Annotated in this window: 38 protein-coding genes and 1 pseudogene; 17 read left to right on the forward strand and 22 right to left on the reverse strand. The window is 63.8% G+C overall.

The genetic code is table 11. The features are described from left to right. The 3 genes and pseudogenes from ET21_RS28730 to ET21_RS0104850 form a co-directional block, all read right to left on the reverse strand. Positions 1–168, reverse strand: a pseudogene (locus ET21_RS28730) (hypothetical protein); the annotation flags it as partial. Then, the gene (locus ET21_RS0104845; protein ID WP_030538794.1) at positions 165–662 is read right to left on the reverse strand and encodes a hypothetical protein; all 498 of its coding nucleotides are present in this window, start codon (positions 660–662) and stop codon (positions 165–167) included. The pseudogene ET21_RS28730 and the gene ET21_RS0104845, both read right to left, overlap by 4 nt. Positions 663–668: 6 nt before the next feature. Continuing rightward, on the reverse strand, positions 669–1,301 hold the full coding sequence (locus tag ET21_RS0104850) for a nuclear transport factor 2 family protein (protein WP_030538795.1): 633 nt from the start codon (positions 1,299–1,301) through the stop codon (positions 669–671). A gap of 83 nt (positions 1,302–1,384) precedes the next feature. Between ET21_RS0104850 and ET21_RS0104855 the strand changes: the two genes are divergently transcribed. Next, complete coding sequence (locus tag ET21_RS0104855; protein ID WP_030538796.1) at positions 1,385–2,452, forward strand: AraC family transcriptional regulator; 1,068 nt, start codon at positions 1,385–1,387, stop codon at positions 2,450–2,452. Here the strand turns inward: ET21_RS0104855 and ET21_RS0104860 are convergent. Beyond that, a complete protein-coding gene (locus tag ET21_RS0104860; protein ID WP_162180685.1) occupies positions 2,449–5,313 on the reverse strand; it encodes a glycosyl hydrolase in 2,865 nt (954 codons plus the stop codon). The two genes, ET21_RS0104855 and ET21_RS0104860, sit on opposite strands and share 4 nt — an antisense overlap. 189 nt (positions 5,314–5,502) lie before the next feature. On the opposite strand from ET21_RS0104860, the gene ET21_RS26425 reads away from it, so the two are divergent. From ET21_RS26425 to ET21_RS0104875, 3 genes are all read left to right on the forward strand, one after another. Continuing rightward, on the forward strand, positions 5,503–6,144 hold the full coding sequence (locus tag ET21_RS26425; RefSeq protein ID WP_051768006.1) for a TetR/AcrR family transcriptional regulator: 642 nt from the start codon (positions 5,503–5,505) through the stop codon (positions 6,142–6,144). 62 nt (positions 6,145–6,206) lie between these two features. Beyond that, positions 6,207–6,515 (forward strand): hypothetical protein, encoded by a 309-nt coding sequence (locus tag ET21_RS0104870; protein WP_030538799.1) that lies wholly within the window; start codon positions 6,207–6,209, stop codon positions 6,513–6,515. A gap of 162 nt (positions 6,516–6,677) precedes the next feature. After that, positions 6,678–6,950 (forward strand): 4a-hydroxytetrahydrobiopterin dehydratase, encoded by a 273-nt coding sequence (locus tag ET21_RS0104875; protein WP_237751492.1) that lies wholly within the window; start codon positions 6,678–6,680, stop codon positions 6,948–6,950. Positions 6,951–7,021: 71 nt separating this feature from the next. On the opposite strand, the gene ET21_RS0104880 is transcribed toward ET21_RS0104875, so the two are convergent. From ET21_RS0104880 to cysD, 3 genes are all read right to left on the reverse strand, one after another. After that, the gene (locus ET21_RS0104880) at positions 7,022–7,810 is read right to left on the reverse strand and encodes a 3'(2'),5'-bisphosphate nucleotidase CysQ (protein ID WP_030538801.1); all 789 of its coding nucleotides are present in this window, start codon (positions 7,808–7,810) and stop codon (positions 7,022–7,024) included. After that, on the reverse strand, positions 7,807–9,720 hold the full coding sequence (cysN, locus tag ET21_RS0104885) for a sulfate adenylyltransferase subunit CysN (RefSeq protein ID WP_030538802.1): 1,914 nt from the start codon (positions 9,718–9,720) through the stop codon (positions 7,807–7,809). Before cysN ends, ET21_RS0104880 begins: the two co-directional genes overlap by 4 nt. A gap of 229 nt (positions 9,721–9,949) precedes the next feature. After that, the gene (gene cysD / locus ET21_RS0104895; RefSeq protein ID WP_021237426.1) at positions 9,950–10,870 is read right to left on the reverse strand and encodes a sulfate adenylyltransferase subunit CysD; all 921 of its coding nucleotides are present in this window, start codon (positions 10,868–10,870) and stop codon (positions 9,950–9,952) included. Positions 10,871–10,955: 85 nt separating this feature from the next. Here cysD and ET21_RS0104900 point away from each other — a divergent pair, with 85 nt between their 5' ends. Together ET21_RS0104900 and ET21_RS0104905 are read left to right on the forward strand one after the other, a co-directional pair. Then, positions 10,956–12,068 carry a helix-turn-helix transcriptional regulator gene (locus ET21_RS0104900; RefSeq protein WP_037480683.1) on the forward strand — a complete coding sequence of 371 codons (1,113 nt, stop codon included), beginning with the start codon at positions 10,956–10,958 and terminating at the stop codon, positions 12,066–12,068. Between the two features lie 92 nt (positions 12,069–12,160). Continuing rightward, a complete protein-coding gene (locus ET21_RS0104905; protein ID WP_237751490.1) occupies positions 12,161–14,089 on the forward strand; it encodes an NAD(P)/FAD-dependent oxidoreductase in 1,929 nt (642 codons plus the stop codon). A gap of 407 nt (positions 14,090–14,496) precedes the next feature. On the opposite strand, the gene ET21_RS0104910 is transcribed toward ET21_RS0104905, so the two are convergent. Then, a complete protein-coding gene (locus ET21_RS0104910; protein WP_081856601.1) occupies positions 14,497–16,668 on the reverse strand; it encodes an FAD-dependent oxidoreductase in 2,172 nt (723 codons plus the stop codon). Positions 16,669–16,782: 114 nt separating this feature from the next. Here ET21_RS0104910 and ET21_RS26430 point away from each other — a divergent pair, with 114 nt between their 5' ends. Beyond that, positions 16,783–17,397, forward strand: coding sequence for a TetR/AcrR family transcriptional regulator (locus tag ET21_RS26430; RefSeq protein ID WP_051768012.1), 615 nt, complete (start codon positions 16,783–16,785; stop codon positions 17,395–17,397). Positions 17,398–17,458: 61 nt separating this feature from the next. After that, entirely contained in the window at positions 17,459–18,517 is a 1,059-nt protein-coding gene (locus tag ET21_RS0104920; protein ID WP_021237526.1) for a hypothetical protein, read from the forward strand. Positions 18,518–18,562: 45 nt separating this feature from the next. Here ET21_RS0104920 and ET21_RS26435 read toward each other — a convergent pair whose 3' ends face one another. Continuing rightward, a complete protein-coding gene (locus tag ET21_RS26435) occupies positions 18,563–19,165 on the reverse strand; it encodes a TetR/AcrR family transcriptional regulator (RefSeq protein ID WP_081796061.1) in 603 nt (200 codons plus the stop codon). A gap of 148 nt (positions 19,166–19,313) precedes the next feature. On the opposite strand from ET21_RS26435, the gene ET21_RS0104930 reads away from it, so the two are divergent. Continuing rightward, on the forward strand, positions 19,314–20,393 hold the full coding sequence (locus tag ET21_RS0104930; RefSeq protein WP_223308013.1) for a hypothetical protein: 1,080 nt from the start codon (positions 19,314–19,316) through the stop codon (positions 20,391–20,393). A 219-nt stretch (positions 20,394–20,612) separates the two neighbouring features. After that, positions 20,613–22,049 (forward strand): aldehyde dehydrogenase family protein, encoded by a 1,437-nt coding sequence (locus tag ET21_RS0104935; RefSeq protein WP_021239356.1) that lies wholly within the window; start codon positions 20,613–20,615, stop codon positions 22,047–22,049. A gap of 336 nt (positions 22,050–22,385) precedes the next feature. On the opposite strand, the gene ET21_RS0104940 is transcribed toward ET21_RS0104935, so the two are convergent. From ET21_RS0104940 to ET21_RS0104970, 7 genes are all read right to left on the reverse strand, one after another. Next, entirely contained in the window at positions 22,386–23,240 is an 855-nt protein-coding gene (locus ET21_RS0104940) for an SDR family NAD(P)-dependent oxidoreductase (RefSeq protein ID WP_021239355.1), read from the reverse strand. Positions 23,241–23,445: 205 nt separating this feature from the next. Continuing rightward, a complete protein-coding gene (locus ET21_RS26440; protein WP_051768014.1) occupies positions 23,446–23,853 on the reverse strand; it encodes a VOC family protein in 408 nt (135 codons plus the stop codon). A gap of 256 nt (positions 23,854–24,109) precedes the next feature. Further along, a complete protein-coding gene (locus tag ET21_RS0104950) occupies positions 24,110–26,515 on the reverse strand; it encodes a TonB-dependent receptor (protein WP_030538810.1) in 2,406 nt (801 codons plus the stop codon). Positions 26,516–26,849: 334 nt separating this feature from the next. Beyond that, complete coding sequence (locus ET21_RS0104955; protein ID WP_021239352.1) at positions 26,850–27,629, reverse strand: SDR family NAD(P)-dependent oxidoreductase; 780 nt, start codon at positions 27,627–27,629, stop codon at positions 26,850–26,852. Between the two features lie 26 nt (positions 27,630–27,655). After that, positions 27,656–28,978 (reverse strand): serine hydrolase, encoded by a 1,323-nt coding sequence (locus tag ET21_RS0104960; protein ID WP_051768016.1) that lies wholly within the window; start codon positions 28,976–28,978, stop codon positions 27,656–27,658. A 19-nt stretch (positions 28,979–28,997) separates the two neighbouring features. After that, positions 28,998–29,882 carry a crotonase/enoyl-CoA hydratase family protein gene (locus ET21_RS0104965; protein ID WP_030538812.1) on the reverse strand — a complete coding sequence of 295 codons (885 nt, stop codon included), beginning with the start codon at positions 29,880–29,882 and terminating at the stop codon, positions 28,998–29,000. A 1-nt stretch (position 29,883) separates the two neighbouring features. Then, entirely contained in the window at positions 29,884–30,861 is a 978-nt protein-coding gene (locus tag ET21_RS0104970) for a nitronate monooxygenase family protein (protein WP_030538813.1), read from the reverse strand. Between the two features lie 271 nt (positions 30,862–31,132). Between ET21_RS0104970 and ET21_RS0104980 the strand changes: the two genes are divergently transcribed. Further along, positions 31,133–32,719 carry a class I adenylate-forming enzyme family protein gene (locus tag ET21_RS0104980; protein WP_030538814.1) on the forward strand — a complete coding sequence of 529 codons (1,587 nt, stop codon included), beginning with the start codon at positions 31,133–31,135 and terminating at the stop codon, positions 32,717–32,719. A gap of 143 nt (positions 32,720–32,862) precedes the next feature. Here ET21_RS0104980 and ET21_RS0104985 read toward each other — a convergent pair whose 3' ends face one another. Continuing rightward, a complete protein-coding gene (locus ET21_RS0104985; protein WP_021239346.1) occupies positions 32,863–34,080 on the reverse strand; it encodes a cytochrome P450 in 1,218 nt (405 codons plus the stop codon). Then, entirely contained in the window at positions 34,077–34,283 is a 207-nt protein-coding gene (locus tag ET21_RS26960; protein WP_081856602.1) for a ferredoxin, read from the reverse strand. Before ET21_RS26960 ends, ET21_RS0104985 begins: the two co-directional genes overlap by 4 nt. A 122-nt stretch (positions 34,284–34,405) precedes the next feature. Between ET21_RS26960 and ET21_RS26445 the strand changes: the two genes are divergently transcribed. After that, positions 34,406–35,287 (forward strand): AraC family transcriptional regulator, encoded by an 882-nt coding sequence (locus ET21_RS26445; RefSeq protein WP_051768017.1) that lies wholly within the window; start codon positions 34,406–34,408, stop codon positions 35,285–35,287. Positions 35,288–35,308: 21 nt separating this feature from the next. On the opposite strand, the gene ET21_RS0105000 is transcribed toward ET21_RS26445, so the two are convergent. Beyond that, positions 35,309–35,827 carry an SRPBCC domain-containing protein gene (locus tag ET21_RS0105000; protein WP_021239343.1) on the reverse strand — a complete coding sequence of 173 codons (519 nt, stop codon included), beginning with the start codon at positions 35,825–35,827 and terminating at the stop codon, positions 35,309–35,311. A gap of 290 nt (positions 35,828–36,117) precedes the next feature. Here ET21_RS0105000 and ET21_RS0105005 point away from each other — a divergent pair, with 290 nt between their 5' ends. Continuing rightward, entirely contained in the window at positions 36,118–37,710 is a 1,593-nt protein-coding gene (locus tag ET21_RS0105005) for a GMC family oxidoreductase (protein ID WP_030538817.1), read from the forward strand. A gap of 25 nt (positions 37,711–37,735) precedes the next feature. Continuing rightward, the gene (locus ET21_RS0105010) at positions 37,736–39,076 is read left to right on the forward strand and encodes an MFS transporter (protein ID WP_051768019.1); all 1,341 of its coding nucleotides are present in this window, start codon (positions 37,736–37,738) and stop codon (positions 39,074–39,076) included. Between the two features lie 51 nt (positions 39,077–39,127). On the opposite strand, the gene ET21_RS0105015 is transcribed toward ET21_RS0105010, so the two are convergent. The 3 genes from ET21_RS0105015 to ET21_RS0105025 form a co-directional block, all read right to left on the reverse strand. Beyond that, positions 39,128–39,901, reverse strand: coding sequence for an SDR family oxidoreductase (locus ET21_RS0105015; RefSeq protein ID WP_030538819.1), 774 nt, complete (start codon positions 39,899–39,901; stop codon positions 39,128–39,130). Between the two features lie 178 nt (positions 39,902–40,079). Further along, positions 40,080–40,943: an SDR family NAD(P)-dependent oxidoreductase gene (locus ET21_RS0105020; protein ID WP_037470264.1), complete on the reverse strand. Its 864-nt coding sequence runs from the start codon at positions 40,941–40,943 to the stop codon at positions 40,080–40,082. Between the two features lie 16 nt (positions 40,944–40,959). Then, positions 40,960–42,039, reverse strand: coding sequence for a Rieske 2Fe-2S domain-containing protein (locus ET21_RS0105025; protein WP_030538821.1), 1,080 nt, complete (start codon positions 42,037–42,039; stop codon positions 40,960–40,962). A gap of 162 nt (positions 42,040–42,201) precedes the next feature. Between ET21_RS0105025 and ET21_RS0105030 the strand changes: the two genes are divergently transcribed. The 3 genes from ET21_RS0105030 (at position 42,202) to ET21_RS0105040 (ending at position 44,385) form a co-directional block, all read left to right on the forward strand. After that, positions 42,202–42,639, forward strand: a complete 438-nt coding sequence (locus ET21_RS0105030; protein WP_223308011.1) for a nuclear transport factor 2 family protein — start codon at positions 42,202–42,204, stop codon at positions 42,637–42,639. A 121-nt stretch (positions 42,640–42,760) separates the two neighbouring features. Continuing rightward, on the forward strand, positions 42,761–43,432 hold the full coding sequence (locus ET21_RS26450) for a TetR/AcrR family transcriptional regulator (RefSeq protein ID WP_030538823.1): 672 nt from the start codon (positions 42,761–42,763) through the stop codon (positions 43,430–43,432). Positions 43,433–43,596: 164 nt separating this feature from the next. Beyond that, positions 43,597–44,385 carry an SDR family oxidoreductase gene (locus ET21_RS0105040; RefSeq protein WP_030538824.1) on the forward strand — a complete coding sequence of 263 codons (789 nt, stop codon included), beginning with the start codon at positions 43,597–43,599 and terminating at the stop codon, positions 44,383–44,385. The last annotated feature ends 178 nt before the right edge of the window (positions 44,386–44,563 follow it).

Below are 44,563 nucleotides of genomic sequence, written 5' to 3' on the forward strand. Positions count from 1 at the left end.
GAAGGAACCGTTCAATGCGACCTTGACAAGGCCCGGATCATACAAGTCGACCATTGTATCGGTCGGGACATCGCCGGGGCCCGCGCGATCGCGGGTCATGGGCGCCATGACGATGCGGTTGGCAAGGGCGATGTCACCCAGGGTTACGGGAGAGAAGATGTCGGTCATGGCACGAACCGGGGCGGCTGGCCGCTCTTGGCAAAGGCTTCCGCGATGTAGGCCGGATAGTCCTGGCCCGTCAGCGCGGTCCAGCGCGCCCAGGCGGCAAGGTCGGTCACCTGCTGCCAGCGGGCGATGCGGCCCTGAGCGTCGAAATGCCAGCGATCGGCCAGCCAGATCGGATCGAGCGTGACGCCGTCCGGCCCGGTCCCTTCGAACCTGGCGAAGGACATGACGCTATGGTCGCTGCCCGCCACGTCCAGTTCCGTGATGCGCCAATCGGGAATGGCGGACCAATAGAATTCCGCCTCGATCTGGAGGAAGAAGGGATCGTCCGCGACATCGTGCGGATCGACAGCGATGCTGTGGCCGCCAATCTCCGCCACCGCTCCGGGCGCCCAGACGAGCAGGCCGCGCGGAGGCACCGGGATGGTGCGGGTTTTCCAGGCGTCGAAATAGCCCTGGAACAGGATTTTCACCGCTTCGACATTAGGATTGGCCATGGGCGATCAGCTCCGCACGCGAGGTTTGGGAAGGGGTGCGCCGCGCCGCATGGTTTCGATGAACTTTTCCAGCGGCGCGGGCGGCTCGACCGGGCCGTCATGCGGCTGGCCCTGCCGCTCCCAATAGCTTTTCCAGCTGGGGAACAGATCATGGAAGCTGCCATGATAGGGCGGGTGGCCCGGCCAGCGCATCTTGCGATCGCCAATGGGCGGCTTGTTGAGGTCGGTCGCATACCAGTAGAGCGGCAGGCGGCGGCGGAAAAACCAGCGGCCGTCTATCCTTTCATACTGATCGAAATACATCATTTGCATGATGACCCATTCGGGTCCGGTTTCATGTTCATTCTTCGAATAGACGACTCCCTGGGCATGGTCGGGATCGTCGAAATCGATGATGTGGCCGCCGATGTGATGGGACGTGCCGTCGAACTGCATCGAATGGGTTTCGTCGAACCAGTCGCGCAGCGCCTTGCGGCCGGTCTTGCCGCCGCCCACGCGCACATCTTCGGGGAAGAGGTTCACCCAGGCATCGGAATCACGCATGTCGAGCGCGAGAGAATATTTGGCCGCAAGCTGGCGGATGGCGTCGAGCGATTCCAGCCGGTCGATCCGCGCAAGCAACTGTTCGTCGGCCGTCATCCCTGTTCCGCTCCTTCGCTATCCTTGCCATGCTGTTTCCCCGATTGCGCCGGGCGAGGAAATGGCGGAATAGCTCAAAGGCCATGACCAAATCGCTCATCCCCAACAAGCAACTGTCGCGGCCGGTGCCGGGGCGCGTGCCCGCAGGCGTGGCGCGCGACCTGTTGCGGATGGTCGCGGAACATGGCGGTTCGCCCGATCGCTTCCTGCGCAACGCCGGTCTGTCCGCGCTCGGCACAGTGCTGATCGAGAGACGGGACGATCGCGACAGCATCGCGCACGCGGATTTCACCCGCCTATATGCCCGCGCGACAGCGATGCTGGACGAGGTGGCGGCGCGGCAGGAGGGCCGCACGTCGCTGACCAAGGGCGGCGTCGACATGATGTGCTATGCCATCATCACCTGCCGCACGCTGCGCGACGTGATCGCGCGGATGGACCAGTTCTTCGCCCTGCTCGCCCCGCGCACCGGGCGGCTGACGCTGACGATCGCTGGCGGGGAAGCGCGGCTGGACATGGCGACGATCCGCAAGGTCCGAAACAGTTGCGCCTATCTGTCGGACCTGACGGGACTTGCCACCCATCACCGGCTGTTCGGCTGGCTGATCGGGGAGGATATTCCGCTGTCGGGCACGGCGATGCGCTATCCGCCGCTGATGGACGCGCGCACCGTGGCCTATCTGCTGCCCTATCCGGTCGAACATCATGCGCCGGAAAACAGGCTGCGCTTTCCCGCCCGCTATCTCGACCGGCCGGTGGTGCGCGACCATCATGAACTGGATCTGCTGCTGGAGCGCTTCCCCTTCGACATAGAGGAGCCGCAGTCCAAGCAGACGCCGCTGTCGGACCGGATTTCGCACCTCTACGCATCGATGCTGGCGAGCGGGGACGCGCCCGCGACGGCGGACGAACTGGCGCGCCGGTTCAGCATCAGCATCGCGACGCTGAAACGCCGCCTGACCGCAGAGGGCACGTCATTGTCGCGGATCAAGGCCAATGCCCGGCGCGACATTGCCGCGCACCTGCTGCGCGATGGACGGCTGTCCATAGCGGAAGTCGGGCGGCGGGCGCATTTCAGCGACACCGGCTCCTTCTGCCGCGCGTTCCGCCAGTGGACCGGCACGTCGCCGACCCGCTGGCGGAACAGCTAACGGCTGGCGGTCAGCCGCACGGGGCCGAGCCAACCGGCGGCAATGGGTTGCAGCTTCTTGAAGGACGCGCTTTTCGGATCGACCATCGCATTTTGCGGCACGTTGGCGATGGTGACCGTCAGGCTGTTGACGCCCGGTTTCAACGCGCCGGTCAGGTCAGCCCTGAAGGGCGAGGCGATCACCGGCGGCAGGGTGCGGCCATTGACGGTGACCGTCGCCATGTCATGCACCCGGCCCAGGTCGAGCGTCAGCTTCGTTCCCGCCGCGAGCCAGGCGGGATCGACGGTGATGGAGCGGCTATAGACCGCCTCCCCCGCAAAGCCCGCCAGTTCCGGCACCTCGCGCCAGTCCCTGAGCGTCACCTTGCCGAAATCATGGGCATAGGGTTTGCGCGAGGCATGGCCCTTTACCGACAGCGACCAGCCATCGGCAGGCAGCGTCAGGGAGCCGATGGCGGCTGGCTGCGGCACTGGCTGTACCGCCGTGCGCGGATCGAGCAGCAGAAGCGCGCTTTCGCCGCCGCCCAGCGACAGCGGCACGCGGGTCGATCCGCCCGCCGCGATCGCCGGCTGGGGCGTGATGGAACCGTCCATCGCCTGCCACCGCGTGACACCGCCCGCCTGCGGCAAGGTGAGCGTCACATTGCGGGCGCTGCCGCCGCGGTTATGGACGAAGGTGGCGGTGCGGCCATCGATCCGGCGCTGGACGAAGACGAGGTCCGACGCATCTCCTTCGAAGGTCAGGTTGCCCTGAACCCCCGCCGCGCGGATCGCCGCCGTAAGGCCGCTGGCCGGAACGACCTTCGCACCGGCCTTCATGGCCGCGGCGACAGCCTTCCGCACGCGTGCGTCGCGCCGCCTGGCGTCAGCCAGCCCCTCGTCACGGCGGGGCGCGCGATCGGTGAAGAAGACGGGCAGGCCCGCTTTGGCGAAGCTGGCGATGGCTTCGGCCGTATCGGCGCGAATGCCGTCGATCGGGGGCAGGACGAGCACGGAATAGCGATGGCCGCCCCTGGAAAGGAGCTGCCGCCCGTCCACCTTCGCCTGCGCGATGGAATCGGGATTGATCCGGTCGAAATCATAGCCTGCGGCAAGGAACGCCTTTTCCCCGGCCTGCTTGCCCGCGCCCTCATCCTCTATGCCGACATAATAGCCATAGCGGCCGTAGAACCATGCGACCGGCACCACCGGCTCGCCCGCCTGCATCACCGCCTGAAGACGGCCGATATAGGCGGCCAGCGCCTTCATGCCCGGCCAGACCGGATTGGTTTCATTGATCGGGCCGCTGAACCCAAGCGAGAAGGGGCTGGGTTGAAAGGCGTGCCAGCCCGGCCAATCGTCCGCATGGAAGCGGTAGTTCATGCCGTGCAGGACCATGCTGTTGACCCCGCCCGCCATGATGAGATCGGTGCGCCGCCGCATCTCGTCCGGCGTGACCTCATAGGGGCGGTTGGCCCAGACCAGGCTTTCGGCCGACACGATGGGACGGCCGTAAAGGTTCGCGCCCGACCGGGCGAAGCGCATGAACAGCGGGTCGCCGCCATGCACCAGGTCTTCCGTTTCCGGTATGTCGGCCATGCCATAGCCGCGAATGATGTCGAACGCGCCGCCATGCGCCTGGAACTTCGCCTTGAGCCCGCGCGCATGGTTCCACTCGACGAAGGGCTGGATGAACCCGGCGATCATCATGTCCGACACGGTGCGGCGATAGTCGGCGCGCACCCGTTCGGCGAGGTCGCTGTTCGCCGCGTCGAAATAGGGTGGCGAATAATGTTCGTCCCACGCCTGCATCCAGCCCGGCTGCACGACGAATGGCAGGTAGGGCGTCAGGTCATAGCCGCGCCGCTGCCTGAATTCCTCCAGCAGTTGCGGCCCCCATTGGATGTCCTGCATCAGTTCCAGGCTGTCGACGAAGGTCGCGCGCATGCCCGCCGGGTCCTTGCCCAGCGGATCGCCGACGCGCGCGGCATGGGCGGCGAAGGCGGACGGGTCCATATGGTCGAGGATGAGTTGCGGCCCCTTCCCCGCCGCGCCGAGCACGCCGACATCGGACGCGAACTGGCGGAACACGAAAATCTGCCAGTCGCCCGGCGGCGGCGTCCAGTCGAGCGCCCCGTCCTCACGCAGCTTGCCGGTGAGCAGGATGCTGCTGGCGGGATCGAGCGTGCCGGACGCCAGCACATCGTTCCAGGGCGAGATGGTCATGCCCATCATCCCCTGGCGCGGCTTGAGATCGGGGGCGCTCCCCTTCATCGCGACCACGGCGACGGTGCGGGCGCGCGCCTCCATCCGCTTCCCCCAATCGGCATATTTGGGGTCCTTGACGCGCGGGTCGAAGCCATTGAGCGCGCCCAGCCGCTTGGTGCGTTTGGGGATTTCCACCTTGATGGGTCCTGCCGTGCCCCCCTTCACCGCCGTGCGCGCCATCGCCAGTTCGGTGAAGGCCTTTTCCGGCGGGATCGCCTCTCCGCCGCCGGACGGCCACGACGAACCGAGGGTGTAGTCAAGGCTTAGCCCCGCTGACCGCGCCGCGTCCGCCGCCGTGCGCAGATGTGCGAAGAAGCTGGGTTCCGCATAATTGTTGACGGCCACCCTCTCCTGCGGCGTCAGCGTCACGAAATTGGGCGTGAAGGATTGGACTTCCGCCCCGCCAAAGCCATGATCGGCCATCAGTTGCACTTCACGGCGCAGTTCCTGATCCGTCACCGCATCGCCCGGCCACCACCAGCGCAGGCGCGGCCGCGCTTCGGCGGGGGGCGAGCGGAAGCCTTCCTCCAGCCTTTGCGCTCCGGCAGGGACCGCCGCCAGCATCGTCGCGGCGATGAGCAAACCCTTCATCAGCAGCTTTCGTCCTGCGGTCATCTTCATCCCCTCGATCATGCCTTCGCGTAGCGGCCGGGCAGTGAGCGGGCAGGCTCAGGGCGGCGTACGGCGCTGCCGCATCGATATGCGCCTGACCGGATCGCGTCAATATCGATCATTATCGTTCGATTATGCTCTGGCGCCACTTGCGATATTGTCCGGCAGGGCCCTTTGTGCCACCACAACGGGATGCAGACAGCCCCAGCCTTCAAGCCCAAGCGCGGCAGACCCACGGTGGAGCAGGTCGCCGCGATCGAGCAGACCATCCTGACCACCGCGCGCCGCATGTTCCTGGAAGACGGGTTCGACAATGTGGCCATGGAGGCGGTCGCCACAGAGGCAGGCGTGTCGAAGGGGACCCTCTATGCCCGGCACCCGTCCAAGGAAGCGCTGCTGACCGCCGTGGTGCACAGCAGCGTGGCGGAATGGTCCGCGCGCGCGGCGCAGCATGACCATCTGCTGACGGACAATATCAATGAACGCCTGCGCCATCATGCGCGGATCATCGCGTCCAGCTTCGGCTCGCCCGACGTGCAGGCGCTGTGCAGGTTGATGTTCGCGACGCAGGAACGCTTTCCGTCCGTGTCGGCGGCGCTCCATGACGTGGGCTATCTCTATGCCGTGGGGATCATCGCGAGGGACATCGCCGACCTGGGGGTGAAGGACGGTATTCCGGCGCGCGACCCCGACAGCGTCGCCTATATGCTGGTGTCGTCCGTTTCGGGATGGCTGTTGCAGGAGGGCGCGGCGCGCGACATCCCTGCGGAGGAGGCGCAGGACATGGCCGATCGCTTCGCGGATCTGCTGCTTGCCGCCCGCGCATCATGGTAGGGCTTGAAATTCGAACGTGATCGTGCGATATGGCCGGGGTCGAAAATGGAGGATCCTGACACATGCGTCTTTTTCTGATGGCCACCGCCGCTGCTTTCATGACAGCGAGCGTGCCTGCCATGGCCCAGACGGCTCCGGCCGCCGCCCCTGCCAAGACCAAATATTCCACTGCTGAAACCGATATCGGCACCCTGCTGGATGATCCCGCCGCCAAGGCGATCGTCGAAAAGCATATCCCCGGCCTGACGACCAACGAACAGATCGACATGGCGCGCGGCATGACGCTGAAAGTCGTGCAGCAATATTCGCCCGACGAAGTGACCGATGCGCGGCTGGCCGCCATCGACGCGGACCTCGCGAAGCTGAAATAAGGATAATGGCGCGGGGGATGCCATTCCACCCCCCCACCCCGGCTATGATGAAGGGCGTCCTTTGCGAAGGGCGCCCTTTCCTTTTATCGGTTCTTGGGAATGCGTCCTGCTTGCTGCTATGGCGGGGTCATAGATGGAGGAAGCGGAATGGCGCATGTGAAAATGCCGTTGGATGAAGTGCTGGCGCAAGTGACGGGATGGACCCGCTGCACCGGCCGGGAAGCGATCGAAAAGCAGTTTACCTTCGCTGACTTCAACGCGGCCTTCGCCTTCATGACGCGCTGCGCCATGCGGGCCGAGCAGCTCGACCACCATCCCGAATGGAGCAATGTCTACAACAGGGTGGACGTGGTGCTGACCACCCATGATGTCGACGGCATGAGCGACCGCGATGTCGCCATGGCGCAGTTCATGGATGGCGCCGCCGCCGCTTGAAAGAACGGGCCGGGGCCGGTTCCTGCCTGCGCAGGGGCGCGGGCTTTGCAGTTCAGACCCCTCTTCGCGCGTCAGGCTGCCTGGTCGAGCGTGCGGACGAGGGAAAGGACCTGCTCCGCATGTTCCTGGCGGCAGATCAGCAGGTCGGGCAGATAGACGTCCTGCTGATTATAGACCAGCGGCGACCCGTCGATGCGTGAACAGTGCAGGCCATGCGCCTGCGCGACCGCGACCGGGGCCATGCTGTCCCACTCATATTGGCCGCCGGAGTGCAGGTAGATGTCCGCCTGCCCCAGGATGACGGCCATCGCCTTGGCCCCAGCCGATCCCATGGGCACCAGTTCGGCGTCCAGCCCTTCGGCCACCGCGACGGCTTCCTTGGCCGGGCGCGTGCGGGACACGACCATGCGCAGCTTTTCCGGTGCGGGGGGAAGCGGCTGAACCCGGTCGGTGCGCAGCACGGTGCCAGCGCCGGTTCCGGTCAGGTCCAGTCCCGGCAGCGCGACCGCGCCGATGGCTGGCTTGCCGTCGATGGCCAGGCCCACATGCACCGCCCAGTCGGCACGTTCCTCGCCATATTCGCGGGTGCCGTCGACCGGGTCGACGATCCACACGCGGCTCTTGCCAAGGCGTTCGGCATTGTCCTTTTCCTCTTCGGACAGCAGCCCGTCATCCGGCCTCGCTTCGCGCAGGGCGTGGACCAGGAACTGGTTCGCCGTCTGGTCGCCCGCCTTACCCAATGCCTTGGCGCTGAACAGGCCGCTGGAACGCACCTCCAGCAGGATGCGGCCTGCGACTTCGGCGAGGTGAGCGGCAAGGTCCGCGTCGGCCAGCGCCTTTGCGTCCACATGCGCGCTCATGGGATCAGCCTCGCCACGATCGCGTCGGCCGCTTCTTCGGCGGTCATCGCGGTGGTGTCGATGCGGATTTCCGGGTCCTCCGGCGCTTCATAGGGGCTGTCGATGCCCGTGAAATTCTTGAGCTGCCCGCTGCGCGCCTTCTTGTAGAGGCCCTTCACATCACGCGATTCCGCTTCGGCCAGAGGCGTGTCGATATGCACTTCGATGAACTCGCCGGGCTGCATCATCTGCCGCACCATCTCCCGTTCCGAGCGGAAGGGCGAGATGAAGGCGGTGATCACGATCAGGCCCGCGTCGGTCATCAGCTTCGCCACCTCGCCCACGCGGCGGATATTTTCCACGCGGTCGGCGTCGGTAAAGCCCAGGTCCTTGTTCAGGCCATGGCGCACATTGTCGCCATCCAGCAGGAAGGTGTGGCGGTTCATGCGCGCCAGCTTCTTTTCGACGAGATTGGCGATGGTCGACTTGCCCGCGCCCGACAGGCCCGTGAACCACAGCACGGAGGGCTTCTGGTTCTTGAGCGCCGCATGGAATTCGCGGGTGACGTCGGTCGCCTGCCAATGGACGTTCTGCGCGCGGCGCAGGCTGAAATTCAGCATGCCCGCCGCGACGGTGGCGTTGCTGATCTTGTCGATCAGGATGAAGCCGCCGAGCGTCCGGTTCTCCTTATAGGGTTCGAAGACGATCTGCTTGTCGGTGGACAGGTTCGCAAGGCCGATGGCGTTCAGGTCCAGCGTCTTGGCCGCCAGATGCTCCATCGTGTTGACGTTGACCTGATATTTGGGCTGCTGCACCGTCGCGGTCACGGTCTGCGTGCCGATCTTGAGCCAATAGGGACGGCCGGGCAGCATTTCCTCGTCCGACATCCACACGATGGTCGCTTCGAACTGGTCGGCGGCCTGCGGCGGATTGTCGGCCAGCGCGATCACGTCGCCGCGCGAGCAATCGATTTCATCGGCGAAGCAGAGCGTGACCGACTGGCCCGCCACCGCCTGATCCAGATCGCCGTCCATCGTGACGATGCGCGTCACCGTGCTGGTCTTGCCCGAAGGAAGCACGCGCACGGCATCGCCCGGCTTGACCACGCCGGTCGCGATCAGGCCGGAGAAGCCGCGAAAGTCGAGGTTGGGGCGGTTGACCCACTGCACCGGCATGCGAAACGGCTTTTCCGCGTCGGCGGCGCTGTTGACCTCCACCGTTTCAAGATGCTCGATCAGCGCGGGGCCCTTGTACCAGGGCGTGTTCGCGCTGGGGCCGGTGATATTGTCGCCCTTGAAGCCGGAGATCGGCATGGCGGTGAAAGTCTCTATGCCGATCGAGCTGGCGAAGGCGGTATAATCCTTGACGATGGCGTCGAAGACCGCCTGATCATAATCGACCAGATCCATCTTGTTGACCGCCAGGACGATGTTCCTGATGCCGATCAGATGCGCCAGATAGCTGTGGCGGCGGGTCTGGGTCAGCACGCCCTTGCGCGCGTCGATCAGGATGACGGCCAGGTCCGCGGTGGACGCGCCGGTCACCATGTTGCGCGTATATTGTTCGTGGCCGGGCGTGTCGGCGACGATGAACTTGCGCTTTTCCGTCGCGAAGAAGCGGTAGGCGACGTCGATGGTGATGCCCTGCTCCCGCTCGGCGGCGAGGCCGTCGACCAGCAGCGCGAAGTCGATATCCTGACCCTGGGTCCCGACCCTCTTGGAATCCGCTTCCAGAGCCGCAAGCTGATCCTCGAAGATCATCTTGCTGTCGTAGAGCAGGCGGCCGATCAGGGTCGACTTGCCGTCGTCCACCGACCCGCAGGTGATGAAGCGCAGCATCGTCTTGTGCTCATGCACCTTCAGATACTGGTCGATATCCTCCGCGATCAGAGCGTCGGTCTTGTAGATGGGTTCGTCGAGAATGTCGGTCATGTCATCTGTCCCGTCATCCCAGCGAAAGCTGGGACCTCGTTGATCTGGATATAATGGTTCACGCGGAGCCGCGGAGCCGCAGACAGGCCACGCCCACGGCAAAGCCGCATCGCCGAATGGATCGCAGCACCGGGCCGCACCGCCCGCAAAACCGAAAAGCCTGCGGCCTGATGCAACGCCTTCGCGTCTCCGCGTCTCCGCGAGAGGAAAAAGCGGCGGGGCGCCGCCATCAGAAGTAGCCTTCCTGCTTCTTCTTCTCCATGCCCGCGCCGCCCGCGTCCTTGTCGATGGCGCGGCCCTGCCGTTCGGACGTGGTGGTCAGCAGCGTTTCCTGGATCACTTCGGGCAAGGTCTTCGCCTTGCTTTCCACCGCGCCGGTCAGCGGATAGCAGCCCAGCGTGCGGAAGCGGATGGAGCGCATCACCGGCTGTTCGCCGGGCTTGAGCGGAAAACGGTCGTCATCGACCATCAGCAGCATGCCGTCGCGCTCCACGGTCGGGCGCTCCTCCGCGAAATAGAGCGGCACGATGGGCACGTCGTTGAGGTGGATATATTGCCAGATGTCCAGCTCGGTCCAGTTGCTGATCGGGAAGACGCGGATACTTTCGCCCTTGTTCTTGCGGGCATTGTAGAGGTTCCACAGTTCCGGCCGCTGGTTCTTCGGGTCCCAGCCGTGCGAGGCGGTGCGGAAGGAGAAGATGCGTTCCTTCGCCCGGCTCTTTTCCTCGTCGCGGCGCGCGCCGCCGAAGGCCGCGTCGAAGCCGTAGAGGTCGAGCGCCTGCTTCAACCCTTCGGTCTTCCACATATCGGTGTGCAGCGCGCCATGGTCGAACGGGTTGATGCCCCGCTCCTTGGCTTCCGGGTTGTGATAGACCAGCAGTTCCATGCCGCTTTCCCGCGCCATCCGGTCGCGCAGCTTGTACATTTCCTGGAATTTCCAGGTCGTATCGACATGCAGCAGCGGAAAGGGCGGCGGCGAGGGATAGAAGGCCTTGCGCGCCAGGTGCAGCATCACCGCGCTGTCCTTGCCCACGGAATAGAGCATCACCGGCTTTTCCGCTTCCGCCACGACTTCGCGCAGGATGTGGATGCTCTCGGCCTCAAGCCGTTCCAGATGGGTCAGGGTCGATTTACTCAGTTGGTCGGACATTATTCTCTCTACCCTCAAGGGTTCGCCGGGCGGTAGATCGCCCCAAGCGCTTGACCGCGAAGCCCCCATATGGGAGCAAAATCCCATGTCCCTCTCTTTCGCCACACAGCGCGAGCTGTTGCTACCCCTTGTGGAGGGTATCCATGAGAGCCCGCCATGGGGTGGATTCCTGCGTCAGCTCGTGGCGCGGACCTATGCGCGGCGGGCGTTCCTGATCATCACCCTGGCCAATTCTGCGCCGGGGCAGGAACCCGCCGTGGTGCATGTCGCCGCCCCGCGCGCCGCCACGGAACCGCCGCTGGACTTCCGCCGGATCGAGGCGCTGCGGCTGCATCCCTATGGCGCGCTGCGGCCCGGGCGGGTCTATTCGCTGGACGAGATGCTCGATTATGACCGGCCCGCGCAACTGGCCCGGCAACGCGCTGAACTGGACGAGATGAACATCCGCTACGGCCGGTTCCTGCGGGTGACGGCGGGCGGCGCGGCGGACGCATGGCTGCTGCTGGTGCGCGAACGGGAGGATTTCACCGCTTCGGCCGTGTCCGCGCTGTCGGGCGTGGGGCCGCATCTTTCCGCCGCGCTCAAGACGCTGGCGGCGCTGATCGAACAGAGGTTGCAGGTGGCGCTCGCTCAATCGGCGTTGCAGCGGCAGGGCGTCGGGCAAGTGGCGTTCGATGCGACCGGGCGGGTGATGGCGGCCGACCCGCAGGCCGAAGCGCTGCTGGCCTTCGTTCCCGAACCCGGACCCACGGCCGGGCGGCGGCTTCAACTGGTGCCCGCCGTGTCGCAGGCGCTGGAGGCTGCCTGCGCCGAACTGGCGGCGGGACCTGCGGGCGCGAGCGTGCCGCTGGCCCTGGGCACGCAGGCGGGGCTGTGGATGCTGCTGCGCAAGGCCGACCTGCCGCTTTCGGAACCCTGCGCCTATCCAGCCGCTACGGGCGTGCTGCGGATACAGCGGCGGGAGGATGCGGCGCGGGCGCGGCGGGCGCTGGCGGCGATTTACGGGCTGTCGATGAACGAGGCCGCGCTGGCGCACCAGCTATCCTTGGGGGAATCGATCGTCGAAGCCGGGCGGAGCCTGCGCCTTACCCCCGAAACGTCGCGCAGCTATTCCAAGCGCATCTATGCGAAGACCGGCACGTCGAGCCAGGCCGATCTGGTGCGGCTGGTGCTGACGGGCCTTGCTCCCTTCGCCTGAGAGCTTTTTCGACCGGCCGTTCCCTTTTTGCTTCCCGGACCCGCGTCAATCATGTAAGTGTTCACTCAATAAGAGTGATGGAGAAGCGCCTGATGGCCACGATTCTTGCCGAAGATCAAAAGAGTTTCGCGATCCTGCCCGATTCGCCCGAGCTTGCCAAAGCCCTGGAAGAAGCGAATGTGCCGACCCTGCTCGCGGCCTATGTGCACCTGTCGCATGACGAGGCGTTCCTTGAGCGCTTTGCCGATCATATCCGCCCAGCATTCTCCTATCCGCCCACGGATATCCCGCAGGAACTGGCCGACGAACTGCGCGCCAAACTGCGCCGGTTGCTGACCACCGGAGAAGGCGTGAAGGGCACGCCGCCGTCCGACGCGCTGCTGCAACGGATCATGACCGTGACCGTGGGCGAGCCGGTGCAGGACGAATTTCTGGAACTGGTGCAGGACCAGTGCGGCTTCCGCCCCTATATCGACCGCAGCAAGGTTGAAGGGCGCAAAGCCCCCAAGGCCGATTTCAAGGTGCTGGTCATCGGCGCGGGCATGACCGGCATGGCCGCCGCGACCAAGCTGCGCGAGGCGGGCTATGACTTCGTCGTCATCGAAAAGAATGCCGATGTCGGCGGCACCTGGTATGAAAATCGCTATCCGGGCGTAGGCGTCGACACGCCCAGCCATTTCTACAGCTTCAGCTGGGAAATCTGGCCCGATTGGCAGCATTATCATCCGCACGGCGCGGACATGCAGAAATATATGCTGGCGACCGCCGACAAATATGACCTGCGCCGCGACATCCGCTTCAACACCAAGGTGGAAAAGCTGGTCTGGAGCGATGCGGACAATAAGTGGACGGTGACGGTGCAGAAGGCCGACGGCAGCCGCGAGGATATCGTGGTGAACGCGGTCATCAACGGCCATGGCCCCGTCAACCGTTACAAGTTCCCGGACATTCCGGGACTCAACGACTTTGCGGGCACGCTGGTCCACACGGCGAATTATCCCGCCGGCCTCGACCTCAAGGGCAAGCGCGTGGCCGTGATCGGCACCGGCGCAAGCTCCGCCCAGCTTGTCGGCGCGATCGCGCCGGAAGTCGGGCAGCTCACCATCTACCAGCGGTCGAAGCATTGGGTGCTGTTCAACCCGGAAATCGCCCATGAGGTGAGCGAGGGCATGCGCTGGGCGCTGGCAAACATCCCGTCCTTCAAGGAATGGTTCCGCTTCCGCGTCTACTGGTCGGCGGCGGACGGCCTGTTCTCTAACGTGCTCAAGGACCCGGCCTGGGAAGGCAATATGACGGCCGTGTCCGAAGGCAATGCGATGACGCGCCAATATGCGCTGGACTATATGCACCAGCGCTTTGCCGACCGGCCGGACCTGATCGAGAAGCTGACGCCGGATTTCCCGATCTTTTCCAAGCGCATCATCCTGGACAATGGCTGGTTCGACGCGCTGACGCGGCCCAACGTCCATCTGGAGGACAAGGGGATCGCCCGCATCCTGCCCAATGGCATCGAAGCCAAGGATGGATCGGTGTTCGAATGCGACGTCATCATCTGCGCGACCGGCTTCAACGTCGCCAAGATGATCGGCAACCTGACGATCAAGGGCAAGGGCGGCCGCGACCTGGGCGAGGAATGGGGCGAGGACGATCCGCGCAGTTACCTCGGCATGTGCGTGCCGGGCTATCCCAACTATTTCCACACGGTCGGCCCCAACAGCGCACCCAACCATGCGGCGGGCCAGAACCTGATTTCCGAATGCCAGGTCAACTGGATCATCGAAGCGCTGGATCGCGTCAACGAAGCGGGCGCAAGCGCCTTCGAAGTGACGCAGGAAGCCTTTGAAGAGTGGAACAAGAAGGTGGACGAGCGCATGCCCCAGATGATCTGGACGCATCCGCTGGCCAATTCCTACTATAACAACTCCAAGGGCCGCGTCTTCCTGTCCTGGCCATGGCGTCTGGTCGACTTCTTCAACGCGACCCGCGCGCCGGAAGAAGGCAGCTACAAGCTGCTGAACTGATACGGCTTACAGTCGAAAGTTGCTGGCCCGCCTCTGCAAGGAGGCGGGCCAGTTGCGTTTTTTTTGGGGGGAAGCGCGGGTGGTCCTTGGGAGGCGCTCGAAGGAGACCAGCGGCTCGTGGGTGCCCGGTTAATACGGCGGAACCGGGTTACTGCCCGCGCAGGAACATGAGAGCCTTGTCTGTGGGGGTGGCCCGGCGCGAGCTGCCGTGGAGCGGCGGCAGAGTACTTCATCAACCAACCGGCTGAGCAAAGTCGAAGCCTCCTATAACTGCTGCCAGAGCAGGCGTTAGAGGAGGCCTCGACAAGCGCAGGGCAAACGGGTTTGCATCCAACTCCCAGATTTTACCAGACCGTCAGGGATAGCGATCACCTTTTCCGGGGCAGCGCCATCCCAACACCGGCGGATCAAACCTGGGGAATCGCCTCCTCGCCCAGAACCGCGCGCGTGGCTCCGCGGATCGCGCCTTCGATATAGCCGACGCCCGTGCAGTCGCCGACTTCCTTGACCTTGAAGCCGTTCGAACGCAGCGCGTCGGCAAGGCTGGTGTCGCCATGCGCGCCCTTCGCCACGATCACAGTGTCGGCGGGGATAAGGTGCGCCTCCACATCCGGCGTGGCGAAGGCGACGCCTTCGGGCGTGATGCGTATGTCCTTCGCTTCGGCGAACAGCGCGACGCCATGTTCGCGCAGTTCGGGGATCAGGCGCAGGCGGCGCACGACCGTCAGCCCCTTGCCGAACTTGGGCCCTTCCTCGACTACCGTCACTGTCCGGCCGCGCTCCACCAGGAATTCGGCCAGTTCGACGCCCACCAGTTCGCCGCCGATGATGACGACGCGGTCGCCCAGCGGCATCCACTGGTGCGTCGCCTTGCGCACGAAGTCCAGATTGGCGGTCATGCCCGTCGCCGCGCCGATCTTGGTCGCGAGACGCGTCGCCAGCCCGGTCTTGCGCTTCAACGCCTCGGAGCTTTCGCCCAGCATCATCTTGCGCATGTCATCGCCGCTGAAGACATGATCGAGATCGCTGCCGGGGATCGGCGGCATGTCACGGACAGCGCCGGTCGCGACGATAACCTCGTCCGGCTCAAGCGTGCGCAGCAATTCGGGCGTGGCCGTGGTCTTCAACCGCACATCCACGTTGGACGCCTCGATCTCGCGTTTCAGCCATTCCAGGATGCGCTCATTGGGTTCGTAGGCGAGTGCGGCGAAGCGCAGCGTCCCGCCCAGCCGGTCGCTCTGTTCGATCAGCGTCACCTTGTTACCCTGCGCATCAAGACGGCGCGCAGCTTCCATCCCGCCCGGTCCGCCGCCAATCACGACATAGCGCTTGCCCGACGGAGGGTTCGCCTTGTCCTGGAGATATTCGAAGCCCGTTTCGGAGCGCACGGCGCAGCGCACCTGCTGGCGGACATAGGCGGTGCTGACGCAGGTATAGCAGTAGATGCAGGGGCGCACGTCCTGCGGGCGGCCAGCCGCCAGCTTGTTGGGCAGATGCGGATCGGCCAGCACCTTGCGCCCCATTGCGAGGAAGTCGAACGCGCCTTCCTGAAAACGCTGCTCCCCGCGGTCCGGCTCTACCCGGCCGGAGGCGATGATGGGAATGCTCACCTCCCCCTTTATCGCGATGGCGGCGGGGATGTTCATTTCCGGTTCGTGCGGGATGTTCGATCCCGAATGAAGCTTCGCCTGGCCGACGTCATGATAGGCGGTTACGGCGATCGCGTCCACCCCGCCCGCCTCCAGCCAGCGCGCCACCATCCTGGCGTCGTCAAGCGTGGTGCCGACGCTCTTGCCGAACTCGCGCGAATCAAGCTTCATCCAAACGGGGAAGTCTGGGCCGACCGCTTCACGCACCGCCGCCAGCACCTCCAGCATCAGACGTGCGCGGTTTTCCAGCGGCCCGCCATATTCGTCCGTGCGCTTGTTAGTCGACGGCGAAAGGAAGGAGGAGATGAGATAGCCGTGACCGCCATGGATTTCGCAGGCGTCGAACCCCGCTTCCTTGGCACGGCGGGCGCCGTCGGCATAGTGGCGCACGGCGGTGGCGATATCTTCGGTGGTGAGCACCTTGACCGAAGGCACGACGCTGCCGCCAAAGGCCGCCAGTTCTTCCGGCAGGAAATAATCGGGGAAATCGCCCGCGAACGGCCCCGGCACGGACGGACCCCAGAGCGGATGCCCGAACTGCGCCGAATGGGCCGCCACCAGCCCGCCCTGATGAAGCTGGGCCGCGATCTTCGCGCCATGGGCATGCACCCTGCTGGTCAGGCGGCGCAGACCGGGCAGGAAGCGATCGTCAGAGACGCCAAGCTGGTTGGGCTGAACCGCGCCCACCGGCCATGCGACGCCCATGACGCCGGTGACGATCAGGGCCGCTCCGCCCTTCGCCTGCTCCTCATGATAAGCGATCAGCCGTTCGCCCGCCGTGCCGTCATCCTCCGCCAGGCTGACGCCCATCGCGGTCACGAACATGCGGTTGCGCAAATCCATCCGGCCGATCCGGCCTGGGGAAAGCAGACCTGAAAAGCCTTTTCCCGCCGATTGTCTTCCCTCGCCCACTACCCTTCTCCGTCCCATGCCGTTGCGGCTTTACTAGTGGACAGTTCGGCCATACAACTTGTCTTGTCAACTGTCTTGACGGCGGCTGGCACTCTCCGTTAGCTGCACCGCTGATCGAAGGAGCCCTCTGTTTTGGCCAAGGCTTTGCCCCGGCGTAATCATCTTCAGGAAGAACAGCGCGCCCGTACGCGCCGCCTGATCGTGGACGCGGCGCTCAGGGTGTTTGCCGAGCGGGGCTATGTCGGCAGTTCGATCGAGCATATATTGGTGGCCGCTGGGGTGAGCCGCGCCGCCTTCTACAGCCATTTCGACGGCAAGCTGGCAGTGGTACGCGCGATCGCACAGGATTTCGAGCCTGTCTGGCATCCCGTCTTCGCCTATCTTGCGCAATTGCGCGATCCCGGCCTTCCCGAGCTGACGGAGTGGGCGGCCCGGCATCTGGACATGCACCGCAGCCATCAGGAAACCTGCACCCTGCTGACGCAGGTCGCGGCGCTGGAAGAGGCGTTATATTGGGAGGTGTCCGCGCAGCGCGACGCGATCGTCACCATGCTGGCCGGAAGGCACAGGGCGTTCGAGCGAGCGACTCGTGACAATGACGTGATGCTGGAGGCGCGCATCCTGCTCTGGGGGGTGGATCAGGCCTGTTTCCATGTCGTGCGGCAACATCTTCCCGATCCCAGCAAGCGGGCGGCCGAAATCATCGCCAGCCAGATGAAGGCCTTTCTTGACAAGCATGGCGGTTGACAGATCATAGGGGAAAGTATCGCGCGCCCCGCGCAACCTTTTTTTCAAGTGGAGAGCAAGCATGAGCAGCAAGGGTGACCTGTTCCGGCCAGTCGCGGAACCGCAAATCATCGAAGGCGCCTATACGGACGACCAATATGGCAGGCTGCTTGGCCTGGTACGGGACAATGGCCCCTGGTCACTGATCCTGTCCCAGCACTTCAAGTCGCCCGATGAGGTCATCGCGACCACGTCCGGCACGATTCCCGAAGGCTTCACGCCTACCTGGGATATGTTCCTTTCGCCCGTATTCCGGGGCTATCTGGCGCGAGGATATACTTGCCTTTATCCTGAGATCGAGGATTGCTTCTATAATCCCAAGTTCCTCGACCTGGTGCGCGGCTATTGGGGCGCGCAATATGCGCGGCCGGAAAACATGCTGTTCAACATTCAGGGACCTTGCCAGGATGCTGGCACCCCGCACGTCGACGGCACCAATTTCCGTGGCATTTCGCAGAACAACACGCCGATCTGGCTGATGAACATGATGGTCAAGTCCGGCCTGTTCAAACATTGGCAGATGAAGAAGGCGCAGGTCATCGCCTGGTACTACAAGGGGCAGATCGGCGGCGGCTTCACCTATTGGCCCGATGGGCTTTCCAGCGCGCCCAAGCAGATCAACGCCCCAATGTGGGGCCGCGCCGTCGTGGTGGAAAATGAGATGATGTACCACACGGCCCAATCCTGCGGCCCGACGTCAATGCGCCGCCCCGAAGGGCTGGCCATCCATTCGCTGATGAGCGCCGACCCGGAAGATCCCAATGGCTGGCAGATTACGACGGACGGCAAGGTCATCCAGAAGATTCCGGCGCAGGAATTCCGTTTCCTAGTCCATTGGGGCGCTGACATCTTCATGGACTATGAAGAGTTGAAGACCACGCTCGATCACAATGACGATATCAGTCATGAACAGGTGTTCGACATGCTGATCGCGGACCTGCGCGCACGCGGCGAGATGTTCGAAGTGCCGAGCGATCCCTTCACGGACAAGGCGTTCATCCAGCTGCTGACGCGGGTCTATGATCCGGGCAAGCCGGCCATCTTCCCGCCCGAGCCGGTGGACCCGTCACTCGCCGCCTGATCGCGGATCAACGCTGGCCTGGCGGATGCCCGTGCATGGGCTCCGTCAGGCCTTGATCTGCTCGCCGAAACTGATGACGAACTGGCGCAGAAGCTGTTTCTGCATGTCCATCAATCCGGGATCGGTGGATGGCTTGCCCGCCAGCGTTTCGATGAGCGGCGACGACCAGAAAAAGCCGAACAGCGTGTTGAAGATCGCGACGGTCTGCAACGCGACGCTGTTGTCATCGCTTGGCGCGCCCAGCTTTTCATTCAGCAGCCGCCCATAGTCGACCAGCCGGCTCAGCCAGTCCAGCGCGATCTCGTCCCGGTCGAAATCGCGCGAGATGACGGCGCGGATCAGCAATTTGGCGATGTTCGGGTGGATCGCCAGCAGATCGGTCAATTGATCGGTCAAATCGTAGAAGACCGGCATGTCGGCGGTCCCCGCGACAATCTGGTCCATCAATTCGGTGAGCGGCCGCAGCGCGCGTTCATAGACCTGGCGGTACAGGTCTTCCTTGCCGGAAAAATGCTTGTAAAGGCCGGGCTGCTGGATGCCGGTCATCGCCGCGATCTCGCGCAGGGACGCAGCGCTATATCCCTTTTGAGCGAACAGCAGTTCCGCTGCATCCAATATGCGGTGCGCCGTGCGCTGCCCCTTGTTCATCATTGCCCTGACTTGCCCGAATTCCCGCCCAGCATGGACGATCTTGCCGCCATGCAAAAGGACTTGCGAAAAAAGTTATCATCCTATAACTTTTCGAATCAAGTGAAGGGTGGCCCGGTGCGCCCTTTCACGCATTTTCGAGGAGATCATGATGCTTGACGACGCGCGTAAACAATATCTGTCGGACATTCTGCGCCCGGCCTCTCCGCCGCGCGAAATCGACAAGCCTTTCACCGAGGAACAGAAGCGGCTGCTGCTGGACGTGGTGCATGACAAGGGTCCGTGGAAGCTGATCCTGGCGCAGCATTTCCCCAATGCTGAATCGCTGCTGGCCACCTTTGCCGGTGGTTTCCCCGACGATTTCAAGCCGACGCTGGATATGTTCCTGACGCCGACCTTCCGCGGCTTCCTGGCCAACTATTCGGCGGTGCTGTATCCCGAACTGCACGACGTCTTTTACAATGAGGCGTTCCTCAATCACGCCAAGTCCTACTGGAACGCGGAATATGCCAAGCCGCAGATGATGCTGTTCAACATCAACGGCCCCTGCGCGAACACGGACCCCGGCCATCTGGATACGCCCAGCTTCCGTGGCGTTCGCTATGAAAACTCGCCGACCTGGCTGTGTTCGGTGATGGGCCGTTCGGGCCTGTTCAAGGATTATCTGATCAAGATGGCGCAGGTCATCACCTGGTTCAGCCATGACCCGGCCAGCGGCTTCACTTACTGGCCCAACGGCCCTCTCGCCAAGCCCGCGCGGGTCCAGGCGCCGATCTACAATCGCGCCGTCGTCGTCCAGAATGAGATGCTGGTCCATCGCGGCGAAGCCAACGGCCCCGTCGAACGCCGCCGTCCCGCTGGCCTTGCCTTCGATTCCGTGTTCACGGGCGAACAGGGCGATCCTGACGGCTGGGTCGTAAAGACTGGCGACCAGGTCATCGAACGCTATCATACTGACGACCTGCGTTTCCTGGTCCACTGGTCGGCTGAAGTGTTCAGCGACTTCGCGGAACTGAAGAAGAATATGGAAGGCACCGACGACCTGACGCACGAGCAGGCGATCGACATGCTGATCAAGGACGTTCGTTCGCGCGGCATCCAGATCGAAACGCCGACCGACCCGCTGAACGATCCGGTCTTCATCCGCGCGCTCAATGCCGCCTATAATTTCGGCGGTCCGGCCGAATATCCGGCGGAAGCGCCCGTCGATCAGCTGCTGGCGGCCTGACGCCACGCACCGGCATGATAATGACGAAGGGCCGTGCTTCCAGGAGGAGCGCGGCCCTTTGCCGTTGATGATGCCGGGCCGCAGCGTGCAGGATGTTCTTCTACGCAAAGGGCCAGTGAAACTGCATAGCCGATTGCATTTTGCATGTTGAGCATCGACTCACTATGACGTTTGGCGGATAGCCCGGCCTTGGCTGGATTGGATCATGGAGAAGCTTGAATGAAGGGTCAGAATTATATCGACGGCCGGTGGGTCGATGGCGCCGCATCGTTCGAAACGATGAACCCATCGGACCTTGATGAGGTCGTCGGCACCTATAGCAAGGTCGGCGAGGAGCAGGTGCGCGAAGCGATGGCCGCCGCCCGCCGCGCGCAGCCGGGCTGGGCCGCTTTCAATATGCAAGCGCGCGCCGACATGCTGCGCAAGGTTGGCGACCTGCTGATCGAACGCAGCCGCGACATCGGCACGCTGCTCGCCCGCGAAGAAGGCAAGACCCTGCCCGAAGCGATCGGCGAAACGATCCGCGCCGCCCAGTGCTTCCACTATTCCGCCGCCGACGTGGTGCGCGCGCAGGGCGAATGGTACAACAGCATGCGCGACGGCTTCAACGTGCTGGTGACGCGCGAGCCGGTTGGGGTGGTCGCGGCGATCACGCCGTGGAACTTCCCCATCGCGCTGCCTTCGTGGAAGGTCGCCGCTGCATTGGCCTATGGCAACAGCGTTGTGCTCAAGCCCAGCTCCTACGTGCCGGGCGCGGCCGTGATGCTGGCGCAGATATTGGAAGAGGTTGGGGTTCCAGCGGGCGTCTTCAACCTGGTGATGGGCGAAGGCCGCGCGGCAGGCAACATCATGATCGATGAGGCCGACGCGCTGACCTTCACCGGCGGCACCGCGACGGGGCGGGTCGTGCTCAACCGCGCCGCCGAAACCATGACCAAGTGCCAGCTTGAACTGGGCGGCAAGAATGCGCTGGTCGTGCTGGACGATGCCGATCTCGACCTGGCGGTGGAAATCGCCAGCAACGGCGCATGGATTCAGACGGGTCAGCGCTGCACCGGCACCGAGCGGCTGATCGTGACCAAGGGCATCCATGACGCCTTTGTCGAGCGGATGGCGAAGGTGGCGGGCAGCTACAAGATCGGCCATGCGCTGGATGCCGATACCCAGATCGGGCCGGTCGCCAACGTGCAGCAGTTCAACGAAAATCTGCAATTCGTGAAGGATGCGCAGGGCGAAGGCGCGGAACTGGCCGCTGGCGGCGTCGCTCTGGAAGGCAGGACGCGCGGGCTGTTCATGGCGCCTGCCCTACTGGTGAACACCAAGACCGAATGGCGCTGCAACCAGCATGAATCCTTTGGCCCGATCGCTTCGGTCGTGAAGGTCGAGGATCTGGATGAAGCGATCCACGCCGCCAATGATTGCGACTATAAACTGTCGTCCGGCATCGCGACGACGAGCCTTAAAAATGCCGAACGTTTCCGTAAGGCATCGCAGGCAGGCATGGTCATGGTCAACGCGCCGACCGCTGGCCTAGAATATCATGTGCCATTGGGTGGACGCTCGCCGTCCGGCTACGGCCCGCGCGAAACCGGCGCATCGACGGCCGAATTCTTCACCGAAACGAAGACCAGCTACATCAATCACGGCGCGCTTTAACGGCGTTTGAGTAACGGGCGGGGTCATGCGCTTGTGAGAGCAGGCGTATGACCCCGCTGCTTTGCGGGATTGGTTGAGTTGCCGTGTCAGGCTGGGCCGAAATTGGTCTGGTGTTCTTGAATTGCGGAACGATGCTCTGAAACCGCTCGCCCTATTGTAACTTCAGTGACGGGAGGCTCCAGCAGGGCAATGCGCCTGCTAGAACCGTGGTCACTTTTAGAGATTGTCTTGCTTGGCCTCAGACGCGCTCCTGCGAAAGCAGGAGCCCGGTTCAGACCTCTGGACTGGGTTCCTGCCGGTGCAGGAACACGTCATCTTTTATGCCAAATAAAAGCTTCAGTCAGCCGCGATCTGGCGGGCCAGGTCAGGCATGATCGGGGGAATCTGATCCTGGAGGAAGCGGATGCGGCCGCCGATGATCTGCTCGCTCATTTCAGGCTGGCTGTGAACCCAGAATTTATTCTCCGCCATCTGCTCCAGGAACAGGCGGCAGCCTTCGTCCAGATCCATGCCATAATCGCGCATCATCTCGAACATGGCGCGGCGGTGGGCCTGGGCGTTGGCGGGCTCCCCCTCACCGGCTTCGGCGTTGAAGATGTTGGTGCGCAGCATGCCCGGCACGATGGACGAAACATGGATGGGCAGGTTTTTCAGCTCCATTTCCAGATAGAGGCATTCGCTGAACGCCTGCACCGCATGCTTGGTCACGGTGTAAGCCGTCTGCGCGGGCATGTGCCCGAACGCGCCGACCGACGACAGATTGCCGATCCAGGCTTCCTTGCCGCTGGCGATGATGTGCGGGACGAAGGCACGCACTCCATGGATGACGCCATGCACATTGATGTTGAGCGTCGCTTCCCAGCGTGCCGTCGGCACTTCCCAAGTATAGCCAACGGTTTCGATGCCAGCATTATTGATGAGCAGGCGCACTTCACCATGGCGGGCAAAGACCTGTTCGGCGAAACGGTCCAGTTCTTCCGGGCGGGACACGTCCAGCTTCCACGCTTCCGCCTTGCCGCCTGCCGATGTGATTTCATCCACCGTGCCAGCAGCCGCCTGTTCATTGATGTCGGCCACGATCACCGTCATGCCAATCTGTCCGGCGCGGCGGGCAATGCCCGCGCCGATGCCCGAACCCGCGCCGGTAACGACGGCTACGCCGCCTCCAAAAACTTCAGCATCCCGCGCCATCTATGATCTCCCAATATGATGTCGAAACCCGGCCTGACCCGTGACCAAACCGGCTGATCCTGCCTGATGAAAGAAGAAGGCGGCCGGGCGAAGCATGCTTGCCGACGCCCCGCCACCCCCTTATTTCATCCACCCGGAACGCGCGCCAGCACGCCCGGTTTTGTCAGTATTTACCCACTTGGCCTATGATCAGGCGAGCAGCCTGTCAAGCAGCGTGCGCCCCGGCCAGCATCTGGACATTTTCGCACAGCGCGCCTTCGGGATCGGTCGAAAACACGACGCGGACGCCATGTTCGCGCTCCTCGCGGATCGACCCTTTCAGCTTGCCGCCATTGGCAGTGATCTTTTCCACCAGCGCGTCGAGATCAGGCACGGTGAAGCCCAATATCACCTGCTGGTCGCGCGGAGCGGGGCGATCGACATAGTTGAACATGACCAGCGTCCCCTTGGTCCAGTCTCCACCGGGCGCCAGGATGATTTCGCGGAAGGCTTCCCCGTCGCTTTCGCCCTGAACCCGCTGCACAATGCCCAGGCCATATACATTGCCATAATATTCGGCCATCGCCTCTTCATCGCGGCAGATCAGCTTGGTGAAAGTGGAAGGGGCCGTCATCGCATTTCTCCTATCGGTTGTGATCAAAGCGTAAGAACCGGAAGCAAGGAAGCCCATGCATCACGCGCAGATGCGCACGCGGCGCGGGGCCTTTGCCTGCATAGCGGGGATAGAACAGAAATCCAGGCACGTCGCCTGTAAATTACTCTCTCCGCCTTAATAAGGCCGCAGATTCAAGAAGGGCGGGACGCGGTTGCCCGGTCCCGCCCTCCCTGTCAAAGCTCCGGTACTGCCGCCCCGGAGGGCGGCGACACGATCAGAAGGAGATGCGCGCGTCGATACCATAGGAAATCGGGCGATTGAAGACGGCCCCGGCAAAGCCGAGCGCGCCAAAGTCGATGCCATAGGTCAGGCGCTGCTGGTTCAGCAGATTGTCGCCCCAGACCCCGACGTCCAGCTTGCCGCCGCCGACATTGATTTCCTCCACCGACAAACGCGCCTTCACATTGTCCTGCGGCGGCGAGACGATATCTTCGTTGAACGGCGCGGTGTTGTTGAGCGCGTTGAAGTAGATCTTTGTCCGGCGAGAATAATCGCCGCGCAGGCGTACCGTCGCATCACCAAGAGACCAGGCATATTCAGCACCCGCATGGATCGTCCATTTGGGCGTGTAGACCGGCTTCGCTTCATCCGACACGTCCAGCAGTATGTTGCTCGTGGGATCGCGGAACTCGAACGTCTTGTAGTTCGACTTCACATAGCCGACCGAACCGTCGATCTGGAAGCCCCTGAACGGCATAGCCGTCAGTTCCGCTTCGAAACCGGACAGCCGCACCTTGCCCGCGTTCACGATCAGCGACGTCGCGCCACCGCTGCCCGCGGCGAACTGCTGCACCTGAAGGTCCTTATAGTCGGTGATATAGCCCGCCAGGTTGAAGCGCAGCCGGTTGTTCAGGAATTGCGACTTGATGCCAGCTTCGTAGGCGGTCGCCTTTTCCGGTTCGAAGCTGTTGATGACGCCAGCGCGCGGGTTGAGGCCGCCTGAACGGTAACCGGTGGACACGCGGGCGTAGACCATCACATCGTCCGTCACGTCATAGGATGCGGACGCCAGCCACGAGAAATTGTCGAAGCTCTTGCGACCCCGCTGAACCGGGCTGACATCGCCAGCGAGATAGATGCTCTTGTCATCGCCCGTGTAGCGGCCGCCCAGGGTGATTTCCAGCTTCTCATCGAGCGAGGACGGTTTCCAGCTCGCCTGGCCGAAGATCGCCATCGACTGCGACGTGCCGCCAAAGGCCTGGACCGGAGTGGCCGGGATGCCGATGGTGCTGTCGGCGGTCAGGCCGGGGTTGAGAGCAAGGATGCCGTCGACCACCGACTGCGTAATACGGGGATCGAGCAAGGGCAGGCCGCCGACAGTGGAAAGGATGTTAATCGACTGGCGATTATTTTCCGACGACTTTTCGTAGAAATAATACATGCCAAGCAGATAATTAATGTCGCCGACCTTACCCAGAGCTTGCAGTTCCTGGCTGAACTGCCACTGTTTCTGCGGGGCGTTGTTGGCATTATAGAGCGGCGTCACCTGATTGGAGACCAGCGTGGGCGAGGTGAAGTCGAGCACAAGACCGCGCAGGAACCCGTTGCCGCTCAGATCGACGATCGAATCCTGGTAGAATTTCCGGTAGCCGGTGATCGACTTGATCGTCAGTTCGGGAATGGCTTCATAGCTGATGGTCAGCGCATGGCCCTGAACCCGCGTCGTGTTGCGATAGCGGGTTTCGCCATTCGCCTCGGTATAGCCAGCCTGCTGCACAGTGCCCAGCCGATCGCGGCTGACCAGGAAGGGCGCGCCGCCGAAGCTGGGCGATTGGGAATAATAAGCCTGTGCCTGCGGTGTCGTGGCGACAAGCTGGAAGAAGGGAGCAAGACCCTTTCGTTCATCCCAGTCGAAATTATAGTTGACGGTGACGTCGCCAAAGTCGCCCTGAAGACCGAGCGCGAAAGAATTCGACTTTACCGCACCCGGATCGAGCGACTTGGGGTTCAGGGTGTTATCGACCCAACCGTCATTTTCACGATGCTGTCCCGCAATGGAAGCCTTGATCACGTCGCCGATGATATAGCCGGTGTCGACACGCGCTTTTACATACCAATCGTTGAAACGGCCGTACCCCGCCTTGGCGGTGACGGCCATGTCGTCGCTGGGCTTCTTGGAAACGAGTTGAAGCGCGCCGCCGATCGTGTTGCGGCCGAACAGCGTGCCCTGCGGTCCGCGCAGAACTTCAATCCGTTCCAGATCGATGAGGTTGAACACCGCACCGGCGGCGCGGGCCAGATAGACGCCGTCCAGATAGATGCCGACGCCCTGTTCGGATACGGCCGACGGTTCGTTATTGCCAATGCCGCGGATAAAGACAGTCGCGGCCGACAGGCTTGCCGGCTGCTGCTCGATCGTCAGGTTGGGCGCGAACTGGGGAATGTCGGTAGGATCGGAGATATTCTGGCGTTCGATAAAGTCCCCGCTCAGCGCGGTGACGGCAACGGGCACGTCCTGCAATGTTTCGGCGGAGCGGCGCGCGGTAACGACGATGTCGCCAAGCGCTCCCTGATCCTGCACCTGACCGGCGGCAGGGGTTTCCTGCGCCTGCGCCGTGGCGGCGAGGGGCAGCACCAGCATCGGTGCGACACTGGCCAATAATATGGATTTCATAGTCATCCTCCCTTGAATCCTTGCTCTTCTGAACTGGCAATCGCCCGGCCTTTACCCCCATGATCCGATGCTTCACGCAAAAACATGCGTTCAGGCCATGCCTGAACCGATTTTTCAGCCGATGCGGTTATTTAGGTCCGAATATGTTCTGTGGTGAACAGAAATATGCGCGATGTGCGTATGGAAATGTGGAATCGATTACGAATAAGTGGGTATAAACTTACTTGCGCGCCGCAGGGGCCATTGCCGTAGGGGAATGCAAAATGCGCAGATCAGGACAGTTCCTGCTGCGCAATGCGTGACACGTATATTCTGGAGGTGGCGCTTCAAAGCGCCGCGCTTACAGCCTTTGGGAATGTATGTTGCCGCCGTCGACCAATATGTCGGCGCCGGTAATGTAGCTTGCCTCTTCCGACAGCAGGAAGCGGATGACGCGGCCCAGTTCCTCCGGCGCGCCGTAGCGGCCCAGCATGATGTGCCTTTCGAAATGGCCGGGCAGCGCCGCCTTGGTTTCCGCCATGATCGGGGTGTCGATCATGCCTGGGCTGATGCTGTTGATCCGCACGCCATCATTGGCAAGCTCGTCCGCCATCGACCGCACCAGCGAGATGATCGCGCCCTTGGCCGCGCTGTAGATCGGGATCAGTGCGTTGCCCAGGGTGGCGTTGATGGAAGCGATGGCAACGATTGCGCTCCCCGGATTGGCGCGCAGGTCCTCCCGAAAGGCCTGGGTGATCAGCACCAGCGCGCGGGCGTGGAGCGCGAGGCCCGCATCCCAATTGTCAGGGGTCACGCCGTCGATCCCCGTAATCTCGCTCGTCCCGGCGCCGTGCACGATGCCGCCCACGCTGCCGAGTGCTTCACGGGAAGCAATGGCGGCGGGCGTAACCGCCTGCGAATTGCGCAGATCGACGGAAAGGCCGGTTGCGGCGACGGAATAGCGTGCGGCGATTTCACGCGCGGCGGCGGCGGCTCCTTCCGCATTGATGTCCCACAGCGCAACCGGCCGTCCGACAGCGGCAAGCGCATGCGCGGTGGCGAGGCCGATGCCCGATGCGCCGCCGGTGATGATGACTCCAGTGCCGGGCAAACCCAGCCGGGGGGTGAAATCCGCTGCCATATGTGATCCTCCGCCTTTTTCAGTTCCTAGCCCAGATCGCCCCTTTTCAGGTCGCGATAGGCCGCTGCGATAATGTCCGGCCGCATCTCGCCATTCAGCGAGGACGGCCAATATTGGGTGAGATACAGAAGGAAGAAGCCGCGCGAAGGGTCCATCCAGCAGGCGGTGCCAGCCGCTCCCGGCCAGCCGAACACGCCCGCCGGAACCTCCCCCGGCCAATCGAACATGCCACCCGTCCGGTGCCCGCCGGTCAAGGACACGGACATGCCAGCGCCAAAGCCTGCGCCGGACAAGGTCTGACCAAGCGGCAGCTGCACCATCTTCACGGCCGGGGGCAGCAGGTTCGACCGGGCAAGGCGCACCGTTTCCGGCTTGAGCAGGCGCACGCCATCCAGTTCGCCTTCGTTCAGCAGCATGGCGGCGAAGCGGGCATAATCATGCGCCGTGGACAGCAGGCCGCCGCCACCCAATGGATAGAGGGGGCGGGCATAGCTGCTGCGGGCAGGATCGTCGGCCAGCGTCCATTTGCCGTCCTTACGCTCGGGCAGATCGGCGAAGCGCCTGACCTTGTCCGGCGCGATCGAAAAGCCGGTATCCACCATGCCGAGCGGCTTGAACAGCCGCTGTTCCAGAAAGGTGTCGAACGGCATGCCCGATGCCTGCTGGATGACGAGGCCCATCAGGTCCAGCGCCACACTGTAGTCGAACCTGGTGCCGGGGTCGGCTGCGAGCGGCAGGGTGGCAAGCCGGTCCGCCATTTCCACAAGCGTCGCGGCTGCTGGCGGAGTCCCCGGCGCAGACGCGCTCCGCAAGGGGCTGGGCGTGACGCCATGCTCGGCGTAAAGCGTACTGAGCGTCATGCCCGCCATGCCGAACCCGGCCGTGTGCGTCAGCAGATGGCGTATGGTGATGGGGCGGGCCGCGGGGCGCGTTTTCGCAGGATCGCCCCCCTCCATCACGCGCATATTCGCAAAGGCGGGCAGGATGTCGGCGAGCGGCTGGTCGAGGCTGATCACTCCCTGCTCCACCAGCATCATCGCCGCGATGCCGGTGACAGGCTTCGTCTGGGAAAAGATGCGGAAGATCGATCGTTCATCGACGGGAGCAGGATTGGCGAAGCCCAGCGCGCCAGCGGACCGGTAGCGGATCGGGCCGTCCCGGTCGCGCCACGCGATGATTGCGCCGGGGACGGTGCCCCGCTCCACGAAGCCGCGCATCACGCTTTCGGTTTCGGGCAGAGCCTGCGCCCCGCCCCGCGCCCGCTCGCCCCCCGCCCGCGCGAAAAGCGGCGCTGGCAAGATTATGGCAGCGCCGGACGCGGCGATCATCGTGCGGCGGTCGATCCTCATGCCCGTCCCTCCCGGAAAGTCAGCGCTGATCCCACCAGGGGAAGAAAGGCGGCATCTCCGACGCCTTGCCAGTGAATTGCGCGGGCCGCTTCTCGTTGAACGCGCGCACGCCTTCCCGCCCGTCCGCCTGGCTGGTGTAGAAGACGGCGAGGGATTCCGTGAGATGCGCGTCCAGGGGCGTCGGCGCGGCGCTGTTGCGGTTCAGCATCTGGCGGATGAGGGCGATCGACACGGGCGAACGGTCCTTCACCAGTGAACGCGCGAACGCCTTTGCCTCGTCCAGCAGTGTTTCGGGCGGGCAGACTGCTCGGACCAGCCCCTTCTCATGTGCTTCGGCGGCGTCGAATATGTCGGCGCGATAGGCCCATTCCAGCGCCTGTTCCAAGCCGACGATGCGCGGTAGGAAGAAGGAGGAACAGGCCTCCATCGTGATGCCCAGCCGCCCGAAGACGAAGCCGAAGCGCGCCTTTTCCGAAGCGAATCGGAAATCCATCGGCAGCAGCATGGTGGACCCGATGCCGACCGCCGCGCCGTTGACCGCGCCGACGATGGGTTTCAGGCAATCATACATCGCTATGGCCACCCGGCCGCCCGTGTCGCGCACGCCGTTCAGGATCGCGGGATCATCGCCCCGGTCGCGCACATCCTCCATCGTCGGAGTCAGGCTTTCGTCCAGTCCGAACACATTGCCGCCGACCGACAGGTCCATGCCCGCGCAGAAGGCGCGTCCCTCTCCCGTGACGACGATGACGCGCACCGCATCGTCGCGGCTGGCGCGGCCATAGGCGTCCACCAGTTCCTCGCACATTTCGACGGTGAAGGCGTTCAGCTTGTCGGGCCGCGCCAGCGTCAGCAGCAGCAGCCCATCATCCTCCACCTCATAGCGGATCGTATTGTAGCTCATGTCATTCGCCCTCCGCCGTCAGGGCCGAAGCACGCGCCAGCGACTCCCGGCACTCCGCGACGATGCGATCGACCAGTTGGGCGCAGGTGGGAATGTCGTCCATCAGGCCGATGCCCATGCCTGCCCACACCAGACCGGCTTCGACATCCCCGCTTTCCATCGCAACGCGGCCCCGTGCCCCTGAAACCAGTTCGCGGATATCCTCGAACGTGGCGCCGGGCTGGCTTTCGCGGCTGTTGACCTCCTGCGACACGGAATTGCGGAACACGCGGGCGGTGTTGCGCAAGGCGCGGAAGATAAGCGTCGTGTCACGCTCCGTTCCCTGGATCAGCGCCTGCTTGATCCCGTCATGGACCGGCGATTCGCGCGTCAGCATGAAGCGGGTGCCCATGGTGACGCCTTCCGCGCCCAGCGCAAGCGCCGCCGCCATCGACCGGCCCGTCGCCATGCCGCCCGCCGCCAATATGGGTATGTCGAGCGCACGGGCGGCCGCCGGGATCAGCACCATGCCCGGAATATCGTCCTCGCCCGGATGGCCCGCCGCTTCGAACCCGTCGATCGACACGGCGTCCACCCCCGCGCGCTGCGCCGAAAGGGCGTGGCGGACGGCGGTGCATTTGTGGATGATCCTGACCCCGGCCTGCTTGAAGCGGGCGATGAACTCCGCCGGGCTGCGGCCAGCGGTCTCCACCAGCTTGACGCCGGATTCGGCGATCACCTCGACATAGGCGTCATAGGGCACGGGCTGGGTGGTGGGCAGGATGGTGAGGTTCACGCCGAACGGCTTGTCCGTCATCGTGCGGCAGCGCTCGATCTCCGCCATCAGCGCTTCGGGCGTGGGCTGGGTCAGCGCGGTCAGGATGCCAAGGGCGCCAGCATTGGACACCGCCGAAGCGAGTTCGGCGCGGCCGACCCACTGCATGCCCCCCTGAACGATCGGGTAGCGGGTGCCGGTAATGTCCGTGATCCGGGTCTTCATCAATGCTCCTGTTGGCGAATGAGGTTCATGAGGGGACCATGAGGGCTGTAGCGGCCGCCATTTTCGTAGGGAAGCACGCCTTCTCCTACGAATAGCGTGAGGCTCTGGGCCATCACGCCGCAGCGATTATCATGGATTTGGGCCACCGACTTCCTCCTCCAGCCATGGCGCTTGCCAAGGCCGAACCCACAATGCAAGCTGAATCAAAAGCGCGCCAGATGGAGAATGCGCGGGTTTCCGGCCCCTTGCGGGCATATGCGGGAGAGGATGGATGGACAAAGCCATGTCCGGGCGCACGCTGCGCCGGGAGGTGCATCATGGCCGGGTCGTCGCTTGCCACGCCGACAGGCCAGCGGACATTGCCCATATGTTCGCGCAGGCTCTGGCCCGCGCGCCGGACGCGATTGCGCTGGTCGATGGGGAGGAGCGCTGGAGCTACAGGAAGCTTGCGGCGCGGGTCACCGGCTGCGCGGCGCGGCTGACGGCGCTGGGGCTGCGCAGCGGCGACCGGATGGCCATATTGATGGACAATCGCGCCGATTACATGACCTTGCTGCTGGCGATGGCGCGGCTGGGCATCATCGGCGTTCCCATGAACATACGCCAGCGCCCGCCGGAAACCGCCTACGCGCTGGAGGACAGCGGGGCGGCGGCGATCATCTACGAAGAATCGCTGACCGACGAACTGCCGCAGCGGGAGGCGCTGGCCCATGTGCGTCACTGGCTGACCTATGAAGCCGAACGCCCCTTGTGGGAGGCCGGTGCAGCGCCCGATCCTGCCACCGTCCGTTCGGCCGTGGGCGAAGACGATCCCTTCTGCATCCTCTATACGTCGGGCACCACGGGCCAGCCCAAGGGCGCGGTGCTCACCCATCTGGGCGTCATCACGTCCTGCATCGGGTCGCAGGATCACCTGACGCTGCGCGATGGCGAAGTGATGATCCTGTCCGTCCCGGCTTCGCATGTCACCGGCATCCTGCTGCTGCTGATGCTCAGCATCAGGGTGGCGGGAAAGCTGGTGATGCAGCGGGGATTCAAGGCATGCGCCTTCCTGGACCTGGCCGAGAGGGAGCGGATGAGCTACGCCATCATGGTCCCGGCCATGTACAAGCTGTGCCTGATGGAGCCGGGGTTCGCCAATGCTGGCCTATCGAGCTGGCGGATCGGCGCTTTCGGCGGAGCGCCCATGGCGGAATCGACGATCGCGGCGCTGGCGGAGCAGCTTCCGCGCCTGACCCTCGTCAACATCTATGGCGCGACCGAGACGACCTCTCCGGCGGTGATGATGCCGCTGGGCGAATGCGCGGCGCACCCGGACAAGGTCGGCCGCGCCCTGCCCTATTGCGACATCGTCATCATGGACGATGAAGGGCGGCAGGTCGCACCCGGCGAACAGGGCGAAATCTGGATCGGCGGCGCGATGACGGTGCCGCGCTACTGGAACAAGCCGGAGGAAAGCGCGAAGGCGCTGATCGGCGGCTTTTGGAAATCAGGCGATATCGCGACGATGGACGAGCAGGGCTATATCCGCCTGCTCGACCGCAAGAAGGACATGATCAACCGGGGCGGCTTCAAAATCTATTCGGTCGAGATCGAAAATACGCTGATGGCGCATGAGGACGTGGCCGAGGCAGTGGTGATCGGGCGGCCGTGCCCCGTGCTGGGGGAGCGTGTGGGAGCCTTCGTGGTCGCGCGCGGCGAGGTTCAGGGCGAGGATCTGCGCAGCTTCTGCGCGGCGCGGTTGTCCGACTATAAGGTGCCCGACCACATCTATGTCGTGGAAGGACCGCTGCCCCGCAATGCGAACGGCAAGCTGCTGAAAAGCGCCGTCCGCCAATGGCTGCCACCTTTGGCGTAATGAAGATGCGCTGGCGGGGCAGAAGCGCTGTTAGCCGCTCGCCATCGACCGAAATCATCCGGCCGTTCGGGCTGAGCCTGTCGACGCCTCCCTTTTTTCCCCTTGAGGGAATAGAGGCCCTTCGACAGGCTCAGGACGCCAGCCTACCAGCGCAGCTTCAGGGAGGTGAAGCCCATCACCGAGCCACCGAAGATGGAGCCTTGCTCCTGATCCTCCGCCAGTTCGAAATCGGGGATCTGCCGCAGCCATTCCTGGAGCGAGATCATGATCTCCCGCTTGGCGAGGTGCGACCCCATGCAGCGGTGCGGGCCTACGCCGAAGGTCACATGATTGTTCACCTGACGGTCAAGGTTGATCGTCTGCGGGTCCTCAAAGACCGACGGGTCGCGGTTGGCCAGCGTGTTGGACAGGATCACGCGGTCGTTCCGCCGGAACTGTATGCCCTTATATTCGCAATCATGGGTAACGCGCCGGTAGATGTTCGACACGGCGTTGATCCGCATCAACTCCTCGATGGCGAGCTGGAAGGCGGTTGGATCATCCAGGCGGTCGCGAAACTCCGCCCGCGCCTGCGGCGTGCTCGCCAGATAGCGCCACACATAGGCCATGGTGTTGGTGACCGTGTCCAGCCCGGCGACGAACAGCAGGAAACCGCAATTGAGGATGTCCTGCCAGGGATGCTGCTGGCCATTCTCATCGCGCGCGGTGACGATGGCCGACGCGATGTCGCTGCCCGGATTGCGATCCTTTTCGCGGAACAGTTCTTCCAGCACGGCATAGATGTCGTTGAGATTCTGCGCCCGCGCATCCGGGTCGGTGCTGCGGAAGAAGACTTCCGACAGCGCCAGAAATTCCGGCAGCCTTTCTTCGGGCAGGCCGAACAGGTCAAGGAAGGTGCCGGTAGGGAAACGCGAAGCATAGTCCGCGATGAAGTCGCAGCCGCCCTTGTCCGCGAAGGACGAGATCATCGTCTGGGCGCGGTGCTGCAATCCTTCGGTCATCCGGCGCACGGCCAGCGGCGTGAACATCGGCGCCAGCAACTTGCGGAAGACATTATGTTCCGGCGGATCGACGCCCTGCGGCTGCATCACCGGAAAGGGTTCGATCGGGGGAATCGGCGTCTGATAGGTCGAAAATATCTCGTGATTGCGATAGCCTTCGACAATGTCGCTATATTTCAGGAACACCCAATGGCCGCCATTGCGCGGCGTGTAGAAGATGGGCGGCACGCCCCGGCGGACCAGATCATGCCAGATCTGGACGGGATCGTTCAGCCCTTCGGGCGCCTGAAAGAAGTCGAAATCGACGATCAGTTCGGCCGGAACATGATCAGGCGGAGAGGGAGACCATTGCAAAGTCATGCTGCGCCGCCTTTCGCGATACGCAACGCCCCTTCCGGGCAGTTGCGAACGGCCAAGCGCACCTTTTCTTCCAGTTCCGGCCCGAATTCAGGATGTTCTATGACTACCTTGCCTTCGACCGCATCTGTGGAGAATATTTCAGGACACAAGTCCTCACATCGCGCATGGCCTTGGCAGACCTGTAGATTGGCGACTACTCTCATCGGACATTCTCTCCTCTCGCTTGCAACCGCTTTACCAGCGCGGCCGCCATCGGCCCACCCGATCGGATGAACCCGCCTGGACAGAATAATCATCTTCGGCCACTATCGGACGGGACAGGATCATGGACTTCACGCCCACCATCATTCATTCGGCGTCCCTGAGCGGCGGGCGGTTCGAACTGGTCGAATGGCAATGGCCCGACCTGATCGACTTCATGGTCAGCGAGCCCAGCCTGATGCTGGAAATGTCCCTGCCCCCGCTCGCCACCGATGCGTCAGCCGAATTCCCGGACATCGATCGCGGCAATCGCTGCTTCATGGGGACGCTGTTCATCCGCTATCCCGGCGTAATGGTGCATGGACGCGGCCAGGGCGGTCATATCCGCGTGCTGCGCGCCATTTTTTCGGGCCAGCTTGCCGCATCGATCCTGGGCAGCGGCGGCGTTCCGCCCGTGCAGGTGCTGCAAGGGCTGCTGGACATCAGGAACGATGCGCTGCGCACGATGATGCGGCTTGCCGCGCGCGAACTGACGACGTCCGAAGCGCGGTCCCCCGAAGCGATGGAGGCGCTCCATATGCTGGTGGCGGTGGAGCTGCGGCGGCTGTTCGACCGGCAGGTCCATGCCTCCACCGGCGGCAGGCTGGCGTCATGGCAATATCGCCGCATCCGCGAGCGGTTGATGGAAAGCGACCTGTCGCCCTCCATATCCGAACTGGCGGCGCTGTGCGGCATCAGTGTCCGCCATCTGCATCGCCAGTTCCACGCGCTGACCGGCAGCAACGTCGCGGACTATGTCGAAAATTTCCGCATGAACCGTGCGCAGACGCTGCTTTCCCAGCCCGACTTGCCGATCAAGATCATCGCCGCGCGGCTGGGATTCGCTCATCCCAACAGTTTCGCGCGCGCATTCAGGCGAGTCACCGGCATGACTCCGCTGCGTTACCGGCAGAGCATGCTGGGCGGCGCAGTGACGGAGGAAGAGGAGGATGTCCTCTCCCCCTGATGAGGCATCAGCAGCGCGGGATCATGTAATCTCGCCCCGGTGCATCGCTTCGGCCCTGGCCTTGAGCGCCCGCGCCGAGTCGTTGAACGCCCGCGTCACCCAGGGACCGCAGAAGCGCATCACATGGATGCCGTTCGGCCCGGTGAAGGCATCGGTCGACTGGTAGCGGCACTTTTCCGGGCCCAGTTCCTCGATCATCTGGTCGCGGCGCGCGGGATAGGGCCAGGCTTCGCTGTCCAGCAATTCCCAGGAAAGCAGCCGCCCCGGCTCGAAGGCGCAAATATGCTCGCAATTGGGGGACAGCGACCCCGGATTGGCATAGTTCACCAGCCGCATATAGACCGGCGCGCCCATCTCCAGCGTCGATTGCGCCCATACGCAAAAGGGGTTCCATTCCCCGTAGCGCGGCATGTCAGTCAGGATGTTCCACACGACCATCGCGGGCGCATCGATTTCGACCGGGTCGGACGCGATCAGAATATCCGGGTCGTAAATGGCGAAGGGATCGTACCGCGCTTCGGCAACGCTGTCGGCTAGCATCGACGTCTCCTGCTTTCTTCTGTCCCGCGCGGCAGTGGCAAAAGCCGTCAAACGCCCGCGGCGGACATTCATTGTCGTTGGGCGGAGGGTAGCACGGAATGGCCCGCGGTCAACAAGGGAAGATGATCAAAACGGCTTTCATCTTCGCCTTGGCACGGCCTGACCGCATATGAAGGCTTGACCTGCGTAGCCGATTGCCCGACTCCTTCCGCAAAGATCGGCGCTGGCACTTCCGGCGATGGACCGCGCACGTGCGTCGTCCGCGAAACCAGTGCGGGGCGGGAGAGATTATGGCTGACCAATATGACTTCATCATCGTGGGCGCGGGATCGGCCGGTTGCGTGCTGGCCGGACGGCTGTCGGCCGATCCGCGCAACCGCGTCCTCCTGATCGAAGCAGGCGGGCGGGACCGCAGCATCTTCATCCACGCGCCCGGCGGCCTGCTGCCCATCATGTATCGCGGCATGTTCCAGTGGATGCATGTCAGCGTGCCGCAGGCCCATGCCGACGGGCGGCAGATGTATACGCCGCGCGGCAAGGTGCTGGGCGGGTCGTCGTCCATCAACGGCATGGTCTATGACCGTGGCGCGGCCGCCGACTATGACGGCTGGCGGCAGCTGGGCAATGAAGGGTGGAGCTATGAGGATGTGCTCCCCTATTTCAAGAAGCTGGAAAATTTCCAGCCGGGCGGCGAGGAAGGCTATCATGGCCGCGAGGGGCCGGTGATGGTCACTCGTCCCGGCATCGCCAACCCGCTGGCGAAGGCGTTCCGCGACGCCGCCGTCGCGGCGGGCGTTCCCTATAATGACGACCCCAGCGGATCGGTGCGCGAGGGCGTGTTCCCGGCCGACGTCACCGCATCGGCGGGACGGCGGTTCAGCGCCGCCCGCGCCTATCTGAAGCCCGCCCTCAAGCGGCCGAACCTGCGCATCGTCACCGGCGCGAATGTCGAGCGGGTGATCGTGGAGGACGGGCGCGCCACAGGCGTTGCGTGGCGGCGCGGCGATCAGGCCGAACAGGCGCGCGCCACGCGGGAGGTCATCATTTCCGCCGGAACGATCCATTCGCCCTGGATATTGATGCTGTCCGGCATCGGCGACGGCGACCATCTGCGCCAGACGGGCGTTCCGGTCGTCCATCACCTGCCCGGCGTCGGCCAGAATTACCGCGATCATGTCGCGGTGACGGTGAAGCAATATTGCACCCAGCCGGTATCGCTGTTCAACGTATTCCACCCGCTCGTCGCGGCGAAGGCCGTCGCCAATTTCGCGCTGTTCCGCCGGGGGCCGCTGGCCCAGCCGCCCGCCGAGATCGGCGCTTATCTGAAAACCATGCCGGGCGCGGAAACGCCGGATGTGAAGGTGCATTTCGCCATGGCGCTGTACGAAGCCATGGGCCGCAAGCTGATCATGGAGCATGGCTATTTCGCCCATATCGACCTGCTGCGGCCGGAAAGCGTTGGCGAGGTGAAGCTGACCGGGGCGGACGCCAGCGCGCCGCTGTCCATCGATCCCAACATCCTGTCGACCGCCAATGACATGGCGATGGGCAGGGCGGCGATCCGCGCGGTGCGCGACATCTTCGCGCAAAGCCCGTTCGACCCGTTCCGGGGCGAGGAACTGGCCCCCGGAGCGAACATCCGGTCGGATGATGAGCTGGACGCCTATCTGCGCGCCACCGCCATTTCCGACATCCACGCCGTGGGCACGTGCCGCATGGGGCATGATCCGCTGGCGGTGGTCGATCCCCAGTTGCGGGTGCGCGGCCTGTCCGGGTTGCGGGTGGTCGATGCCTCCGTCATGCCGCGCGTGCCGGGCGGTAATACCAACGTGCCCACGATGATGGTCGCGGAAAAAGCCACCGACATGATCCTCCAGGCATGATCCCGCACGCGGGAGAGGGATAGTCATGGGTATCAGCGAAATGACGGAAACATCCGCGCCGCAGGGTTCAAAACCGGCGGAACGGCCGCCATACCGCCTGTACGTCCTGCTGCTGCTGTTGCTGCTGAATTCATTGAGCTATGCCGACCGGCACCTGTTTTCCATCCTGATCCCGGCGATCAAGGCGGAGTTCGGGATCAGCGATTCGCTGCTGGGGCTGATCGGCGGGCCGGGTTTCATCGTCAGCTATGTCCTCTGTTCCATGCCCTTCGCCCGCCTGGCCGACCGCTGGTCGCGGCGCGGCGTGCTGGCGCTGGCGGCAACCTTGTGGAGCGCTGCGACGGCTGCGTGCGGCGCGGCAGGCAATGCCGTGCAACTGGCGCTCGCGCGCTTCGTGGTCGGCATCGGCGAAGCGGGCGGGCTGCCGCCGTCCCAGTCCGTGCTGGCCAGCCTCTATGGCGAGGATCGCAGGTCGGCGGCCATGGGCGTGCTGGCTTCGGGCACCTATTTCGGGCTGATCCTGGGGCTGCTGGGCGGCGCGGCGATCGCGGCGCAGTGGGGCTGGCGCGCCGCCTTCCTGATATTGGCGCTGCCGGGATTCCCGCTCGCCCTGCTGATCTGGTTCACCGGCCCGCGCCGAAGGCCGCATGAATTGAGGCCGGGCACTGGGCGCGACGGCCCCGGATTCTGGACTTCCGTCCGCATGTTCTGGAACATCAAGTCACTGCGCCTGGTTGCGCTTGGCGTCGGCACCTTCAACATATTCGGCTATGCGGGCGCGGTGTGGATGCCCGCCTATTTCATGCGTTCCCACGGCATGAGCGTGGTCGAGGCTGGCGCATGGCTGGGCGTTGGCTCGGCGATCGGGGGCATCACGGGAAGCATCGCGAGTGGAGCCATGGTCGACCGGCTGCGGCGGCGCGGCGAACATTGGCAGCTGCGCCTGCCCGCCATCGCCTTCCTGCTTTCCTTCCCGCAGAACATCTTCATGTTCACCATGCCGCGGGGAGCGGGGATCGCGCTGGGCGGGCTCCATATCCCCGGCGTAGCCTTGATGACGGTGCTGGGCGGGTTCCTCGCGGCCTGCTGGGCAGGTCCGTCCTTCAGCGCTGCCGCCCGCCTGGTGGCCCCTTCTCAACGGGCGCAGGCGACCGCGATGCTGGTCGTCATCATCAACATCATCGGCAGCATGATCGGCCCTTCGCTCAGCGGGTTCGTCAGCGACCTGCTCACCGCCCGGCTCGGCGGGGAATCGCTGCGCATCAGCCTGCTCATCATGAGCCTGCTGACGGTCGCGGGAGGGTTGCTGTTCTGGCGCGCGTCAGTCCACTATCCCCGTGACCTGGGAGCGCGCGACACGATTTGAACTTGCGCCGCCGCACGAGGTTTTCCAGCCTCGTGCGGCGGCGCCTGAGGCTCAGCCCTTCGCGCTTTCCTGCTTCACGATTTCCAGGAACAGCGGGCGTTCGCCGCCGCCATGCACTTCCAGCTTAGCGCCGCTGATATAGGCGGCGGCTGGGGAGGCGAGGAAGTTGACCGCCTCCGCAATGTCGCTGCCCCGCCCCATGCGGCCCAGCGGCAACGATGCGGCGATACGATCCTGCGCGGCGGCGCTGCCATAGGTCATTTCGGCGGTCTCGGTTTCGATCAGGCCGACGATGATCGCGTTGACGCGCACCTCGGGCCCCCATTCCTGCGCCAGGCTGGTGGTCAGGCTGACGAGCCCGGCCTTGGCAGCACCGTAAATGGCGGTGTCGGGCGAAGGGCGCACCGCCGACACGCTGGCGATGTTGACGATGGAGCCGCCCGCCGCTTTCAGGTGCGGATAGGCCGCCTGCGACACATGCAGCGGCGCGAGCAGGTTCAGTTGCAGGATGCGTTCCGAAAAGCGCGGGCTGGCGGTCGCCGCGTCCGCCTGCGGAGAGCCGCCGGCATTGTTAACGACAAGGTCGATGCGCCCCTGGCGCGCGGCCAGCGCTTCTATCCAGACGGCGACGGCGGCGGGATCGCGAATGTCGCAGGCGTCGAATTCAGCCTGCTTGCCGTCAATGCCGACCGGCTGTTCGGGCGGCGTCCGGCCGCAGGTGGCCACGGCATAGCCTTCCGCCAGCAAGCGGCGCACGATCGCAGCGCCAATGCCCCGCGTTCCGCCCGTGACTATGGCGACCTTGCCCCGACCTGTCTCGCTCACCTGCTGTCCTTTCTTTGACCGTAATGCGCCGCGCCATCGCCCTTTCCGCCGCGCCGCGCAAGACAGGAGTCATGCCCCCTGGAACCTGACGGATCGAAGGCAGTCCGAAACGCTTCATCCTGCGCGATTGTAAATCGGCCGCGAGGGATCGCCATGCGACCCTAAGCGGCCTGATCCCTTATGCCACGATCGCCGGGTGCGGGATGCGCGGTTCGCCCAGCATTGCGCGATAGGATGGCGGCACGCGCCCTTCCGCCTCGGTGATGCCATAGCGCTGCGCGATCTCGGCAGTGATCAGCGTCTGACCGTTCAGTTCGTCGCGCTTGGGATCGTTATGGATAGCGGCGATGACCCGCCCGTTGAATTCGGGCGTTTCCGCTTCCGCCATGAACTTTTCATATTGTTCGGGATGCTCGGCCAGCGTGCGGGTGCTGCGCTCGGTCAGCAGCGGGCCCATCCAGAGCGAGATGGCGGTAACGCCAGTGCCCCGGAAATCGACGCCCATGTCCGCAGCGAATTTATCCACGCCCGCCTTCTGCGCACCATAGGCCGCTCCGTGCATGTAGCAGACCGATCCGAAGGACGAGGTGAAGGCGATCAGCCCGCTGCCCGCTGGCACCATCATGCGCGCGGCGTGCCAGCTGGCGAGATAATGGGACCGCAGGCCTACATCCAGAATATCGACGAGACCCGTGGATTTTTCCCAGAATGGACCCGGCTTCACCAGATCATCGTGCAGCGCGGCGACGTTGTTGACCAGAATGTCCAGCCGCCCGCTCTCATCCGCCACCCGTTCGAACAGGGCCGCGATCGCGCCACTGTCGGCATGATCCACCTGAACGGCGCGGCCTTCGCCGCCCGCCGCGTCGATCTGGGCAGCGGTCGCGCCGATCGTGCCGGGCAGCGCCGCGTCGCCTTCGCGCACGGTGCGGCCCGTCACATAGACACGATAGCCCTGTTGTCCCAGCGCTGCCGCGATCCCACGGCCCGCGCCCCGGCTGGCGCCGGTGACGATCGCCACCGGACGTTCACTCCTCTCCATAGTCATCCCCTGTTGATCAGGCCGCAGCGCTGGACGAACGCTTGTCGAGCGTCACATGCATGCCGTTGGTCCGCTTGTGCATATCGGGCGTCTTGTCGCGCGGACTGTAGAACTGCTTGTACCAGGTCCGCACCTTGCCATAGGGCCCGTCATTCGGGATCACCAGCGGGTTGATGCAGGCCTTCTTGTTCTGCCAGATCTCGACATCCTGCGCGAAGGCGAGGCGGCTGCCCTCCTGGTATTCAAGGGCGGCAGCGCGCAGTTCGTCAGTGATCGGGGCCGATCCGTCATTCACCTGCACCATCAGGCCGTGCCACACGCGGATCTTGCCATCTTCGATCGGCGTATGGGTGATCAGGATGAAGCTGTTGAACGTCCCTTCCATTTCCGACTGGAGGATGGACGGCCCGGTATACCAGGTGTCCAGGGTCAGCACGTCTTCCGGGTTCTGTACCAGCGTGCGGTGCCCGGCGGCATAATATTGGTGGACGATGTGATCCTTGAACTCGTTCGCGAAGTAGACGAAGTCCTTCGCGCCATGGATAGGGACGAAATGGCCATAGTCGGCCATGTTGTCGACCACCTCGATCGGGTGAATGTCCAGGTCACCCATGAAGTCGATTTTCCAGCGGACCCAGCCCGGCGCATCCCAATGGCCGCCAAAGTCGGGCAGGTCGAAGTTCGGCTCCAGCCCTTCGGGATCATGCCACATCCAGATGGTGCCCGCGCGCTCGATCACCGGGAAGGTCTTGAGCTTGGCAGCCTTGGGCACGAAATCGGAATAGGGAATGTTCTTGCAGTTGCCGTCCGGCCCGAACTGCCAGCCATGGAAGGGGCAGCGGATCGAATCGCCCTGTACCTGCTCGCCGTCGCGGACGATGTAGGACGTCGTGTTCTTGGCCAGGTGGGCGCCCATATGGGGGCAGTAGGCCTCCGTCACATAGACCTGCCCGCTTTCACCGCGATACATGACCAGATCCTGCCCGAAATACCGCATGGCGGTGGGCGTGGTGGTCGCCTCGGCGCTTTCGCCGACCATGAACCAGCCACGGGGGAAATCGAACTCTCCCAGACGATAGTCTGACGATTTTGCCATAAAGAAAACCTCTCGCAATCAGCGGCAAATTAGCATGAAGGGCGGCAAGACGCCACCCCCTCGACCAACAGGATCGAGCAGAAATAATCCCGCCCATCTACGCAAACAAGGGTGTATAATGCAAGCCGATTGCACGAATGCGGCGAAGCGCGGGAGGTGAAATTGCCATTCGAACAAGATCGGGAGCTGCCCGGCGGCAAGCCGCAGGGCGAAGGCGTCCCGCCGCAATCGGTGATGCGCGCCGGGCTGGAGGCCTATGTCCAACGGATCAATGACGGCGATCTGAAAGGGCTGCTCAGCCTCTTCGCGCCGGACGCCATCATTGAAGATCCGGTGGGAAGCCCCGTCAAGCAGGGCGAGGAGATCGCCGCCTGGTTCAGCGACACGATCGCCTTTCAGACACGGATCACGCCCGTCGCGCCGATCCGGGGGTCGCATTCCAATGCGGCCGCGCTGGTCTTCGACGTCACCTTTCAGCCGCCGGAAGGGCCGCGCCTGCTCATCCGGTCGCTCGATATCTGCACCTTCGATGCGCAAGGGCGGATCACCAGCCTCAAGGCCTATTGGGGCCCCGGCGACATCCAGCCCGCGCCGGAGTGAAGCTTCGGACGGGGCGGCCGCTTGTTTCCTCCCCCAGCTATGGGTAAAGCTCTGCCGGTCAGGACCTTGGCAGGCGGCTTGAAGACCTTCCATCGCTGGCTTCAGGAGTGTCGATCGGTCAATGCCCACCCCCCGTCTATCAAGTTCCGACCGCCGAGCCTCCATTATCGCAGCCGCGCGCACCGTTTTCGCCCGTTATGGGCTGGAGGGCGCGCGGACGCAGCAGATCGCGCAAGCCGCTGGCGTGTCCGAAGCACTGATATTCCGCCATTTCAGTAACAAGACGGCAATTTACCGCGCCGTCCTGCGCGAAGTCATTGCCGATCAGGATGCGGCATTCCGCACCGCGCCCCTGCCGGAGCCGAGCACCTTCGGGCTGCTCGACAGCATCCGCCGCATGCTCGAACATGCGCTGCGGGGCCAAGGGGCGGGCAATGCGGACGGGATGCGCATGGTCGTCGGCAGCCTGGCGGGTGACGGGGGCTATGCCCGGCTGGTCTACAGGCGGGCGATGCGCCTGTCCCGCGCGGGCCTGGAGCGCGCCCTCGCCGCGGCGCGGGAGGAAGGAAGCATCACCGGCGAACCCATGTCCGTCACCAATGCATCGGCCTTCCTTGAGCATGTGAGCACCATGATCATGATGGCCCATTGCCATGAGCAAAGCGCTATCCCCTATGACGAGGATCATGACCGGCTGCTCCGCGACGCCATCTCCTTCTGCGGGCGGGGCATCGGCATTTCGGACGAGCGGATAAGGGAATTTCTGGAAAGCATGCCTGCGCAAATGGCGTGATATGATCCGCTTTCCCTTCGATATTGCGTAATATTTCCCTGCGCCCTATCGTGCATATCGAGGATTCGTGGATAGGCGGGTCCGCCAGCAATGAAAATCGTGCGGCGAAGGAACGGGGCGCGGCCCGCAGGCTGCGGCGCGATGGAATGGAGAGGAGATAGGCTATGCTGCTTCAGAACAAGGTCGTCATCGTCAGCGGCGTGGGTCCCGGCATGGGCCAGGCGCTGGCGCGCATTGCGGCCGCCGAAGGGGCGTCCGTCATACTCGCCGCCCGCAACCAGTCCTTTCTGGAGGAAGTGCGCGGCGACATCGTGGCGAAGGGCGGAAAGGCGGTCGCCATTCCCTGCGACGTGTCCGACGAAGCGCAGTGCAAGGCTCTGGCCGAACGGGCAGCGGCCGAATTTGGCGGGCGCGTCCACGGCCTGATCAACAGCGCTTATTATCATGGCGACTGGAGCTTCATCGAAAATAGCGATGCGGCGGACATGGCGAAGGCGTTCGACGTCAATTGCCTGGGCGCATTGCGCCTGACACGCGCCTGCACCCCCTATCTGCGCGACGGCGGCGCGGTGGTGAACGTGTCGACCATGGCGACGGTCCGTCCCTTCGGCGGCGAACATGGGATGGAAATGGGCTATGCCGTCGCCAAGGGCGCGCTCAACACTTTGAGCAAATATATGGCCACCGACCTTGGCCGCTTCGGCATTCGCGTCAACACCTGCCGCATGGGCTGGATTCACGGCGAGCCGGTGGAAGGACATATCCAGGCGCAGGTCGATGCCGGACTGAAGCGGGAGGATGTAATCGCCGGCATCACTCGCGACATACCGATCGGCATCATTCCGCCGGAAGACGATTGCGCCCGCGCCGTGCTGATGATGATTTCCGATTTTTCCCGCGTCGTCACCGGCGCGACGCTGGACGTCAACGGCGGTCACTGGATCGCGCCCTGATCGCAGGCTTGGCAGGGGACAGCGCTTCTCCGGCCAGCACTTAGGAAAAAGGGAGAAAGACAGCCATGTTCAAGTGCATCGCCCTGCTGCGCCGGCGGCCGGACATCAGCCATGAGGCCTTTGTCGATTTGTATGATCCGGGCCTTGTCAAGGTCGCATTGAACGGTTCCTTCTGTTG

Source organism: Sphingobium sp. DC-2, from assembly GCF_000722555.1.
Taxonomy (GTDB): domain Bacteria; phylum Pseudomonadota; class Alphaproteobacteria; order Sphingomonadales; family Sphingomonadaceae; genus Sphingobium; species Sphingobium quisquiliarum.

Excerpts from the sequence above, each read along its gene's own strand:
- ET21_RS0104845 (WP_030538794.1), bottom strand. The coding sequence starts at position 662 with ATGGCCAATCCTAATGTCGAAGCGGTGAAAATCCTGTTCCAGGGCTAT.
- ET21_RS0104850 (WP_030538795.1), bottom strand. The coding sequence starts at position 1,301 with ATGACGGCCGACGAACAGTTGCTTGCGCGGATCGACCGGCTGGAATCG.
- ET21_RS0104855 (WP_030538796.1), top strand. The coding sequence starts at position 1,385 with ATGACCAAATCGCTCATCCCCAACAAGCAACTGTCGCGGCCGGTGCCG.
- ET21_RS0104860 (WP_162180685.1), bottom strand. The coding sequence starts at position 5,313 with ATGACCGCAGGACGAAAGCTGCTGATGAAGGGTTTGCTCATCGCCGCG.
- ET21_RS26425 (WP_051768006.1), top strand. The coding sequence starts at position 5,503 with ATGCAGACAGCCCCAGCCTTCAAGCCCAAGCGCGGCAGACCCACGGTG.
- ET21_RS0104870 (WP_030538799.1), top strand. The coding sequence starts at position 6,207 with ATGCGTCTTTTTCTGATGGCCACCGCCGCTGCTTTCATGACAGCGAGC.
- ET21_RS0104875 (WP_237751492.1), top strand. The coding sequence starts at position 6,678 with ATGCCGTTGGATGAAGTGCTGGCGCAAGTGACGGGATGGACCCGCTGC.
- ET21_RS0104880 (WP_030538801.1), bottom strand. The coding sequence starts at position 7,810 with ATGAGCGCGCATGTGGACGCAAAGGCGCTGGCCGACGCGGACCTTGCC.
- cysN (WP_030538802.1), bottom strand. The coding sequence starts at position 9,720 with ATGACCGACATTCTCGACGAACCCATCTACAAGACCGACGCTCTGATC.
- cysD (WP_021237426.1), bottom strand. The coding sequence starts at position 10,870 with ATGTCCGACCAACTGAGTAAATCGACCCTGACCCATCTGGAACGGCTT.
- ET21_RS0104900 (WP_037480683.1), top strand. The coding sequence starts at position 10,956 with ATGTCCCTCTCTTTCGCCACACAGCGCGAGCTGTTGCTACCCCTTGTG.
- ET21_RS0104905 (WP_237751490.1), top strand. The coding sequence starts at position 12,161 with ATGGCCACGATTCTTGCCGAAGATCAAAAGAGTTTCGCGATCCTGCCC.
- ET21_RS0104910 (WP_081856601.1), bottom strand. The coding sequence starts at position 16,668 with ATGGGACGGAGAAGGGTAGTGGGCGAGGGAAGACAATCGGCGGGAAAA.
- ET21_RS0104920 (WP_021237526.1), top strand. The coding sequence starts at position 17,459 with ATGAGCAGCAAGGGTGACCTGTTCCGGCCAGTCGCGGAACCGCAAATC.
- ET21_RS26435 (WP_081796061.1), bottom strand. The coding sequence starts at position 19,165 with ATGAACAAGGGGCAGCGCACGGCGCACCGCATATTGGATGCAGCGGAA.
- ET21_RS0104930 (WP_223308013.1), top strand. The coding sequence starts at position 19,314 with ATGATGCTTGACGACGCGCGTAAACAATATCTGTCGGACATTCTGCGC.
- ET21_RS0104935 (WP_021239356.1), top strand. The coding sequence starts at position 20,613 with ATGAAGGGTCAGAATTATATCGACGGCCGGTGGGTCGATGGCGCCGCA.
- ET21_RS0104940 (WP_021239355.1), bottom strand. The coding sequence starts at position 23,240 with ATGGCGCGGGATGCTGAAGTTTTTGGAGGCGGCGTAGCCGTCGTTACC.
- ET21_RS26440 (WP_051768014.1), bottom strand. The coding sequence starts at position 23,853 with ATGACGGCCCCTTCCACTTTCACCAAGCTGATCTGCCGCGATGAAGAG.
- ET21_RS0104950 (WP_030538810.1), bottom strand. The coding sequence starts at position 26,515 with ATGACTATGAAATCCATATTATTGGCCAGTGTCGCACCGATGCTGGTG.
- ET21_RS0104955 (WP_021239352.1), bottom strand. The coding sequence starts at position 27,629 with ATGGCAGCGGATTTCACCCCCCGGCTGGGTTTGCCCGGCACTGGAGTC.
- ET21_RS0104960 (WP_051768016.1), bottom strand. The coding sequence starts at position 28,978 with ATGAGGATCGACCGCCGCACGATGATCGCCGCGTCCGGCGCTGCCATA.
- ET21_RS0104965 (WP_030538812.1), bottom strand. The coding sequence starts at position 29,882 with ATGAGCTACAATACGATCCGCTATGAGGTGGAGGATGATGGGCTGCTG.
- ET21_RS0104970 (WP_030538813.1), bottom strand. The coding sequence starts at position 30,861 with ATGAAGACCCGGATCACGGACATTACCGGCACCCGCTACCCGATCGTT.
- ET21_RS0104980 (WP_030538814.1), top strand. The coding sequence starts at position 31,133 with ATGGACAAAGCCATGTCCGGGCGCACGCTGCGCCGGGAGGTGCATCAT.
- ET21_RS0104985 (WP_021239346.1), bottom strand. The coding sequence starts at position 34,080 with ATGACTTTGCAATGGTCTCCCTCTCCGCCTGATCATGTTCCGGCCGAA.
- ET21_RS26960 (WP_081856602.1), bottom strand. The coding sequence starts at position 34,283 with ATGAGAGTAGTCGCCAATCTACAGGTCTGCCAAGGCCATGCGCGATGT.
- ET21_RS26445 (WP_051768017.1), top strand. The coding sequence starts at position 34,406 with ATGGACTTCACGCCCACCATCATTCATTCGGCGTCCCTGAGCGGCGGG.
- ET21_RS0105000 (WP_021239343.1), bottom strand. The coding sequence starts at position 35,827 with ATGCTAGCCGACAGCGTTGCCGAAGCGCGGTACGATCCCTTCGCCATT.
- ET21_RS0105005 (WP_030538817.1), top strand. The coding sequence starts at position 36,118 with ATGGCTGACCAATATGACTTCATCATCGTGGGCGCGGGATCGGCCGGT.
- ET21_RS0105010 (WP_051768019.1), top strand. The coding sequence starts at position 37,736 with ATGGGTATCAGCGAAATGACGGAAACATCCGCGCCGCAGGGTTCAAAA.
- ET21_RS0105020 (WP_037470264.1), bottom strand. The coding sequence starts at position 40,943 with ATGGAGAGGAGTGAACGTCCGGTGGCGATCGTCACCGGCGCCAGCCGG.
- ET21_RS0105025 (WP_030538821.1), bottom strand. The coding sequence starts at position 42,039 with ATGGCAAAATCGTCAGACTATCGTCTGGGAGAGTTCGATTTCCCCCGT.
- ET21_RS26450 (WP_030538823.1), top strand. The coding sequence starts at position 42,761 with ATGCCCACCCCCCGTCTATCAAGTTCCGACCGCCGAGCCTCCATTATC.
- ET21_RS0105040 (WP_030538824.1), top strand. The coding sequence starts at position 43,597 with ATGCTGCTTCAGAACAAGGTCGTCATCGTCAGCGGCGTGGGTCCCGGC.